At 62.8% G+C, this 54880-nt stretch carries 53 protein-coding genes, 1 other RNA gene and 2 pseudogenes (1 of these 56 cut by a window edge); 35 read left to right on the plus strand and 21 right to left on the minus strand.

Going from position 1 to position 54880, the window contains the following annotated elements; translation table 11 throughout:
* The 5 genes from gatA to rpmG form a co-directional block, all read left to right on the plus strand.
* Positions 1–593: the final stretch of an Asp-tRNA(Asn)/Glu-tRNA(Gln) amidotransferase subunit GatA gene (gatA, locus tag ACW9UO_RS15340; protein WP_457086643.1), read on the plus strand. The gene continues 895 nt to the left of window position 1, outside the view; only the last 593 of its 1488 coding nucleotides appear in the window; the start codon falls outside the window, past its left edge; its stop codon occupies positions 591–593.
* A gap of 34 nt (positions 594–627) precedes the next feature.
* The gene (locus ACW9UO_RS15345; protein ID WP_457086644.1) at positions 628–1290 is read left to right on the plus strand and encodes a hypothetical protein; all 663 of its coding nucleotides are present in this window, start codon (positions 628–630) and stop codon (positions 1288–1290) included.
* Between the two features lie 3 nt (positions 1291–1293).
* Positions 1294–1992, plus strand: coding sequence for an N-acetylmuramoyl-L-alanine amidase (locus ACW9UO_RS15350; RefSeq protein WP_457086645.1), 699 nt, complete (start codon positions 1294–1296; stop codon positions 1990–1992).
* A gap of 11 nt (positions 1993–2003) precedes the next feature.
* Positions 2004–2420: RNase P RNA component class A (rnpB, locus tag ACW9UO_RS15355), an RNA gene on the plus strand.
* Positions 2421–2763: 343 nt separating this feature from the next.
* On the plus strand, positions 2764–2931 hold the full coding sequence (gene rpmG / locus ACW9UO_RS15360) for a 50S ribosomal protein L33 (protein ID WP_417523172.1): 168 nt from the start codon (positions 2764–2766) through the stop codon (positions 2929–2931).
* Between the two features lie 446 nt (positions 2932–3377).
* Here rpmG and ACW9UO_RS15365 read toward each other — a convergent pair whose 3' ends face one another.
* Complete coding sequence (locus ACW9UO_RS15365; RefSeq protein ID WP_457086646.1) at positions 3378–4118, minus strand: Bax inhibitor-1/YccA family protein; 741 nt, start codon at positions 4116–4118, stop codon at positions 3378–3380.
* Positions 4119–4245: 127 nt separating this feature from the next.
* Positions 4246–4452: a DUF1127 domain-containing protein gene (locus ACW9UO_RS15370; protein WP_457086647.1), complete on the minus strand. Its 207-nt coding sequence runs from the start codon at positions 4450–4452 to the stop codon at positions 4246–4248.
* A 117-nt stretch (positions 4453–4569) separates the two neighbouring features.
* On the opposite strand from ACW9UO_RS15370, the gene ACW9UO_RS15375 reads away from it, so the two are divergent.
* Positions 4570–5427 carry a LysR family transcriptional regulator gene (locus tag ACW9UO_RS15375; RefSeq protein ID WP_457086648.1) on the plus strand — a complete coding sequence of 286 codons (858 nt, stop codon included), beginning with the start codon at positions 4570–4572 and terminating at the stop codon, positions 5425–5427.
* Positions 5428–5460: 33 nt separating this feature from the next.
* Here the strand turns inward: ACW9UO_RS15375 and ACW9UO_RS15380 are convergent, their stop codons facing one another.
* Positions 5461–6420, minus strand: coding sequence for an NADPH:quinone oxidoreductase family protein (locus ACW9UO_RS15380; RefSeq protein ID WP_457086649.1), 960 nt, complete (start codon positions 6418–6420; stop codon positions 5461–5463).
* Positions 6421–6745: 325 nt separating this feature from the next.
* On the opposite strand from ACW9UO_RS15380, the gene ACW9UO_RS15385 reads away from it, so the two are divergent.
* The 3 genes from ACW9UO_RS15385 to ACW9UO_RS15395 all read left to right on the plus strand — a co-directional run bounded on the left by ACW9UO_RS15385 (position 6746) and on the right by ACW9UO_RS15395 (position 9403).
* Positions 6746–7123 (plus strand): helix-turn-helix domain-containing protein, encoded by a 378-nt coding sequence (locus ACW9UO_RS15385; protein WP_457086650.1) that lies wholly within the window; start codon positions 6746–6748, stop codon positions 7121–7123.
* A gap of 48 nt (positions 7124–7171) precedes the next feature.
* On the plus strand, positions 7172–7963 hold the full coding sequence (gene hisN, locus ACW9UO_RS15390; RefSeq protein WP_457086651.1) for a histidinol-phosphatase: 792 nt from the start codon (positions 7172–7174) through the stop codon (positions 7961–7963).
* Between the two features lie 105 nt (positions 7964–8068).
* Positions 8069–9403, plus strand: coding sequence for an 8-oxoguanine deaminase (locus tag ACW9UO_RS15395; RefSeq protein WP_457086652.1), 1335 nt, complete (start codon positions 8069–8071; stop codon positions 9401–9403).
* A gap of 231 nt (positions 9404–9634) precedes the next feature.
* Here the strand turns inward: ACW9UO_RS15395 and guaD are convergent, their stop codons facing one another.
* Positions 9635–10918 (minus strand): guanine deaminase, encoded by a 1284-nt coding sequence (guaD, locus tag ACW9UO_RS15400; RefSeq protein ID WP_457086653.1) that lies wholly within the window; start codon positions 10916–10918, stop codon positions 9635–9637.
* Between the two features lie 138 nt (positions 10919–11056).
* Here guaD and mgtE point away from each other — a divergent pair, with 138 nt between their 5' ends.
* The 4 genes from mgtE to ACW9UO_RS15420 all read left to right on the plus strand — a co-directional run bounded on the left by mgtE (position 11057) and on the right by ACW9UO_RS15420 (position 15806).
* Positions 11057–12448 carry a magnesium transporter gene (gene mgtE / locus ACW9UO_RS15405; protein ID WP_457086654.1) on the plus strand — a complete coding sequence of 464 codons (1392 nt, stop codon included), beginning with the start codon at positions 11057–11059 and terminating at the stop codon, positions 12446–12448.
* Positions 12445–13008 (plus strand): 5-formyltetrahydrofolate cyclo-ligase, encoded by a 564-nt coding sequence (locus ACW9UO_RS15410; RefSeq protein ID WP_457086655.1) that lies wholly within the window; start codon positions 12445–12447, stop codon positions 13006–13008. Before mgtE ends, ACW9UO_RS15410 begins: the two co-directional genes overlap by 4 nt.
* A 108-nt stretch (positions 13009–13116) precedes the next feature.
* Positions 13117–13932 (plus strand): TIGR00282 family metallophosphoesterase, encoded by an 816-nt coding sequence (locus tag ACW9UO_RS15415; RefSeq protein ID WP_457086656.1) that lies wholly within the window; start codon positions 13117–13119, stop codon positions 13930–13932.
* Positions 13933–14015: 83 nt separating this feature from the next.
* Complete coding sequence (locus ACW9UO_RS15420) at positions 14016–15806, plus strand: SLC13 family permease (RefSeq protein WP_457086657.1); 1791 nt, start codon at positions 14016–14018, stop codon at positions 15804–15806.
* Here the strand turns inward: ACW9UO_RS15420 and ACW9UO_RS15425 are convergent.
* Positions 15797–16531, minus strand: a complete 735-nt coding sequence (locus tag ACW9UO_RS15425; protein WP_457086658.1) for a glutamine amidotransferase — start codon at positions 16529–16531, stop codon at positions 15797–15799. The two genes, ACW9UO_RS15420 and ACW9UO_RS15425, sit on opposite strands and share 10 nt — an antisense overlap.
* A 132-nt stretch (positions 16532–16663) precedes the next feature.
* Between ACW9UO_RS15425 and ACW9UO_RS15430 the strand changes: the two genes are divergently transcribed.
* On the plus strand, positions 16664–17020 hold the full coding sequence (locus tag ACW9UO_RS15430) for a hypothetical protein (RefSeq protein ID WP_457086659.1): 357 nt from the start codon (positions 16664–16666) through the stop codon (positions 17018–17020).
* 318 nt (positions 17021–17338) lie between these two features.
* Here the strand turns inward: ACW9UO_RS15430 and istB are convergent.
* From istB to ACW9UO_RS15445, 3 genes and pseudogenes are all read right to left on the minus strand, one after another.
* A pseudogene (istB, locus tag ACW9UO_RS15435) lies at positions 17339–18130 on the minus strand (IS21-like element helper ATPase IstB).
* Positions 18127–19663: pseudogene (gene istA / locus ACW9UO_RS15440) on the minus strand (IS21 family transposase). The pseudogenes istB and istA overlap by 4 nt, the downstream one beginning before the upstream one ends.
* A gap of 341 nt (positions 19664–20004) precedes the next feature.
* Positions 20005–21777 (minus strand): SLC13 family permease, encoded by a 1773-nt coding sequence (locus ACW9UO_RS15445; RefSeq protein WP_457086660.1) that lies wholly within the window; start codon positions 21775–21777, stop codon positions 20005–20007.
* A gap of 222 nt (positions 21778–21999) precedes the next feature.
* Here ACW9UO_RS15445 and ACW9UO_RS15450 point away from each other — a divergent pair, with 222 nt between their 5' ends.
* Positions 22000–22740, plus strand: a complete 741-nt coding sequence (locus tag ACW9UO_RS15450; protein WP_457086661.1) for a YebC/PmpR family DNA-binding transcriptional regulator — start codon at positions 22000–22002, stop codon at positions 22738–22740.
* Positions 22741–23104: 364 nt separating this feature from the next.
* Positions 23105–24244, plus strand: a complete 1140-nt coding sequence (locus ACW9UO_RS15455; RefSeq protein WP_457088673.1) for a lytic murein transglycosylase — start codon at positions 23105–23107, stop codon at positions 24242–24244.
* Between the two features lie 544 nt (positions 24245–24788).
* Here ACW9UO_RS15455 and ACW9UO_RS15460 read toward each other — a convergent pair.
* A complete protein-coding gene (locus ACW9UO_RS15460; protein ID WP_457086662.1) occupies positions 24789–26552 on the minus strand; it encodes a PQQ-dependent methanol/ethanol family dehydrogenase in 1764 nt (587 codons plus the stop codon).
* A gap of 520 nt (positions 26553–27072) precedes the next feature.
* Between ACW9UO_RS15460 and ACW9UO_RS15465 the strand changes: the two genes are divergently transcribed.
* The 6 genes from ACW9UO_RS15465 to ACW9UO_RS15490 all read left to right on the plus strand — a co-directional run bounded on the left by ACW9UO_RS15465 (position 27073) and on the right by ACW9UO_RS15490 (position 33927).
* A complete protein-coding gene (locus ACW9UO_RS15465; protein ID WP_457086663.1) occupies positions 27073–28047 on the plus strand; it encodes an ABC transporter substrate-binding protein in 975 nt (324 codons plus the stop codon).
* Entirely contained in the window at positions 28037–28669 is a 633-nt protein-coding gene (locus ACW9UO_RS15470) for an ATP-binding cassette domain-containing protein (RefSeq protein ID WP_457086664.1), read from the plus strand. The genes ACW9UO_RS15465 and ACW9UO_RS15470 overlap by 11 nt, the downstream gene beginning before the upstream one ends.
* A gap of 75 nt (positions 28670–28744) precedes the next feature.
* On the plus strand, positions 28745–30523 hold the full coding sequence (locus tag ACW9UO_RS15475) for a DUF4153 domain-containing protein (RefSeq protein ID WP_457086665.1): 1779 nt from the start codon (positions 28745–28747) through the stop codon (positions 30521–30523).
* Between the two features lie 65 nt (positions 30524–30588).
* The gene (locus ACW9UO_RS15480; protein ID WP_457086666.1) at positions 30589–31185 is read left to right on the plus strand and encodes a heme NO-binding domain-containing protein; all 597 of its coding nucleotides are present in this window, start codon (positions 30589–30591) and stop codon (positions 31183–31185) included.
* Positions 31182–32216 (plus strand): diguanylate cyclase domain-containing protein, encoded by a 1035-nt coding sequence (locus ACW9UO_RS15485; RefSeq protein ID WP_457086667.1) that lies wholly within the window; start codon positions 31182–31184, stop codon positions 32214–32216. Before ACW9UO_RS15480 ends, ACW9UO_RS15485 begins: the two co-directional genes overlap by 4 nt.
* Positions 32217–32265: 49 nt before the next feature.
* Complete coding sequence (locus ACW9UO_RS15490) at positions 32266–33927, plus strand: ABC transporter permease (RefSeq protein WP_457086668.1); 1662 nt, start codon at positions 32266–32268, stop codon at positions 33925–33927.
* A gap of 202 nt (positions 33928–34129) precedes the next feature.
* On the opposite strand, the gene ACW9UO_RS15495 is transcribed toward ACW9UO_RS15490, so the two are convergent.
* Complete coding sequence (locus ACW9UO_RS15495) at positions 34130–35143, minus strand: extracellular solute-binding protein (RefSeq protein WP_457086669.1); 1014 nt, start codon at positions 35141–35143, stop codon at positions 34130–34132.
* Between the two features lie 166 nt (positions 35144–35309).
* On the opposite strand from ACW9UO_RS15495, the gene cobU reads away from it, so the two are divergent.
* From cobU to ACW9UO_RS15510, 3 genes are read left to right on the plus strand one after another with little or no spacing between them, the layout of a single operon-like run.
* Complete coding sequence (gene cobU / locus ACW9UO_RS15500; protein WP_457086670.1) at positions 35310–35831, plus strand: bifunctional adenosylcobinamide kinase/adenosylcobinamide-phosphate guanylyltransferase; 522 nt, start codon at positions 35310–35312, stop codon at positions 35829–35831.
* Positions 35832–35840: 9 nt separating this feature from the next.
* Complete coding sequence (locus tag ACW9UO_RS15505) at positions 35841–36437, plus strand: LysE/ArgO family amino acid transporter (RefSeq protein WP_457086671.1); 597 nt, start codon at positions 35841–35843, stop codon at positions 36435–36437.
* 46 nt (positions 36438–36483) lie between these two features.
* On the plus strand, positions 36484–37386 hold the full coding sequence (locus ACW9UO_RS15510; protein ID WP_457086672.1) for a DMT family transporter: 903 nt from the start codon (positions 36484–36486) through the stop codon (positions 37384–37386).
* 5 nt (positions 37387–37391) lie between these two features.
* On the opposite strand, the gene ACW9UO_RS15515 is transcribed toward ACW9UO_RS15510, so the two are convergent.
* Positions 37392–38249, minus strand: coding sequence for a helix-turn-helix domain-containing protein (locus ACW9UO_RS15515; protein ID WP_457086673.1), 858 nt, complete (start codon positions 38247–38249; stop codon positions 37392–37394).
* Positions 38250–38356: 107 nt separating this feature from the next.
* Between ACW9UO_RS15515 and ACW9UO_RS15520 the strand changes: the two genes are divergently transcribed.
* Entirely contained in the window at positions 38357–38560 is a 204-nt protein-coding gene (locus tag ACW9UO_RS15520; RefSeq protein WP_457086674.1) for a DUF2061 domain-containing protein, read from the plus strand.
* Between the two features lie 48 nt (positions 38561–38608).
* Positions 38609–39508 carry an EamA family transporter gene (locus tag ACW9UO_RS15525; RefSeq protein WP_457086675.1) on the plus strand — a complete coding sequence of 300 codons (900 nt, stop codon included), beginning with the start codon at positions 38609–38611 and terminating at the stop codon, positions 39506–39508.
* A 2-nt stretch (positions 39509–39510) separates the two neighbouring features.
* Here the strand turns inward: ACW9UO_RS15525 and ACW9UO_RS15530 are convergent, their stop codons facing one another.
* Together ACW9UO_RS15530 and ACW9UO_RS15535 are read right to left on the minus strand one after the other, a co-directional pair.
* A complete protein-coding gene (locus ACW9UO_RS15530) occupies positions 39511–40209 on the minus strand; it encodes an NUDIX hydrolase (protein WP_457086676.1) in 699 nt (232 codons plus the stop codon).
* A gap of 10 nt (positions 40210–40219) precedes the next feature.
* Positions 40220–40690 carry a DUF983 domain-containing protein gene (locus tag ACW9UO_RS15535; protein WP_457086677.1) on the minus strand — a complete coding sequence of 157 codons (471 nt, stop codon included), beginning with the start codon at positions 40688–40690 and terminating at the stop codon, positions 40220–40222.
* A gap of 217 nt (positions 40691–40907) precedes the next feature.
* Here ACW9UO_RS15535 and ACW9UO_RS15540 point away from each other — a divergent pair, with 217 nt between their 5' ends.
* From ACW9UO_RS15540 to ACW9UO_RS15555, 4 genes are all read left to right on the plus strand, one after another.
* Positions 40908–41582 (plus strand): EF-hand domain-containing protein, encoded by a 675-nt coding sequence (locus ACW9UO_RS15540; protein WP_457086678.1) that lies wholly within the window; start codon positions 40908–40910, stop codon positions 41580–41582.
* 149 nt (positions 41583–41731) lie between these two features.
* Complete coding sequence (locus ACW9UO_RS15545) at positions 41732–42325, plus strand: RNA polymerase sigma factor (RefSeq protein ID WP_457086679.1); 594 nt, start codon at positions 41732–41734, stop codon at positions 42323–42325.
* The gene (locus ACW9UO_RS15550; RefSeq protein WP_457086680.1) at positions 42312–42701 is read left to right on the plus strand and encodes a hypothetical protein; all 390 of its coding nucleotides are present in this window, start codon (positions 42312–42314) and stop codon (positions 42699–42701) included. Before ACW9UO_RS15545 ends, ACW9UO_RS15550 begins: the two co-directional genes overlap by 14 nt.
* A gap of 2 nt (positions 42702–42703) precedes the next feature.
* Complete coding sequence (locus ACW9UO_RS15555; protein WP_457086681.1) at positions 42704–43210, plus strand: periplasmic heavy metal sensor; 507 nt, start codon at positions 42704–42706, stop codon at positions 43208–43210.
* A gap of 6 nt (positions 43211–43216) precedes the next feature.
* Here the strand turns inward: ACW9UO_RS15555 and ACW9UO_RS15560 are convergent, their stop codons facing one another.
* On the minus strand, positions 43217–44650 hold the full coding sequence (locus tag ACW9UO_RS15560; RefSeq protein ID WP_457086682.1) for a diguanylate cyclase: 1434 nt from the start codon (positions 44648–44650) through the stop codon (positions 43217–43219).
* A gap of 96 nt (positions 44651–44746) precedes the next feature.
* On the opposite strand from ACW9UO_RS15560, the gene ACW9UO_RS15565 reads away from it, so the two are divergent.
* Both ACW9UO_RS15565 and ACW9UO_RS15570 read left to right on the plus strand, forming a co-directional pair.
* Positions 44747–45031 (plus strand): DUF3572 domain-containing protein, encoded by a 285-nt coding sequence (locus tag ACW9UO_RS15565; RefSeq protein WP_457086683.1) that lies wholly within the window; start codon positions 44747–44749, stop codon positions 45029–45031.
* Positions 45028–45732, plus strand: coding sequence for an HAD family hydrolase (locus tag ACW9UO_RS15570; RefSeq protein ID WP_457086684.1), 705 nt, complete (start codon positions 45028–45030; stop codon positions 45730–45732). The genes ACW9UO_RS15565 and ACW9UO_RS15570 overlap by 4 nt, the downstream gene beginning before the upstream one ends.
* Positions 45733–45735: 3 nt before the next feature.
* On the opposite strand, the gene ACW9UO_RS15575 is transcribed toward ACW9UO_RS15570, so the two are convergent.
* The 5 genes from ACW9UO_RS15575 to ACW9UO_RS15595 form a co-directional block, all read right to left on the minus strand.
* Positions 45736–46533 carry an ABC transporter permease gene (locus ACW9UO_RS15575; RefSeq protein ID WP_457086685.1) on the minus strand — a complete coding sequence of 266 codons (798 nt, stop codon included), beginning with the start codon at positions 46531–46533 and terminating at the stop codon, positions 45736–45738.
* Positions 46534–46594: 61 nt separating this feature from the next.
* Entirely contained in the window at positions 46595–47347 is a 753-nt protein-coding gene (locus ACW9UO_RS15580) for an ABC transporter ATP-binding protein (protein ID WP_457086686.1), read from the minus strand.
* Positions 47328–47765 (minus strand): cupredoxin domain-containing protein, encoded by a 438-nt coding sequence (locus tag ACW9UO_RS15585; RefSeq protein ID WP_457086687.1) that lies wholly within the window; start codon positions 47763–47765, stop codon positions 47328–47330. Before ACW9UO_RS15585 ends, ACW9UO_RS15580 begins: the two co-directional genes overlap by 20 nt.
* 95 nt (positions 47766–47860) lie before the next feature.
* Positions 47861–48829 (minus strand): YVTN family beta-propeller repeat protein, encoded by a 969-nt coding sequence (locus ACW9UO_RS15590; protein ID WP_457086688.1) that lies wholly within the window; start codon positions 48827–48829, stop codon positions 47861–47863.
* Between the two features lie 78 nt (positions 48830–48907).
* Positions 48908–50083, minus strand: coding sequence for an ABC transporter substrate-binding protein (locus ACW9UO_RS15595; RefSeq protein WP_457086689.1), 1176 nt, complete (start codon positions 50081–50083; stop codon positions 48908–48910).
* 158 nt (positions 50084–50241) lie between these two features.
* Here ACW9UO_RS15595 and pedF point away from each other — a divergent pair, with 158 nt between their 5' ends.
* Positions 50242–50943, plus strand: a complete 702-nt coding sequence (pedF, locus tag ACW9UO_RS15600; RefSeq protein WP_457086690.1) for a cytochrome c-550 PedF — start codon at positions 50242–50244, stop codon at positions 50941–50943.
* A 5-nt stretch (positions 50944–50948) separates the two neighbouring features.
* Positions 50949–51851, plus strand: coding sequence for a substrate-binding periplasmic protein (locus ACW9UO_RS15605; RefSeq protein WP_457086691.1), 903 nt, complete (start codon positions 50949–50951; stop codon positions 51849–51851).
* A gap of 4 nt (positions 51852–51855) precedes the next feature.
* Here the strand turns inward: ACW9UO_RS15605 and ACW9UO_RS15610 are convergent, their stop codons facing one another.
* Both ACW9UO_RS15610 and ACW9UO_RS15615 read right to left on the minus strand, forming a co-directional pair.
* Positions 51856–52722: an FAD:protein FMN transferase gene (locus ACW9UO_RS15610; RefSeq protein ID WP_457086692.1), complete on the minus strand. Its 867-nt coding sequence runs from the start codon at positions 52720–52722 to the stop codon at positions 51856–51858.
* Positions 52719–54818 carry a 4Fe-4S binding protein gene (locus tag ACW9UO_RS15615; protein ID WP_457086693.1) on the minus strand — a complete coding sequence of 700 codons (2100 nt, stop codon included), beginning with the start codon at positions 54816–54818 and terminating at the stop codon, positions 52719–52721. The genes ACW9UO_RS15610 and ACW9UO_RS15615 overlap by 4 nt, the downstream gene beginning before the upstream one ends.
* Positions 54819–54880 lie beyond the last annotated feature (62 nt).

Below are 54880 nucleotides of genomic sequence, written 5' to 3' on the forward strand. Positions count from 1 at the left end.
TTGATATCAGCCTGCCGCACACGAAATACGCGCTGCCAACCTATTACGTGATTGCGCCTGCCGAGGCGTCTTCGAACCTCGCACGCTATGACGGCGTGCGCTATGGCCACCGCGCGCAATTGGCGCAGGGCGACGGCATCACCGAGATGTACGAAAAGACCCGCGCCGAGGGCTTTGGCCACGAAGTGCAGCGGCGCATTATGGTCGGGACTTACGTTCTGTCGGCGGGCTTTTACGATGCATATTACAACCGCGCGCGCAAGGTGCGGACGCTGATCAAGAAGGACTTCGAGGATGCGTTCGCGCAGGGGATCGACGCGATCCTGACGCCCGCCACCCCCTCGGCGGCCTTTGGTCTGGGCGAGATGAAAGACGCCGATCCGGTGCAGATGTACCTTAACGATGTCTTTACCGTCACCGTCAACCTTGCCGGTCTGCCGGGCATTTCGGTGCCTGCGGGGATCGACAAACAGGGGCTGCCTTTGGGGCTGCAACTGATCGGGCGGCCTTGGGAAGAAGGCGACCTGCTGAATTGCGCTTATGCGCTTGAGCAGGCGGCGGGTTTTGTTTCCAAGCCCGCGAAATGGTGGTAAAGCACCGCCAACGAGCAGGTATGAGGCCGTAACCATGCGTTTTTTGCTGATAAGTGTCGCGTTGAGCGGTTTGGTGGCGTGCACGACGTCGGTCCCCGATAGCGGGGCTGGCGTCGGATTCGACCGGGTTGATCAGGAACGCGACGCGCGTATGCAGCGCGATGCCCGTCTCGAAGGCGCATCGCCGGTCACCACCAGCACTTTGGACGATGACGCGGCGCAGCAGGCGCGCAACGCCAATTCTGGCGAGACCCCGCTTGATGCCAACCCGAACAACCCGCCGCCGCAGGCCGTGACCGACAGTGACGGCATCAGCCGCGAGCAGGACTTTCAGGCGGTCTCGGGCGAGCGTGACATTCAGGACGACGCCGAGCGGCTGCGCCAGGCGCAATCGCAGTATCGGGTGATCGAGCCGACCTCGCTGCCAACACGGCAAGGCGATGGCCGGCCCAATATCGTGGAATTTGCACTGCAAACCAACAATCCGGTGGGGGCGGCGGTCTACAAACGCTCCTCGCTGAACACTCAGGCCAAGCACCTGCGCAATTGTGGCGCCTTCGCCAGCCCCGATCTGGCGCAAGAGGAGTTCCTCGCCAACGGTGGCCCGCAGAAAGACCGTAAGGCGCTTGATCCCGATGGCGACGGCTTTGCCTGCGCGTGGGATCCTATCCCGTTCCGCCGAGTGCGGGGCGGCTGACCCTTGCGCGATCCGCAGGCGCTCTGGCACCCGTCACCCAATTGCGGTGCGCGGCGGCTGGGTGCCTTGCCCGACATTGTGGTGCTGCATTACACCGCGATGCCCCAGACCTCTGCCGCCCGTGACTGGCTCTGCAATCCCGAGGCCGAGGTCTCGGCGCATTACCTGATTTCCACCACTGGTGATCTGATCCAGATGGTGGCCGAAGACCAGCGCGCCTGGCACGCTGGGGCCGGGCGCTGGGGCGCGGTCACCGACGTCAATTCGCGCTCGATCGGGATCGAGATCACCAACACCGGCGCACAGCCGTTCTCCGAGCCGCAGATGGCCTGTGTCGAGGCGCTGCTGGCGCGGATCATGGCGCGCTGGGCGATCCCGCCAGAGCGCGTCATTGGCCACTCTGACATGGCACCGGGGCGCAAGATCGATCCGGGCCGCCGCTTTGACTGGCTCCGGCTGGCGCGTGCCGGTCTGTCGGTCTGGCCCGCGCCTGCCGAGGGCACCGCGCCGGACTCAGCGCAGTTCCGCACGCTGGCTGCAAAGGTCGGCTATACGGCCGAGGCCACCGACGCCGTGCTGCTTGATGCCATCCGCGCCCGTTTTCGCCCTTGGGCCTCTGGCCCGCTCACATCCGCCGATATGGCGGCGCTGAGTGACCTTGCCGCACGCTTTCCCGTTGACCGCGCCGCCGCCAGCGCCTAGATGCGCCCTGCGCGGAAGGCTGGATGGCCGCGGGGGGCAACCCTCGAGGAAAGTCCGGACTCCATGAAGTAACGGTGCCGGGTAACGCCCGGGCGGGGCAACCCGACGGAGAGCGCCACAGAGAACAGACTGCCCTGGTCGCACCGAAGGTGCGCCTTTGACTGCGACTCAGGGTAAAGGTGAAACGGTGGGGTAAGAGCCCACCGGGGGGCTGGCAACAGCGCCCGCATGGCAAGCCCCACCGGGAGCAATGCCAAATAGGGGCCTCGCGCGCGTTTGATCCTTTCGGGGATATCTGCGCAGGGACACTTCAGCCCGAGAGGCCCGGGTTGGCAGCTAGAGGTGCATGGGCAACCATGTGCCAAGAAGAATGGTCATCAACGGTCGCAAGGCCGTCACAGAATCCGGCTTACAGGCCTTCCGCGCACTTTATCGGCCCAAGCACCACGCCAAGTTTTTCACCGTCCCAGTCCTTCTTCTGTTCAAAAATACCTCGGGGGAGGGGCCGAAGGCCACGGGGGCAGAGCCCCCAAACACCCTGGGGCAGAGCCCCCAAACTCTCCTAGGGCGGAACCCCAAACGACACTGTGACATAGCCCGCCAAACCCATAAGGCAGAGCAGTAATGCGACCAATTTCGCCGGTGAGCCTTTGCCAATCGAAATCCACGAGAATAGCGCTTGACTCGGGGCCACATCACGGTAGAAGGCGAACCTCATAGAGATTTACGAGAGCGCGTAGGCACTGGCCCGCGCCACGCAGGAGACGAGAAATGGCGAAGCCGACCACAATCAAGATCCGCCTGAATTCGACCGCGGGCACCGGCCACTTTTATGTGACCAAGAAGAACGCGCGGACGATGACCGAGAAAATGACACAGCGCAAGTACGACCCCGTCGTGCGCAAGCATGTGGAATACAAGGAAGGCAAGATCAAGTAAGCGATCTTCCGACCGAACGAACAGAACGCCGTGCAGCCCTTGGCCGCGCGGCGTTTTTCGTTGCGCGCCACCTATTGCGCGCCACCTATTGCGCGCCACCTATTGCGCCCGGCCTATTGTGCCTGACCAATTGTGCCTGACCTGTAGTTCCAAACCTGTTGTGTGAGGTCGGTTGCGGCGCGCGCAGAGGGAGGCAACCCAGCGGTTCGTCCAAGCTATGACAGGCGGTATGCCAGAAGCCATGGCAGGCGCTTTGACAGGGAGTGTGACGGGGGGCTCCCCAGCGCCTGTCGGGCGGGGCTGGTATCGGTCCCAATGACCTCTGCTCGTCTCCTACACTACGGCCCCTTGTTGGCTGTGCAGCGCGGCCACCGCACGCCACCTGTGACAAACAAAAAGGGCCGGTTGTTTCCAACCGGCCCCTTCGAATTCAAAGCGATACCCGCTTACTCGCGGTTGCCGAACAGTTGCAGCAAGAACATGAACATGTTGATGAAGTCGAGGTAGAGGTTCAGCGCCCCCATGATCGCCGACTTCGCCAGCCACTCGCTGTCGCCGTGATGGGCATGCGCGAGGTAGGTGTTCTTGATCTTCTGCGTATCATAAGCTGTCAGGCCAGCGAAAATCAGCACACCCAGGATCGAGATCGCGAACATGATCTCGGGCGAACCAAGGAAGATGTTGACGATCGACGCCACGATCAGGCCAATCACGCCCATGATCAGGAACGATCCCCAGCCGGAGATGTCCTTCTTGGTGGTGTAGCCAAACAGGCTCAGACCCGCGAAGGCGATCGAGGTGATCAGAAAGACCTGCGCAATCGAATAGTCGGTGAAGGCCACGAAGATCCAGCTGAGCGACAGGCCCATGACGGCTGCGAAGACATAGAAGAACAGTTGCGCACCGGCGGCCGACAGCTTGTTGATCGCGGCACCGAAAGCAAAAACCATGCCAAGCGGCGCGAACATGATGATCCAGCCCAGAATGTTGGGTTGCAGCGTCGCCGGATCGCGGAACACAGCGAGCAGCGACGGGTTCGACCCGACCGCCCAAGCCACCGCGAAGGTGATCAGCATGCCTACGGACATCGTGCCGTAGACCTTATTCATGTGGGCGCGCAGTCCCTCGTCAATCTGGGCGGCGCGGGCGCCTGCCGCAGACGTCCGGATTGTGTTGTAGTCAGCCATCGATTCCCTCCGAAAAAGACATGTGGCCCGCGAATGCGCGCCGTCCTGCCAAATATTGGCGGAACGGCGCGGATTTTCAAGATGTTCAGCGGGTGCGAAGGGTTAATTTCGCGAGAATTGAGCCAAGTCAGCGCAACCAGTGGCACGGAACATCCCAAAACGGGCGCGCGGCCTCTTGCTGCGCCTCGGACGCGGACACACCGATATCCGCAAGCCGCGCGGGATCAAGCTGTGCCAGCGCGCGGCGTTGGCGGTACAGCGCGGCCAATTCGGCAAGGCGGGGCAGGGCGGCGCGTTTGCGTGGGCTGCGGGCAATTGCGAGGGGGCTGGTCATGGGGTCTCTCCTCATTTCTTGATGGATCATCGGTGTAGCATTTCACTTATTGATATCTAGGCCCGCGCCATCCATAGTGGAAACGAATGTTTATGATCCAACGTATCACAAGGGGTGATGTTAGTGCGCAATCTTGATGTAACCGTGCTGCGCAGTTTCGTGGCGGTGGCGCAAACCGGCGGCGTGACCCGCGCGGCGGGCTTTCTCAACCTCACGCAATCGGCGGTCTCGATGCAGCTCAAACGGCTCGAAGAATTGCTCGGGCTCGAGCTGCTTGACCGCTCGGCCCGCCGCATCGCCCTGACCGGGTCGGGCGAGCAGCTGCTGGGCTATGCCAAACGCATGGTCGAGCTGAACGACGAGGCCTTTGCCCGGCTGACCCATGAGGAATACTCCGGCCAACTGACCCTGGGCGTGCCTTATGACATCGTCTATCCGGTGGTGCCGCGCGTGATGCAACGTTTTGCCGCCGAGATGCCGCGGGTGCGGGTGCAGCTTGTCACCGGCCACACGGCCGCGCTCAAGGCCGACTTCGCCCGTGGCGCGCTTGATCTGATCCTGACCACCGAAAGCGAGGTTGATACCGGCGGCGAGACCCTGACCGAGATTGCTCTGCGGTGGATCGGCGCACCGGACGGGCAGGCGTGGCGGCAGCGGCCGCTTTGTCTCGCGCAGGCCCGGGTCTGTGCCTTTCGCAGCGGCATCGTGGAAAAACTGGATGCGGCGGGCCTCGACTGGATTTCGGTGGTCGACACCGACAGTGATCGCACGGTCGAGGCCACGGTCAGCGCCGATCTGGCGGTCTGCGCGCTGCTCGAAGGCACCGCGCCCAAAGAGCTGATTGAGCTGCCGGCGTCCTGCGATCTGCCTGATCTGGGCAGCTATCGCATCAACGTGTATCGCAACCGGCAATCCGGCCAGAAGCCTGTGGATGTTTTGGCCGACATGATCGAACAGGGTTACGATACGCTCTAGGTTGACGGGGCAAAGGTCTGATATTGCCGCGTTTTACAGCGTCACCACAACCTTGCCGGTGGATTTGCGGTCGCGCAGCAGTGCCATCGCGGTGGCGGCCTCCTCTAACGGCAAAGTGTGGCTGATATGCGGGGTAATGCGGCCTTGGCTGTGCCACTCCATCAGAGTTTTCATCGACTCTGCAATGACTTGCGGTTTGAATTTCAAATATCCGCCCCAGTAGAGCCCGAGCACCGAGAGATTTTTGACCAGCAGATGGTTGGACTTGATCTGGGGAACGTCGCCGCTGGCAAAGCCAATCGGCAGCAGCCGGGCCTCGGGGTTGCAGGCGCGAAAGGCGGCCTCGAATTGCGTGCCGCCGACCGGATCATAGACCACATCCGCCCCGCCGAGCGCCTTGACCTCGGCGCGCAGATCGCAGGTTTCAGAGTCCAGCAGGTGGTGTGCCCCGGCAGCGCGCGCCGCTTGAAGCTTTTCAGGGCCGCGCGCACAGGCGATCACAGTGGCCCCCATGATCCGCCCGATCTCGACCGCCGTCAGCCCGACTCCGCCCGATGCGCCCAAAACCAGCAGGTTTTCCCCCGGCTGAAGGCGCGCGCGGTGCGCAAGCGCGACGTGTGACGTACCGTAAGCGATCTGAAACGCGGCGGCGTCTGCGAAACTCATCGTTTCCGGAAGCGAAACAGCGCGCGCAGCCTCGAAACAGCCGAACTCGGCCAGACCGCCCTGACCGCCGAACACCGCGACGCGGGTGCCCACGGCGGGGCCGTCAACCTCTGGCCCAAGCGCGTCAACCGTGCCCGCAACCTCCATCCCAAGGGTGAAAGGGGCGTCGGGTGTGTCTTGGTAAGTGCCTTTCTCCATTAGCAAATCTGCAAAATTCAATCCGCATGTTGCAATTTTAACACGGATTTCCCCGGGGCCAGGAGCCGGGATTTCGATGTCGGACAATTGCGCCGGGGCGCCGGCGGAGGCGATATGAAAGGCTCGCATTTTGGTCGATGTTTCCTGTAAATCGGGTTGTTTCGCTTTACAGTTTCCGGTCGCCGTCCCAATGTAAAGCGCATGACATGTCACGCCAATGGCCTCAGAAGCGGTGTTCTCTTACCGTTTTGCGTGTGCGTTTTGTTAACCGTAAACCTTTTACGCGTTCTTTTTTCTTGCTTTCTGAAGTTCCTCCCGTATCTTTTCCGGTGCTGCAGGGGTGCACTGTCAAGAAAAATGTGGGTTCCACTCGATCCCACTATAACAATCGTATGTGATGTCCGGGTCTGAAAGGGCCGGGAAACGGAGTCGCATCAAGTGAAGGATGAATAACATGCCACACCCCGTGGACGTTCATGTTGGCAAACGCATCAGGCACCGCCGTTGGCTGGTTGGGATGACCCAGCAACAGTTGGCCGAACATGTCGGTATCAAGTTCCAGCAGATTCAGAAATATGAGACCGGTGCGAACCGTGTCAGCGCCTCGCGGCTCTGGGACATTGCCGATGCTCTTGAGGTGCCTGTAAGCTTTTTCTTTGAAGGCATCGAAGAGGGCGAGGCCCCTGCGGCGCAATCGCCGGACAAGGGTGTGCCTGCCGATCTTCTTGGCGACAAAGAAGCATTGGATCTGGTTCGTTCCTACTACGCGATTCCGGAAAATCAGCGTCGGCGGTTGTTCGAGCTTGCCCGTGTGTTGAGCGACGTCGCATAAGTCACCCCAAGTGGCGGCCCTCGGGCCGCACCAACGGGGGCGATGGACATGCAAGATGATGACGTGAGCCACCTCTGGCAGGTGGCCGATAGAATGGCCGACGCAGCGCGTGCGGCCATTTTGCCGTATTTCAGGGGCACGGCGTTGGACACAACGTCCAAGCTTGCCGCCGGATTCGATCCGGTCACGGTCGCGGATCGCGCGGCAGAGACAGCGATGCGCGCGGTGTTGGCCGAGATGCGGCCCGATGACGGCATTTTAGGCGAAGAATTTGGCGCGACCGAGGGCCGCAGTGGGCTGACGTGGGTGCTTGACCCGATCGACGGCACGCGCGGGTTTATCAGCGGCACCCCGACCTGGGGCGTGCTGATCGCGCTGTCAAACGCGGATGGCCCGATGCTGGGCATCATCGACCAGCCGTATATCGGCGAGCGGTTTCGCGGTGGCTTTGGAACGGCGCGGATGGACGGGCCGCAGGGCGGGCGTGATTTGCGCACGCGGCAGACCAAAACTCTCGATAAGGCGTTGTTGTTTACCACCTTTCCCGAGGTGGGCAGCGCTGAGGAACGCGCCGGATTTGAACGGGTGGCGGCCGAGGTGCAGCTGACGCGGTTTGGGATGGACTGCTATGCCTATGCGCTTTTGGCGGCGGGGCAGGTTGATCTGGTGATCGAGGCGGGGCTGAACGCCTATGACATTCAGGCTCCGATTGCGGTGATCCAAGCCGCTGGCGGCGTGGTGACGGATTGGCAAGGCGGCCCGGCGCATGACGGTGGCCGGGTCATTGCGGCGGCCAATCGGGACATCCATGCCAAGGCTTTGGCGCGTCTCAACGCTTGATCGTGCGGCGAGGCTTGGGTAACCTGCGGCACGTTGCGCGAACTTTGCCCATTACCGGCGCGGCGGATTCACCTCAGAAATGGGCGCACCTCTGAGGTTTTTCCCATGACGGAAATTTTGCTGAAAACAGTCGGGCTTGGCCTGACGATGGATGACGCGGGCAGTGAGCTTGCGGGCTGTGACATTCGCCTGAAAGACGGCGTGATTGCCGAGATTGGCACCGGGCTTGAGACGCGCGGCGAGGTGGTGAATGCCGCCGGTTGCCTTGTCACGCCGGGGCTGGTGAACACCCACCACCATTTGTACCAGACGCTGACCCGCGCGGTGCCGGGCGGGCAGGATGCGCTGTTGTTTGGCTGGCTCAAGACGCTCTATCCGATCTGGGCGCGCTTTGGTCCGGAAGAGATGTTTACCTCGGCCCAAGTCGGGCTGGCCGAACTGGCCCTGTCGGGGTGCACGATGTCGTCGGATCACCTGTATCTGTATCCCGGCGGCGCGCGGTTGGACGACACGATTGCGGCGGCGCAAGAGGTTGGTCTGCGGTTTCATCCGACACGCGGCGCGATGTCGATTGGCGAAAGCGATGGCGGTCTGCCACCGGATTCGCTGGTCGAGCGTGAGGCGGCGATTCTGGAGGATATGATCCGGGTGGTGGACGCGCATCACGATGCACGCGAGGGCGCGATGGTGCGGGTCGGACTGGCGCCCTGTTCGCCGTTTTCGGTGAGCCGTGACCTGATGCGCGATGCGGCGGTTCTGGCGCGTGACAAGGGGGTGATGTTGCACACCCATCTGGCGGAAAATGACGAGGACATCGCCTATTCGCTGGAGAAATTTGGCTGTCGTCCAGGGCAATATGCCGAGGACTTGGGGTGGACCGGCGAAGATGTCTGGCACGCGCATTGCGTCAAACTGGACACGCAAGAGATTGATCTGTTTGCGAAAAGCCTGACTGGGGTGGCGCATTGCCCCTGTTCGAACTGCCGGCTTGGCTCGGGGATTGCGCCGGTGCGGGCGATGCGGGATGCGGGCGTTCGGGTGGGTCTTGGCGTGGATGGATCAGCGTCGAATGACAGCGGAAATCTGGTGGCCGAGGCGCGGCAAGCGATGTTGTTGCAGCGGGTCGCGCGCGGGGCCGATGCGATGTCGGCGCGTGAGGCGCTGCGGATTGCGACGCGGGGCGGGGCCGAGGTTTTGGGCCGGCACGACTGCGGCCAGATCGCGGTGGGCAAACGGGCCGATCTGGCGATCTGGGACATGTCGGGCGTAGAGGCGGCGGGCAGTTGGGACATGGCGGCGCTGTTGCTGGCCGGGCCGACGCGGGTGCGCGATCTGTTTGTCGAGGGGCGCGCGGTGGTGCGGGGCGGCGAGGTGGTGTCGTTTGATCTGGGCGCGGCGGTGCGGCGGCAGAACGTGCTGGCGCAGCGGCTGATGGCTTAGGGCGGCGTTTCTAAGAAATGAGTGCTTCCGCACGCTTTATTTTGCTCGGGGCGAGGTGACGTTTCCTTATTTAGCGTGGCGTGGGTGGCACTGGATTTGCATCTGCTGAGAGGCGCTTGAGGGGGCTGTCTGCCCCTCAAGGTGCCTGTTCGAGGGTGGGGTGAGTCGTCTGCGCCTCAAGGTCCTTCGGCCCGCTGCGCGGGTGCTGCGCAACCTTGACCCACAGCCGACTCACGTAGTGGCTTTGCCGTTGATCCAGGTGGCGCGGATGGCGCGGTCGTCGCCCATCATCAGGGTGGGGAACAGCGCCTCCCACGGGTCTTGCGCTTCGGCATGGCGTTGGGCGATGGCGGGGGTTGAGGCGAGGTTCAGGACCACCAGATCGGCGGCGTAGCCGGGGGCGAGGCTGCCGATCTGATCGCCGAGGTGCAGCGTCTGGGCCGAGCCTGCGGTGGCGAGCCACATCAGCTGGGCCGGGTGCAGGGGGGTGCCGACAAGCTGGCCGATTTCATAGGCCGCCGCCATGGTGCGCAGCATGGAAAAGCTTGATCCGCCGCCGGTGTCGGTGGCCAATCCGACGGTGAGGCCGCGGGCCTTATGGGCGGCGGTGCGGAACAGGCCGGAGCCGATGAAGGTGTTGGAGGTGGGGCAGTGGATCAACGCCGCGCCGACCTCTGACAGTCGGTCGATTTCGCGCGGCTCAAGGTGGATGGCGTGGCCATAGAGGCCGCGCGCGCCGAGCAATCCATGTGCCTCATAGGTGTCGAGGTAGTCGCGGGCGTCGGGGTAGAGGTCTTTCACCCAAGCGATTTCGTCGGTCTGTTCGCTGAGGTGGGTCTGCATCAGGCAGTCCGGGTGTTCGGACCAGAGCGCGCCAAGTGCGGCCAGTTGATCGGGGGTCGAGGTGGGCGAGAACCGCGGGGTGATGGCGTAGTGCAGCCGGTCGGTGCCGTGCCAGCGTTCGATCAGGGCGCGGCTGTCGTCATAGGCGCTTTGGGCGGTGTCGCGCAGGTCATCGGGGGCGTTGCGGTCCATGCAGGTCTTGCCCGCCACCACGCATTGGCCGCGCGTCTGAGCCTCGGTGAACAGGGCCGAGACGCTCTCGGGGTGGATGGTGCAAAAGCTGGCCATGGTGGTGGTGCCATGTGCCGCTGTCAGATCAAGGTAGCGTTTGGCGATCAGGTCGGCATAGGCCGGATCGGCAAAGCGGGCCTCTTCGGGGAAGGTATAGGTGTTGAGCCAGTCGATCAGGCGCAACCCCCAGCTGGCGATGATTGCGGTCTGGGGATAGTGCACATGCGCATCGACGAACCCGGCGCAGATCAGGTCATCGCCGTAGGGGACCACCTCGGCCTTCGGGTGGGCGGCGCGCAGGGAATCAGCCTCGTCCACCGCCACGATCCGGCCGCCGTCGATCAAGACTGCGCCGCGCCTGCGCAGGGTGGTGGCGGCCGCATGGGGCACGACAAAGGGATCGGCGTGAAAGCTGAGTGTTTGTCCGGTGAGCAGCTGCATGGCCGTCCTTTCCTGAGCAAGATCTTTGGGCAATTTCGCGGGTTTCCGACGTGGATTTGCCCCGGTGCCTCTGTTGCTTTGCCATACTCTATCGTAAGGTCCGCGCAAATCGAGCGAAGTGTCAAACAGGGGCATGCGATGACGGATCAGATCGAAGAAATGCCCGACGACGCGGCGGACCACGAGGACGCCTATACGCTGAACCGCAAGGCGGTGATGACGATCCTTTATGCGGTCGAAACGGACGACCGTGAGGGGCTTGTTGCGGCGATGGAACCGCTGCACGCGGCTGACATCGCCGACCTTCTGGAACAGGTCAATTCTTATGACCGGGCGCGGCTGATCCGGCTGTATGGCAAGGAATTCGACGGCGAGATTCTGTCTGAACTCGATGAGAGTATCCGCGAGGAAGTGATCGCGGTGCTGACGCCCGAGGTGCTGGCCGACGCGGTGCGTGAACTCGACAGCGATGATGTTGTCGACCTGATCGAAGACCTCGAAGAGCCGCAGCAAGAAGCCATTCTGGACGCGCTGGAAGACAGCGAGCGGGTCGCTGTTGAGCAGTCGCTGGCCTATCCGGAGTATTCCGCCGGGCGTCTGATGCAGCGCGAAGTGGTGATGGCCCCCGAGCATTGGACCGTGGGCGATGCCATCGATTTCCTACGCTCTAGCAAGGAGTTGCCGGAGCAGTTTTACCACGTCACGCTGGTGGATCCGCGGTTGCATCCCTTGGGCAACGTGACGCTGGGCCGCCTGATGGGCGCGCGGCGCGATGTGCCGCTGACCGAGCTGGTCGAGGATGTGTTTCAGATCATTCCGGCCACGCAATACGAAGGCGACGTGGCTTATGCCTTCAACCAGTACCACCTGATTTCCGCGCCGGTCGTCGATGACGAGGGCCGGATTGTCGGGGTGATCACCATCGATGATGCGATGGCAGTCCTCGACGAAGAGCACGAAGAAGACATCATGCGGCTGGCCGGTGTGGGCGAAGGGTCGCTGTCGGACCGGGTGATTGAAACCACCAAGCAGCGGCTGCCGTGGCTGGCGGTCAATCTGGTGACGGCGGTGATGGCCTCGATGGTGATTGCGCAGTTCGAGGATGCCATTGCGCAGCTGGTGGCCCTTGCCGTGCTGATGCCGATCGTCGCGTCGATGGGCGGCAATGCCGGGACGCAATCGCTGACCGTGGCGGTGCGTGCGATTGCCACCAAAGACCTTACCGGCGCCAATGTTTGGCGGGTTATTCGGCGTGAATGCCTTGTTGGGCTGATCAATGGCGTGGTGTTTGCTGTGATCATGGCGATTGTCGGCATCGTTTGGTTTGGCTCGCCGGCCTTGGGCTATGTGATTGCCACGGCGATGGTGATCAACATGGTGGTGGCGGGCTTGGCCGGGACGGTGATCCCGGTGGTGCTTGAGAAAGTCGGCGTTGACCCGGCCTTGGCCTCGGGGGCCTTTGTGACGACGGTTACGGATATTGTCGGCTTCTTCGCCTTTCTCGGGTTGGCGGTGGTGGTGCTGTTGTGACCGCGTTGGACGACCAAAAGCGGGCGGCGCGCACGGCGGCGTTTGCACGGCGGCAGGTGGCGCATGATACGGCAGGGCCGGGGCGCGCGGGGAGTTTGTCTTCGGTGCTGGCGGGCCATCGTGGCGTGCCGCTGTCGGGCTATATGGCGATGCGCACCGAGATTGATCCGCTTGCCGCGATGGAAGAGGCGGCGGCGCATGGCCCTGTCTGTGTGCCGGTGATTGCGGCCAAGGGCCAGCCGCTGAAGTTTGCCTTGTGGGAGCCGGGTTGCGCCATGGTTGACGGGCCGTTTGGCGCGCGGGTGCCGGCGACGCTTGAGTATATCGAGCCCGAAATCCTGATCGTGCCGCTGGTGGCGTTTTCGCGTGCGGGCGGGCGGCTGGGCTATGGCGGCGGCTTCTATGATCGAACGCTGGAAATGCTGCGCGCCAAACGCCCGACGCTGGCGGTGGGCTTTGCCTACGCTGCGCAGGAAGACGCCGATTTGCCGCTGGAGCCGACCGACCAGCCGCTTGACCTTATCGTGACCGAGCAAGGGATTATCGCGCCGGGGCAGTAAGTTAGCGGCGCGACCAACGTGCGTCCACGTCACGGGCAATGGTTAATTATTTAACCGCGTGCTCAAATCAGCCTTGAAGAGACCGCGGCGGCAGATTAGGCCAATTTCATGCGTATACTTTTTCTAGGCGATGTGGTGGGCCGGTCCGGACGGACAGGCGTTCAAGAGCGGCTCAAGACACTCCGAACCGAATGGAAGCTGGATTTCGTCGTGATCAATGGCGAAAATGCCAGCAATGGGGCCGGGCTGACCGGCGACCATGCCAAGCTGTTGCTTGAGGCCGGGGCCGACTGTGTCACCCTGGGCGATCACGCGTTTGACCAGCGCGACATGCTGCAATTCATCGAGACTGAGCCGCGCGTTCTGCGCCCGATGAACTTTGCCAAAGATGCACCGGGGCGCGGCGCGGCGATCTTTGATGCCGGGCGTGGTCGCAAGATCCTTGTGGCGCAGGTGCTCGGGCAGGTGTTTATGAAACGCCCGTTTGACGATCCGTTTTCGGCGGTGGATGGCCTGTTGCGCAAACATCCGCGCGGGGGCCAAGTGGCAGCAAGCCTGATTGATGTGCATTGCGAAGCCACCAGTGAAAAAATGGGCATGGGGCATTTTTGCGATGGCCGTGCCAGTGTTGTGGTTGGCACGCACACCCATGTGCCCACCGGCGATGCCCAGATTTTGCCGGGCGGCACCGGGTATCTCAGCGATGCCGGGATGTGTGGCGACTATAATTCCGTCATTGGCATGGAAAAAGCCGAGCCAATGCGGCGGTTTGTGACCGGTATGCCCAAGGGGCGGTTCAAACCGGCCCCCGAAGAGGCAACGCTTTGCGGCTTGATGGCCGAAATCGATGACCGCACCGGACAGACCCAAGCGGTGCATATGGTGCGCCAAGGCGGGCGGCTGCAGCAAAGCGGCCCCGTCTGACGTGACCCCCGCGTGCAAACCGGGTCTTGCCGCCGCCGCGCACTGCGGTAACACTGGCCTTTGGGCGCAGTGAAGAGGCCAAAATGATCGAGATGTTAGATCTGTCGCAAAACGGACAGGCCTTCCTTGCGCTTGGCGTGGTGGCGGTGATGTTCGTGCTGTTTGTCCGCGAGGCCTATCCGACCGAGGTTGTGGCGATTGGCGGCGTTGCGGTGCTGTTGACGACCGGGGTGCTGCCGTATGACATGGCGATTTCGATCCTGTCGAACCCGGCCCCCTGGACGATTGCGGCGATGTTCCTGATCATGGGGGCCCTGGTGCGCACCGGCGCTTTGGATGTGCTGACCCGCGCCGCCGAACGCAGCGCCGAAGTTGCGCCCAAACGCGCCGTTGCAGGCGTTGTGGTGATGGTGATGGCGGCCTCGGCGATCATGAACAACACGCCGGTTGTGGTGGTGATGATCCCGGTGGTGGTACGGCTGAGCCATGTGCTCAAGATCAAGGCGTCCAAGCTGTTGATCCCGCTGAGTTATGCCGCGATCATGGGCGGGTCTCTGACGCTGATCGGCACCTCGACGAACCTGTTGGTCGATGGCGTGGCGCGGGCGCAGGGGCTAGAACCCTTTGGCATCTTTGAGATCCTGCCCATCGGACTGGTGGTTTGCGGCACTGGGCTGGCGTTTCTGGCGTTCCTTGGCCCGCGCCTGTTGCCCGACCGCGATTTAATGGCCAACATGCTGTCGTCGGACCGCTCGAAGATGAAGTTCTTTACCGAAGCCGTGGTGCCGCCAGAATCGAACCTGATCGGGCGCGAGGTGCTGGGCGTGCAACTGTTCAAACGCGATGGCGTGCGGTTGATTGACGTGATCCGGGGCGATACCTCGCTGCGGCGCAACCTGTCGGAGGTCACGCTTGAACTCGGGGATCGCGTGGTTTTGCGCACCCAGATGACCGAATTGCTGTCGTTGCAGGCCAACAAAGAGCTGAAACGCGTCGATCAGGTCTCGGCGGTCGAGACCGCGACGGTTGAGGTGCTGATCACGCCGGGCTGCAAGATGGTCGGCCGCAGCCTTGGCGATCTGCGCCTGCGCCGCCGTTACGGGGTCTATCCGCTGGCGGTGCACCGGCGGTCGCAGAACATTGGCCGACAGCTTGATCAGATCGTGGTGAAGGTTGGCGATACCCTGCTTTTGGAAGGGTCGCCCGCCGATATTCAGCGTCTCGCGGTCGATATGGACCTTGTCGACGTGTCCCAGCCCTCGGCTCGTGCCTTTCGCCGGGGCCATGCGCCCATCGCCATTGGCGCGCTGTTGGGGATCGTGGTGCTCGCCGCCTTGGGCGTCGCGCCGATTCTGGCCTTGGCGGTGATCGCCCTGGCAGTGGTGCTGTTGACCCGCTGCATTGATGCGGAAGAAGCGTTTTCCTTTGTCGATGGCCGCCTGCTGGCGCTGATCTTTGCCATGTTGGCGGTCGGTGCCGCGCTCCAGCACTCGGGCGCGGTGACCCTGATCGTCAATGGTATCGCGCCCTGGCTTGAGGTTCTGCCAGCGCCAATGGTGGTGTTCTGCGTCTTCCTGCTCACCACCATCTTTACCGAGATCGTGTCGAACAACGCGGTCGCGGTGATCATGGCCCCGATTGCCATCGCGCTGGGGCAGGCATTGGGCCTCGATCCAAGGCCGCTGGTGGTGGCGGTGATGATCGCGGCGTCCTGCGCTTTTGCCACACCGATCGGCTATCAGACCAACACGCTGGTCTATGGGCCGGGCGGCTACAAATTCACCGATTTCATGCGCGTCGGCATCCCGATGAACATCGCGATTTCAATACTGGCGAGCCTCGCGATCCCGTTCTTCTGGCCGCTTCACCCGTAACGTTCGACAAACCGCCGCAGGATGATCTCGGGCTGGCGGACATCGGCGGCGTGGCACATGGCAATCAGGTCATCGGCGGTTTCGGGGGGGAAATAGCCGTGGCTGCGATAGGTGCGAATGCGGGCCTCAAACACTGCGCCATCGGCCTCGGGGTGAAACTGCGTGGCATAAACATTGGCCCCGTGGCGCACCATCTGAAACGGGCAGGGCGCAGAGGCGAGCAAATGGGTGCAGCCCGCAGGCAGACCCTGAAGCGCCTCTTTATGGCCGACAAACGCCTCAAACTGCTGCGGCAGACCCTCAAGCAGCGGATCACGCGCGCCCTCCTCGGTCATCTCGCAAAGCGTCGGCCCCACGGCCTCGCCATATCGCGCCTTCGACACGTCTGCGCCCAGATGCGCGCCTAGAATACCAATGCCGTAACAACAGCCCATAAAGGGATGATCGCTCTGCGTAATCGCGGGCATCAGTGACAGCACTGCGCGTTCAATCCGCGCCTCCACCGGGTCTTTGCCCTCAGCCGGATCAGACACACAGCCCGGCCCGCCCCCAACAATCACCCCGGCAAAGTCCCGCGGATCAAGCCCCTGCGGCAGCTCTTCGCAATCCAGCCGTATCCGGTGGCACTGCCTCTCTGCCAACCCGGCTTTCGCGCGGATCGCATCATATTCGCCGTCAGAGGCATCGGTTTCGGGGCGCAATTGCAGGATCAAAAACTGTGACATCCCAATCTCCTAGCGCGCGGACCGCAATAGCAAAAGTCCTGATCTTCTTCTGTTTAAAAATACCCGGGCTTATGTATCAAACGCACCAACAATCTACCTGACTTTCAGGCCCATGTGAATCACCCTTGGGCCATGCAGGACAGGACGATCAACAACGCGCTTTTGGCGCTGCGCAGGGACGGCGGAGAGGTTCAGGAATTGGCCGAAGCGCTCTTGGCATTGCGTGGCGTCGATTACCTGCCCCGGATGATCCAACACCCAGCCAAACGGGGGCAGATGCGACGCATGGTGATGGGCGCACTATCAGAGCGGCCCATGACCCGTAGGGAGCTTGTAGCGCACCTCGCGCCCCTGCGGCCAGAAGTGCCTTCGGAACAACTCTATTGGCGCACAGACACTACGCTCAGCAAGTTGCGCATGGCGGGACTGGTGAAGCGTGAGGGGCGGGTGTGGTACATTTTAGGAACGTCCAAAATAGGCCCTGTGTGAGCCATACACGCGCGCAACTCCCACTCTGCACCTCACCCCCTTGGCAGATGAACGTCGCACAGGCGGACCTCTCTCGCGCTGAAAACGGTATTGACAGGATTCGGGGTTGCCGAATCAACATTTAGCGTTTAGAAAATAAAAAGCCACAAAACCCGGCAAGGTGTCAATCCCGGCGCAAAAAGGGTCAGTTTCCCGGTGTAAAATTGGACAGTTTGGTTGGGAGTTAGCGGCGCCTTGGCGCGCGTGCTTGCCAAATAGCTGACGCGTGTCAAGGCGCGCTGGCCGCAGGCCAGCCCTTCCGATCTTGGTATGTGGATTTCAGGATTGGGCTTTTCGGCTTTGGCGCAAACGGAAGCTCTCGCCGTTCATTTCCAGGATATGCACATGATGGGTCAGGCGGTCCAGAATGGCACCGGTCAGACGTTCTGAGCCGAAGACCTCGGTCCATTCATCGAAGGGCAGGTTGAGGTAATGATTATCGAGCCGCGCTCGTAGCGCTGGGAGATGATCTCGAACAGCAATTCGGCGCCTGTCTTGGACAGCGGAACAAAGCCAAGTTCGTCTATGATCAGAAGGTCTTGGCTGACCAGGAGCTTTTGCAGGCGCTGCAGGCGCCGTTCATCGGCAGCCTCGATCAGTTCATGAACCAGGGCAGCGGCAGTCGTGAAGCGGACCTTCAGACCCTTCTGGCAGGCCGCCAATCCCAGTCCCAGGGCGACATGGGTCTTGCCGGTGCCGCTTGGGCCCAGGGCGATGACGTTCTCGCGGCGGTCAACGAAGGCGCAGCGGGCAAGCTCCATGGTCAGGACCTTGTTCAGGGATGCAATGACCTTGAAGTCGAAGCTGTCCGTTGCCCGGCAGTGATTTGCTTAGCAAATCATGAGAGGGGAGGCTCTTGGTAGCCGGGAACTTCGCGGCCTTGATCCGGCGCTCGATCATCCGGCGCTCACGCTCGATCAGCTCCAACTCACAAAGCCGCAGCAGATAGTGAACATGGTCCTTGTTCTCTGCGGCGCACTGCCGGGCCAGCTTGTCGTACTCGCTGTTGAAGGTCGGTAGGCGCAGCTTCTTGAGATGATGCTGCAGCAGGACCTGGGGAGCGTCGCTCATGACGCGGCCCCGGACATCAGGCTCATATAGCTGGCCGGATTTGTGGTCCCGACCTGTGCCTTGGGCAGGTAGGGATAGATGTCCAGATCGAGCCGTGGTGGGCGCTTCTCGATCCGGCACAGGACCAGATGCTTGACGGCATCGTAGCCGATCGCCCCGAGCTCCAGCGCATGCCTGATCGCGCCATGGGCATGGACCATTTCGAACGTCTCCAGCAGACGCAGAACCTGGACGTATTCGCGCTTGCCTTTCTTTCCCATCCGAGCTTCCAACAATCGATGCAAGGTGGCGAACTCATCCGGCAGGTCCCAGCCTTTGAGCGGGGCAGCCTGATCCAGAGCCCCGACCTTTTGCTCCAGCAGAGGCAGATAGTGCATCGGATCGAACACCATATCGGCCTTCTCGTATGACCGATGATGGCGGGCGATCACCTCTGCGCCACACCCTATGACGACCTCATGAACATAGCCACGAACCTGGACCTCGTGGTGCGCATAGGCCACCGGAACGGAATAATCGTTATTGCGATAGCGGACCATCGAGATCGACGTGGCCCGGGTGCTGACCTTCTCGCAGGCATCATACGGCGTGGGCGGCAGCGTCATCAGCGCGTCCAGGTCCCGCATCAGGCGCTCGCCGATCGGCTCGGTGTGACCACGTACGGTATCGTTCTGGCGCTTCAGGCATCGCGCTTCCAGCCAGATGTTCAACTCATCGAAGCTGTTGAACCGTGGCGCGGGAACCATAAAGTTACGCCGTCCATAGCCGATCACGCCTTCGACGTTGCCTTTGTCGTTGCCCCTGCCGGGCCGACCGAACTTGTCGTCAAACAGGTAATATGACTGCAGCTCGGCAAAGGTCCTGGTCCGTTCTCGGCTGCCGTCACCGCAAATCTTTGCCACCGCTATCATGGTATTGTCGTAGAGGATCGACACAGGCACGCCGCCGAAGAACGCAACAGCAGAGACATGCCCGTCGCAGAAGGCTTCGGTGGTCTCGGCCGGATAGGCTTTGATGAAGAACGCATCCGAGTGTGGCGTCGACATTGTCGCTCGGACCAATGGCGCTCCCAATGTCGACCATCGCAAAATAGTGCAGCTTGCATTCAACGCCGCCAATCACGCCAAGCGTCTCCCCAAAATCCACCTGAGCGTGCCCAGGCGCATGTGATAGGGGCACAAAAACCTCGCGGGTCCGGCGTCTCTTCTCCCGCACATAATCCGTGACAATGGTGATCCCACCGGTGAAGCCATGTTCATCGCGCAGACGCTCATGGATGCGCTTGGCAGTATGGCGCTGCTTCTTGATAACCCGCTTATCGTCTTCGAGGATCTGGTCGATCATCGGGATGAACGGATCCAGCTTCGGGCGGACAGGCAAAGCAGATCGCCGATACCCTGGAGGAACGGAATGCAGCAGGATCTTTGCCACCGTCTTACGGTCGATCCCGAAAAGACGCGCAGCGGCACTCTTGCTCATACCTTCAACATGGCATGCCAGACGGACCCGGCTGTATAAATCCACAGAATACATCTCCCCACCCTCAGCTCATTTGCCTCGGGTGTCAGACTGCGGAATTTTGCTCCGCGACGGTCAGATCATCAGACCGATTCCGTGGGTATTTTGTCTCCGGGATTCACATTAATCTCCATTTATCCAATAAAGATGATTGTTTCAGCCTTTCCCGGATTCTACAATTAGGAGGTGATCGCTGTTCACGGCTCACACCCCGCTTTCGCTCAGCCCTCGCGGGCTTGGTGCGTTTGATACATAAGGCCGAAAATACCTCGGGGGTTTGGGGGTGGAACCCCCAAGGTCTGCGTGGCCCGAACGCAAACACCCAAAGCGCGCACAGCGCTCCATTTTCAAATCGGTCACAACGGCCAAAACACCAGAATCGACGGAATAGACACCGCGATCACCAGTATCTCCAACGGCAATCCCATCCGCCAATAATCGCCAAACTGATAGCCGCCGGGGCCAAGGATCAGCGTGTTGTTCTTGTGCCCAATCGGCGTCAGGAACGCCGCCGAGGCCGCCACTGCCACGCACATCAGGAACGGATCGGGAGACACCCCCAAGGTCTGCGCCATCTGGATGCCCACCGGGGCGGCAACAATCGCCGTCGCGGTGTTGTTAAGGACATCCGACAGCGTCATCGTCACCACCATCAGCACCGTCAGCACCGCCCAGACCGGCCAGCCTTCGGTCAGCCCAACCAACCCTCCGGCCAGCAACTCGGTGCCGCCCGATGTCTCAAGCGCCGATCCCAGCGGGATCATCGAGCCCAAAAGCACCACCACCGGCCATTCGATGTGGTCGTAAAGCTCGGCCAGAGGCAGGATTTTGAGCAGCACGTAGGCCACCACCACCAGCCCCAAGGCCACCGGCAGATAAATCAAGCCAAAGCTCGCGGCGGCCACCGCCCCGGCAAACAGGCCAATCGCGGCCCATGTCTTGGAATTCTCGGTCACAGCCAACCCGCGATCCGCCAGCGGCAGAACGCCAAGCCAATCGGTCACCACGGTGGCGCTTTCGCGCGGGGCGAGCAAAAGCAGGATGTCGCCAGGCTCGATGATTGTTTGGCCCATCTGTTTGGTGATGCGCTGGCCTTTGCGCGAAATGCCCATCAAAATCGTGCGGTGGCGCCAGACCAGCCCGACCGATTGCACCGTCTTGCCGTTGAGGCGCGAGGTGTCGGGCACCACCACCTCGACCAGCGACAGACCGTCGGTTTCCGCCTGAAGCAGCTCTTCGCGGCGTTCGTCTGCAAAGGCGAGGTCAAGGTTGGTGCGGAACTCGTCAAGCGCCTCGGGGGTGGCCTCAAGCACCAGCGCGTCACCGGCATCGATCTTGGTGTTCAGCACCGCGCCATAGCGCCGCTTGCCGCCGCGGATCAGGCCAAGGATCGAGACATCGGCCTTGTCAGCCGCTTCGGTCAGGTCGCGCACCCGCTGGCCAACCACCTTGTTGTCCGCAGGTACGGTCAGCTCTGCGATATAAGGCTCGAGCTCGCGCGCCTTGCTCAGCGCGTCTTCGCGCAGCGGGATCAGGCGCCAGCCGATGAGGGCGACGAACAACAACCCCGCCAACGCCGCCACGCCGCCCACCGGGGCGAAATCGAACATCTTGAAGGGTTCGCCCAACTGCTCGCCGCGGATCGAGGCGATGATGATATTGGGCGGCGTGCCGATCAGCGTGACCATGCCGCCAAGGATCGTTGCAAAGCTCAGCGGCATTAGCGATTGCGCCGGCGACCGGCCCGCCTTGCGCGCGGTTTGGATGTCGACCGGCATCAGCAGCGCCAGCGCGGCGACGTTGTTCATAAAGCCCGACAGCACCGCGCCGACTCCGCCCATCAGCGCGATATGGCCACCAAGTGCGCGACTCTGGTCGATCAGCGTGCGGGTGATGAGCAGCACCGCGCCCGAACGCACCAGCCCCGCCGAGACCACCAGCACCAGCGCCACAATCAGCGTGGCGGGATGGCCGAAGCCGTCAAAGGCGTGTTTGGTGTCGACGACCCCCAATACCACGCCGAGCAAGAGCGCGGTGAAGGCCACGATGTCATAGCGAAACCGGCCCCAGAGAAGGAAGCCGAAGACGCCGCCAAACAGCAAAAAGAGGATGATCTGATCTGTCGTCATAGGGTTAGACCTAGCACTGGCTGCCAAGCCGTACAGAAAGTTTTTCACCGTCCTTCGAAATAATCTTACGGGGTGGGTCGGGCTGTAACTCGGGTCAATGGGGCAGGTGGGGCGGCACCGCGCGGCACAAACATGGGCCGCTGCGGCGTGCACCACCTTGCGAATGTAGGCCCTGCTGGATTATAGAAGCGCCTGATCCGCAGACATGATGAAGAGGCAGCCATGGCCGGCCATTCCAAATGGGCAAATATCCAGCACCGCAAGGGGCGCCAGGACGCTCTCCGTTCGAAGCTTTTTTCCAAGCTTTCGAAAGAGATCACTGTCGCCGCAAAGATGGGCGACCCTGACCCCGACAAGAACCCGCGTCTGCGGCTGGCCGTAAAAGAGGCCAAATCGCAATCGGTGCCCAAGGACGTGATCGACCGCGCGATCAAGAAATCGCAGATCGGTGACGGGGATGATTTCGAAGAGATCCGCTATGAGGGCTATGGCCCCGGCGGCGTTGCTGTCATCGTTGAGGCGATGACCGACAACCGCAACCGCACTGCGTCGACCGTGCGCTCGACCTTTACCAAATCGGGCGGCAATCTGGGCGAGACTGGGTCCGTTGGGTTCATGTTCGAGCGCAAGGGCGAGGTGGTTTATCCTGCCGAGATCGGCGACGCCGACACGGTGATGATGGCGGCGATCGAGGCCGGTGCCGAGGATGTCGAAAGCTCGGAAGATGGTCATGTGGTTTATTGCGCCGATACCGACCTAAACGATGTGTCCAACGCGCTTGAGGCGGAACTGGGCGAATCGGAGAGCACCAAGCTGATCTGGAAGCCGACCACGACCACGGAGTTGGACCTGGACGGTATGCAAAAGCTGATGCGGTTGATTGATGCGTTGGAAGACGATGACGATGTGCAGCGCGTGACGGCGAACTTTGAAGCCTCGGATGAGGTGATGGACCAGCTTTAACGGCTGGTTTTCCGTCTGCACTCGCGTTTGACCCAGCGTATTGCAGGAAAAGTGGGCCCCGGTTTTCCGTCCGCAATCGCGTTTGACCCAGCGTATTGCAGGAAAAGTGGGCCCCGGTTTTCCGTCCGCAATCGCGCCTTTCTAACATGCGCGCCTTTGGCGCACCGGAGGCCTCGGCCCCCATCCTGACCTTCCCCCGGACACGGGGGAAGGGAGTCTTTGGCTGGCCTACCCAGAGATATTTGCTGCTTTTGCCTGTGGAAAGCGGGGAAGATTGCCGATTGGGCGGCGCGATGCAGGGCTGTGATTGCGCGGACTGCGCGATACGGTAAGTTGCCGCTCAATGGATCATGAGGGCAGTGTGATGAGAGTTTCTCGGCGGCAATTTGGAATGGGTTTGGCGGCGTTCGGGCTGGCCGGATGTGGTGGCCCGGTGGTGACAAGCAGCGGGTCTGCGGCGGGGGTGTCGGCCGATCTGCGCCCGGTGGCCAATGCGCGCTATGACGCCTGGGTGGTGTTGTTTCGGGAACGGGCGGCGGCCAAGGGGATTTCGCAGGGCACCTTGTCGGCGGCGTTTCGCGGGGCGGGGTATCTGCCCGGCGTGGTGACGCGGGACCGCAATCAGACCGAATTCAAGCGCACTTTGGAGGATTACCTCTCGATTGCCGCGTCTGACGAGCGCATTGCCAAGGGGCGGGCGGCGTTTGGCCGGCATGAGCGGACCCTGCGTGCGGTTCAAGCCAAGTACGGTGTCGATGCTTATATCGTTGCGGCGATTTGGGGGTTGGAGAGCTTTTACGGCGAGCGGCAGGGGGAGATCCCGGTGATCTCGTCGACCTCGACATTGGCGTTTGATGGCCGGCGGGGGGCGTTCTTTGAGGCGCAGTTGTTGGCGGCGCTGCGGATTTTGCAGAACGGCGATATTGCTGCGTCGCGGATGACGGGCAGTTGGGCCGGGGCGATGGGGCATACGCAATTTATTCCGACGACGTTTCAGGAGTATGCGGTCGATTACACCGGCGACGGGCGGCGCGATATCTGGTCTGACGATCCGTCGGATGCACTGGCGTCAACGGCGGCCTATCTGTCGCGGCATGGCTGGGTGCGGGGGCAGCGCTGGGGCGCTGAGGCCGGGGCCGGTGCGCCGTCGGGGCGGGTTTTTCAGCCGCAATCGGGCGGGCCGGCGTTTTCGGTTACCAGCAATTTCAACGTGATCAAGCGGTACAACAACTCGGATGCCTATGCTTTGGGCGTTGGGCATCTGGCGGATCGCATTGCTGGCGGTGGGCCGTTGCGGGCGTCGTTTCCGCCGGATCAGTATGGGCTGACCAAGGCTGATAGGGTACGGATGCAGCAGCGGCTTGAGGCGCTGGGGTTTGATGCCGGGGGCGCGGACGGGGTGATTGGCGACAAGACCCGCGCGGCGATTTCGGCGTTTCAGGCGCGGCGAGGGCTGGCGGTGACTGGCGTGCCGTCGCAGGCTTTGTTGGCAGCACTGGGGTAAGTGGACGTTTGGGGTTTGGGCTGTGGCGGACATCGCGACCTTGCCCCACGCGTGCCGGGCAAGCGCTGGTCCGTGGGGGGGCGGCCTGACGAACATGCCTGACGCTTTATGTCTGCAAAATTCGGACAAGCTTACTGTATGCCCATGAGGCCAGCCAAAGCGCCACCCCGGGAGGGCGGACCGGCGCTGGCCCGGCGGCCTGCGGGCTTGATTCCGGGCTGGGACAATCGCCACCCGACGTGCGCTTGGGGTCGGGATTAGCGCAAGCTGCGTGTCGTTGGGCCGTGGTGCGGCGATCCGACGGCGCTTGGGGGCACTTTATATTGGCCAAACCCGTGAAACCTCTGATCAACGCGCTTCGGGCTGCCAAATCGCCGTGCCGGGGGGCGGCCCGGCGATGCGCGGCGCCCTGCGGGCTTGATTCCGCGCGGGTGCTTGTCTGAAAGGTGCGCGCTACGCCGATAAGAGCATGTCAGCGGAGCGCCTCTGAAAAGAAAGGCGCGCCCCGAAGGACGCGCCTCTACAAGCTGCTTATGCGAGGGGTTTAGTTGGCCGAAGCCAGCTGTTTCGGCAGCTTGAAGGTCCAGACCGAACCGCCTTGGTTGAGGTAGTTCACCTTCTTGGCAACCTCACCACCCCAGAGCGGAACCGCACCGCCCCAGCCCGAGGCCACGGCGACATATTGCTCGCCGTCCATTTCCCAGGTGATCGGCTGGCCGACGATGCCGGAGCCGGTCTGGAACGACCACAGCTTTTCGCCGGTCTCGTCATCCAGAGCGATCAGCTCGCCTTCGGGGGTGCCAAAGAACACGAGGCCGCCCGCGGTTGTCATCACGCCCGACCACAGCGGAGCGTCGTTCTTGTATTCCCAGACCCATTCGCCGGTCGCCGGATCAATCGCCTTGAGCGAGCCGATGTGGTCTTCGTAGTTGGGCTTGATGGTAAAGCCGGAGCCGAGGTAGGCCGCGCCTTTTTTGTAGCTGATCGGCTCGTTCCAGATGTCCATGCCCCATTCGTTGGAGGGCACATAGAAGTTGCCGGTCTTTTGGCTGAACGCCATCGGCATCCAGTTTTTGCCACCCAGGAAGCCGGGCGAGGAAAAGACCACGTCGCCCTTCTTGCCATCCACCGCTGCGGACGGGTCGCCGGGGCGGTTGTCTTCTGCAAAGATCGGGCGACCGGTGTCGTCGATGCCCTCGGCCCAAGTGATGTCCTTGACGAAAGGCGCCGCCGAGATGAATGCGCCGTCTTCGCGGTTCAGAACATAGAAGAACCCGTTGCGGTCGGCGGTGCCGAGACGCTTGTTGCCTTCGCGGTCGACGTAAGAGACGACCTCGTTGACGCCGTCATAATCCCAGCCTTCGCGCGGGGTGGTCTGGTAGTGCCACTTGATCTCGCCGGTGTCGGGATTGATGCCGATGCGCGAGGCGGCATAGAGGTTGTCGCCGCTGCCATCGTTCTTGTCACCCGCATTGCGCAGCCATGAGTTCCACGGAGCCGGGTTGCCCGCGCCAAAGATCAGCGTGTCGGTGTCGGCATCATACGAGCCGCCAAGCCAGGTCGCGCCGCCGCCGGTTTTCCACATGTCGCCGGGCCAGGTGGCGTTGAGCGTGCCGGTCATGGTGCTTTCTTCGCCGTTCAGCGTGCCCATGTGACCCTCGATCACCGGGCGGGTCCAGACTTCGTCGCCATTTTCGGCATCAAAGGCATAGACCATGCCGACAACGCCAAATTCGCCACCGGAGTTGCCGACGATGACCTTGCCGTCAACGATCAGCGGGGCGGCGGTATAGGAGTAGCCCTCTTTGTAGTCGGCCAGTTTCTTGCGCCAGACCACATCGCCGGTGTCTTTGTTCAGCGCCACGATGCGGGCGTCGAGCGTGCCGAAATAGATGTTGTTGCCATAGATCGCGGCACCGCGGTTGACCACGTCACAGCAAGGCAGGATGCCTTCGGGCAGGCGGGCGTCATACTGCCAGCGTTCCTTGCCGGTCTTGAGGTCGATGGCATAGATGCGGCTGTAAGAGCCGGTCACATACATCACGCCGTCATGCACAATCGGCTGCGCTTCTTGACCGCGTTGCTTTTCGCCGCCCATCGAGAAGGCCCAAGCCGGAACAAGGTTTTTGACGTTGTCCTTGTTGAGGGTTTCCAGCGGTGAATAGCGTTGCAGATGGCGGCCCATGCCGTTGGTCAGCACGTCGCCGGGGGTGGCCTGATCGTTGGCCAGATCGGCCTCGGTCACTTCGGCCTGTGCCATGCCGGCGGCCAGAATGGCAGCGGTGACGGCGGTGATAAACCGGTTCATATGAGTTCCTCCCAGATGTATCTCAAAGATCGAGAGAGACGGCATGGCCGCCCCCAAGTCCCGCCGGAAGTATCCTCGCGACGCCGTGATTGCGGTATTGCACAATGGTCTTACGACCCTTGCGGTGTTGACAGGGCGTGTTTTGGCAGGGGCCGGTGGCCTTGGGGGCGGGTTTGCGATTTCTAAGCGAGCGGTTTTCAAAATGAGCGCTACCGCGCGCTTTTATTATGGGTTTTGCGGCGTGACGGACCTTTTTAAGGAAGCGTAAATGGATCTGTCGCCATAATTCGCTGAGAGGCGCTTGAGGGGGCTTTGTGCCCCTCAAGGCGCGTCGTCGAGGGTGAGGCGAGTCGCGCGCGCCTCAAGGACCGTTGGCCGCCTTCGGCGGTCGCCTGCGGCGATCCTTGACCCGCGCCCGACTCACGGTTTTGGTGCGGGGCGGGGCGGTCTGCGCCTTTGGTCTAGGTGCGCGTTTGGCCGAGGATTGTTAGAGTTGGCGGCAATCTTGGGAGGATATGTGATGAGCTTTTTCGGCAAACTGACGGCATCGGCTTTGGCGCTGGGTCTGAGTGTGAGCGCCGCGCTGGCCGAGACCCCGGTGTTGCGCGCGTCGGTGTTGAAATTCGGCACTGTAAACTGGGAGCTGGATGTGATCGGGCACAACGGCCTCGACACTGCCAATGGGTTCAAGCTTGAGGTGCAGGGCGTGGCAGGGGGATCGGCGGCGCAGGTGGCGTTTCAGGGCGGTGCGGCGGATGTGATCGTGTCGGATTGGCTTTGGGTTGCGCGGCAACGGGCAGCGGGCAAGGATTTCGTGTTTATCCCGTATTCCAAGGCGGTTGGCGGGGTTTTGGTGCCTGAAGGCAGCAAGGCACAGACGTTGGCCGACCTTAAGGGCGGCAAGATTGGCATTGCCGGCGGGCCGCTGGATAAATCCTGGCTGATTTTGCAGGCTTACGCCGAGAAGGCCTACGGCTTTGATCTGAAAGCAGAGACCGAGCAGGTGTTCGGTGCGCCGCCGCTGATCTTTAAGACTGCGTTGGGCGGTGATCTGGCCGGGGCGATCAATTTCTGGCATTTCATGGCCAAAATGGAAGCGGGCGGCATGCGCAAGCTGGTCGATGTGTCAGAGGCGGCCGAGGCGCTGGGACTTGATCCTGAAACGCCGCTTTTGGGCTATGTGGTCAAGGGTGAGCTGCTGCGCGAAAATCCGGAGTTGGTGCAGGGGCTGGCGACAGCGTCGCGGGCGGCCAAGGAGATCCTGGCCGAGGATGATGCGGAATGGGCGCGGTTGCGGCCTCGGATGAACGCCAAGACTGACGCGGAGTTTGACGGTCTGGTGGCCGGGTTCCGCGCCGGTATTCCGGCACCGGGGCCGGTGGACGAAGCGGCGGCGGCGCAGATGCTGCGGCTGATGGCGGAGCTTGGCGGGGCTGACCTGATTGGCGACGCGACCGATCTGCCCGAGGGTGTGTTTCTGCAAGATGGCAGCTGACGGAGCGGGCATGGTGGACATGGGGCAGGCGCTGTCCCTTGATCTGCGCCGGTGGCGCGTGGCGGGCGAGGAAATCCTTGGCCCGCTCTCGCTGTCGCTGATGCCCGGCGAAACAGTCGCTTTGGCGGGTCCGTCCGGCGCGGGCAAGACCTCGCTTTTGCGGATCATTTCGGGGTTGGAGTCCGGCTTTGAGGGCAGACTGACCGGCAGCAGCCGGGTGTCGATGGTGTTTCAGGAGCCGACGCTGTTGCCGTGGAAAGATCTGGCGCAGAACATCACCCTGACGGTGGGCTGCACGCGCCCGGAAGCGATGCAGTGGCTAGAGCACGTCGGGCTTGGCGGGCGCGGTGCGGATGTGCCGGGGCAATTGTCGCTGGGCCAGCAGAGGCGGCTGGCGCTGGCGCGGGCCTTTGCCGCCGAACCGCAGGTTCTGTTGCTCGACGAGCCCTTTGTGTCACTGGATCCGGCGCTGGCGGATGAGATGATGACCCTGTTTGAGGACCTGCGCGCCGCGCGTCCGGTGGCGACGCTGCTTGTGACGCATGTTGCGTCCGAGGCGCGGCGGCTGGCCGACCGTGTTCTGCGGCTTGATGGACGCCCGGCGCAACTGGTCGCGGGGTGACATCCGCGTGAGCGGGTCTGGCCTTCGCCGCCGCAGATCGCCAAACTCGGCAGGCAACCCAGCCGGAGCCCCGCCATGCCGCAGCCAGACACCGATACCGCGCTCGACCGGCTTATCCTTGCGATGGTGGGCGCGCTGGCGGGGTTGGCCGCGTGGTATTTCAGTGAGTTGGCCGAAAATGTGCTGCTCCGGCCCCGGTTGTTTCTGTTTGCGGTCACGACGGTCATGGGCGGCTTTGCCTTGCTGCTGGCGCTGGTCGGGCCGCTCAGCTGGCCGCGCGCGCTGGCCGGTGCGGGCGCTCTGGCGCTGTTCGTGGCGGGGCTCTTGCTGTGGTCTTCGTTTCGCTTTGAAACGCCGGGCCCGATTTTCGACAGTGGATTGCCGATTGCCGCGATGACCTTTTTGTTCGGGATTGGCACGCCGTTTGTCTCGGCCGGGTTACAGCGGCGGGGCGGGGCGCTGCACTATCCGCTGTTGTTCGATACCGCCTGGGCTGTGCTGGTGCGCTATCTCGCGGCGTGGCTGTTCACCGGCGTGGCCTGGGGGCTGGTGTACCTGTCGGATGCGCTGCTTGGGCTGGTGGGGGTGACGTTTATCCGGCGCCTGCTTGAGGTTGACCCGGTGCCCTTTGCGCTAACCGGGGTGTTTTTGGGGCTGGCGATGGCGATTGTGCATGAGTTGCGCGCCTATGTATCGCCGTTTCTGGTGCTGCGGCTGTTTCGGGTGATCCTGCCTGTTCTTACAGTGGTGGTGGCGGTGTTTCTGCTGGCGCTGCCGGTGCGGGGGCTGGATGGATTGTTCGGCGATCTCTCGGTTGCGGCCACCTTGATGGCGGTGGCGATTGCCGCGATCACGCTGGTGACTTCGGCGTTGGACCGCAGCACAGCGGACGAGGCCGAGGCCCGCGTGATGCGGGGCGCGGCGCGGGCGATATGCGTGATGCTGCCCCTGTTGACGGCGGCGGCGGTCTGGACGGTGTGGCTTCGGGTGGCGGCGCATGGCTGGACGCCGGAGCGTTTGGCCGCCGGGCTCAGCGCGGCGGTGCTTTTGGGCTATGCGGCGCTGTATGCGGGCGTGGCGGTGCGGCGCGACTGGGCGCAGCGCATTCGGCAGGTCAATCTGGGGATGGCGCTGGTGGTGATGGCCTTGGCGGCGCTTTGGCTGACGCCGGTTCTGAACGCCGAATCGATATCGACCCGGTCCCAGATTGCGCGGTTTGAAGCGCAGGAGGTGGATGTCGACGGGCTCGCGCTGTGGGAAATGAAGGCGGATTGGGGCCGCGCGGGGGCCTCGGGTTTGGACCGGCTTTCGGGCATTGCTGCGGCGGGCGCGCACCCCGAGGCCGAGGCGCTGAAGGAGGCGCTCGCGGTGCTTGGCAAGGTGTCGAATCGGTATGACTATGATCGGGATCGGCAAGAGACGGCAGTGTCGGACCGCGCGCTGGCGGATATTCTGGCGCGTCTCGCCGTTTTTCCCGAAGGTCAGAAGACCAGCGTCGAGGAGCTGGCAACTTTGCCGCCTTACCTGTTGGAAAGTCTCACGAAAAGCTGTGCGCGTGGCGGCGAAGACGGCCCCGGCTGTGTGTTGGTCCTCGCGGATCTCAACCCGCATAAACCGGGTGACGAGGGCATATTGCTGCAACGAACGGATCGATTTACCGGCTTCAGTATCTTTGTGGTCAGCCGTTTGAATGGCCGTTTGAATTCTGGCCGAAATCGGCTGTCCGACGTGACGGGCGTGCCGTTGTCGGGCCAGTGGGAGACGCTTGTCGAGGCTATTCGCACCGGCAACATCGCAATTGTGCCAAGCGGACAGCAGATGATTACCTTCGGAGAGATCGGGATCATTCCATAAAACTTTATCTGTTGGGCAATTGTTAAGAGATTGTCCCCCATGCTGCGTCAAACGGAGAGGTGACTATGCATGGTCTGATCAATCGAGCGATTCAGTGTTTTTATCGCGATACCTATGGTGCCCCGGCCTGGGGCGAGCTTGTGCGCAGGCTCGATCTGGAGTTCAGCGATTTCGAACCGATGATGCACTACGGCAGTGATCTGACCTGGCGCATGCTGGATGAAATGGCGGCTGCACTGGGCAAGGATCGCGATACTGTGCTCGAAGACATCGGCACCTATCTGATTTCCAATCCCGAGGTCAAAGCGCCCCGCAGATTGCTGCGGTTCAGCGGTGTGACGTTTCTGGATTTCCTGCACTCTCTTGATGATCTGCCCGACCGTGCGCGGCTGGCCGTTGATGACCTTATCCTGCCGACGCTGGAATTGCGGGATCTTGGCGGCAATCGGTTCACGTTGGCCTGTACCGGCGAACCTGCGGGCATGGGGCATCTGCTTGTCGGCGTGCTGAGGGCGATGGCCGATGATTACGGTGCGCTGGTCTATCTGGAGCATAAGGGGCTGTTCCAAGGCACCGAACTGATCGAGATTACGCTGGTCGAGGCCGCCTTTGCCGAAGGGCGCAGTTTCGAGCTGGCAACATCGGGGGCGGACCGGGGATGATGGAACGCTGTAACGCCGTTATGGATGTGCTGTGCCCGATGCATCTCGCGCTGGATCAAACCGGGCATATCGCGCACGTTGGACCCACGCTGGCCAAGCTCAAACCCGATGAGTGCCTGCCCGGCAAAAGGTTTCTCGAGGTGTTCGAATTGCGCCGCCCGCGCGCCGTAACCGATATGGCCCATCTAAGCGCCCATGCAGGAACCAAGCTGCATCTGCGGTTCCGAACCGGGCCGCAGACCGCGCTGAAAGGGGTGCTGGTGCCGGTTTTGGACGATGGCGGCGGTATGATCGTCAACCTGTCCTTCGGCATTTCCGTGATGGATGCCGTGCGCGATTTTTCCCTGACCGGAGCTGATTTCGCTGCCACCGATCTGGCCATCGAAATGCTCTACTTGATCGAGGCGAAAACCGCCGCGATGACGGCCACGCGCAACCTTAACCAAAAGCTGAATTGCGCGCGTATCGCGGCCGAGGAACAGGCCTTTACCGACACGCTGACCGGGTTGAAAAATCGCCGCGCCATGGACCATGTGCTGGCCCGGTCTGTGGCCGGAACCGACCGGTTTGCGCTGATGCACCTCGATCTCGACTTCTTTAAGGAGGTCAATGATGGAATGGGGCATGCTGCGGGTGATCATGTGCTGCAAGAGGTGGCCAAGGTTCTTGTCGAGGAAACCCGCGCAGGAGACACCGTGGCGCGCGTTGGCGGCGATGAATTCACGCTGCTCCTTGTTGGCCGATTGAACCGTAAGCGGTTGTCGGACATCTCCGAACGGATCGTGACCCGACTGGCAACGCCGATCCCCTTTGGTGACGCGATGTGCCGGGTTTCGGCCAGCATCGGCATCACCCTGAGCGAAGACTATGAGGATCCCGATGCGGCGCGCATGCAAGAAGATGCCGACATCGCACTCTATGCCTCCAAAAACCGGGGGCGCGCTTGCCATACATTCCATGATCTCGGCCTGCGCCGCGCAGCCTTTTCCGAGATCTCGCCTGATGCGCAGCAGCACGTCCGAAGTCGGTAGGCCAGCGGGGGTCTTGCGCGCCCCGCGCTAACCTGACAGAAAACCTCGGATGGCAGCCCCCTCAACCTCTCGTGCGTCCGCACGCCGTCCTCAGGCCGAACCTCTCCGACTGTTCCGGAGCGGGGCCTTTGGTGTCGCACTGCTGTGCCTCTTGCCGATTGTTGCGGTGCTGGTTGCGGCGCTCACCGGCGGCGTCGAAACATTGGCCCATCTGATGTCGACGGTGCTGCCGCAGTACATCGGCAATACGCTGGTGCTGGTGGCGACGGTTGCCGCAGGCACGCTGGCCATCGGCACTGGCGCGGCCTGTTTCGTGACGATGACCGAATTTCGCGGTCGCCGCTTTTTTGAGATCATGCTCGTGGTGCCGCTGGCTTTTCCCGCCTATGTGCTGGCCTATGCCTACACCCATTTGCTCGACCATCCCGGTGTAGTGCAAAGCGCTCTGCGCGCGACGATGGGTTGGGGCCCGCGCGACTATTGGTTTCCCGAAATCCGCAGCCTTGGCGGCGCGGCGGCAATGCTGGTGCTGGTGCTTTACCCCTATGTTTACTTGCTGGCGCGGGCGGCCTTTCTCGGCCAAAGCGCCAGCACCTTTCACGCCGCCCGCGCCTTGGGCAAGACGCCGTTGCAGGCGTTTTTGCAGGTGACCTTGCCGATGGCGCGCCCGGCGATTGCCGCAGGCGTCTTGCTTGCCACGATGGAGACCATCGCGGATTTCGGCACCGTGTCGTATTTCGGCGTGCCAACCTTTGCGACCGGCATCTACACCAGCTGGTTCAACATGGCCGACAGGGGGGCGGCGGCGCAGCTTTCGTTGGGCTTGCTGGCCTTTGCGCTGACCCTCGCGGTGCTCGAGCGGCGCTCGCGCGGCGAGGCCAAATATCACACCGGCCAGAAGGTTGAGCGGCTGACGCGGCTGCGGTTGAGCGGCTGGTCAGAAGCTGCGGCCTGGGCGCTTTGTGCCATTCCCGTGCTGCTTGGCGTGCTGGTGCCGATCGTGGCGCTGGTGATCATGGGGCAGGGGTCGGGGCAGGACCTGCTGAGCCGTCGGTATGTCGGTTTCATCCAGAATTCGCTGATCCTCGCCGGGGTGGCCGCCGTGGTGACGGTGGGCGCGGCGGTGGTTTTGGGCTATTTCCACCGGGCGTCGAAAACACCGGGCGCGCGCTGGGCGCTGCAGGCGGGTCGGCTGGGCTATGCGGTGCCCGGCGGCGTGATCGCGGTGGGGCTGATGGTGCCGTTTGCGGCGTTTGACAATGCGCTTGATGCGGTGATGCGCGACTGGTTTGGGGTGTCGACGGGGCTGTTGTTCACTGGGTCGATCTGGGTGTTGATCTTTGCCTATCTGATCCGGTTTCTTGCCGCCGCCATCGGAGCTTATGAAGGCGGGCAAAGCGCGATCAACCCCAATCTTGACGCTGCCGCGCGGGTCTTGGGGCAGACCTCTTACGGCACATTGCGCCGGGTTCATATGCCGATCCTGACGCCCTCTTTGTTGACAGCGCTGTTGATTGTTTTTGTCGATGTGATGAAAGAATTGCCCGCAACGCTGATCCTGCGGCCGTTCAATTTCGATACTTTGGCGGTGCAGGCGCACCGTTTGGCGGCGGATGAACGGCTGGATGGGGCGGCGGTGCCGAGCCTCGTGATCGTGGCGGTTGGGCTGCTGCCGGTGATCTTGCTGTGCCGTCGGGTGGGGCGCGGTTAAGCCGCGCGGAGATCGCCTAGCTAGTCCTGTGGATTGGTTTTATCGGGGGGTCCGGGGGGCGAAGCCCCCCGGCCTGTCGACGCGCGAAGGCGCGGCGAAACCCACGCCGCTAACCCATAAAAAAGGTCGGAACGGCACTGGCCTAAACGCAAAACGCCCCGCCGATCTCTCGGCAGGGCGCTCTTGATCGATCAGGTTGGGGTTACTCCCAGCCTGCCTCGTTGAACAGTTTTTGAGCCGTCGGGTTCTGCTCGCCCAGCACCGCAAGGTTCAGGCCATCGGACCGGAACAGGCCCAGACGCGCCGGGATTTCCGCCAGGGCGATGCCCGGAACCGCAGCGTACTCATTGTTTTGGTTGGCAAAAAACGACTGCGCCTCGTCGGTCGCCAGATACTCGAGGAAGGCCACCGCGTTGTCGACATTCGGCGCATGGGCGGCCACACCAGCGGCGGCGACGTTCACATGTGCGCCCCGGTCAGACTGGTTCGGGAACACCCAGCCGATGCTGTCGATGCTTTCCGACAGCCCGTCAACGCCGCCCTCGAGGGCGCGCAGGAAATAATAGGTGTTGGCCACCACAATCTCGCATTCGCCCGACACGATGCCGCGCAGCTGGTCGGTGTCGCCACCTTGGGGATCGCGCGCCATATTGCTGACGACGCCGGCGGCCCACTCTTTGGCCGCCTCTTCGCCATGCGCGTCAATCATCGAGGCCATCAGCGACTGGTTGTAGACGTTGCTCGACGAGCGGATGCAGATCTGGCCTTCATACGCCGGGTCGGCGAGGTCTTCGTAGGTTTGCGGCGGATCGGTCACATCGTTTTTGTCGTAAAAGATGATCCGCGCGCGCTGGGAAAAGCCGAACCAATTGCCCTCGGGGTGGCGCAGGTGGGCCGGAATGCGCTGGTTCAGCGTGTCGGACTCGACCGCCTGCAACAGGCCCGCCTCATCCGCGCGCCAGATCCGGCCTGCGTCAACCGTCAGGAACACATCCGCAGGCGAGTTCACGCCCTCGGCGGTCAGGCGCGCCAAAAGCTCATCTGCGCTGGCTTCGATCCGGTTGACCGCGATGCCGGTCTTGTCGGTAAAGGCCTCATACAGCGCGTCGTCTTTGTCATAATGACGTGAGGAATAGATGTTCACTTCGCCCTCCGCCATAGCGCTGCCAGCGCCAAGTGTCAGGGCAAGGATCGAGGTAAGTGCGGTGGTGCGCATGGCAATCTCCGGTGTCTTTTAATTCTTACTGAAATGATCGGTAATAGATTGCCGCGGAGTCTGCAACCGATATCCGAGTGATTTGCTAGGTTTTATTTCCCCTCGACAATCCAGGCGTCGCGCAGGAAGGTCTGCGCCGAACCAAACAGGGGGCGAGAGCACAGCAATGGCACGGCGGATCATCGTCACCGGCGGCGCGCGGTCGGGCAAAAGCAGCTTTGCCGAAGGGCTTGTGCTGTCGATGCCGGGCCAGCCGGTTTATATCGCCACGGCCGAGGCTGGCGACGGCGAGATGGCCGCGCGCATTGCCCGCCATCAGGCGGGGCGCGGGGCCAAGTGGCATACGGTCGAGGCACCGCATGATCTTGTGGCGGCGCTGGAGCAGAGCGACGGCGGCGGGCCACGGCTGGTGGATTGTCTCACGCTTTGGCTCAGCAATCTGATGCTGGCAGGCAGCGATTGGCAGGCCGAGGCGGACCGACTGGTGGCGGCGCTGCAACGTCAGACTGCGCCGGTGGTTCTGGTGACAAACGAAGTTGGCCTGTCGATTGTGCCGGAAAACGCCTTGGCGCGCGCCTTTCGCGATGCGGCCGGACTGCTTGGCCAACAGGTGGCAGCGGCCTGTGACGAGGCTTGGCTGGTGGCGCTGGGCTGTCCCATGCAGTTGAAACCGCAGCGCAGGGCATAAAGGGTGGACATGCAGGCACTTTTGGCGGGTTTCGCTCTAAGCTTTTCGCTGATCCTCGCAATCGGGGCGCAGAACGCCTTTGTCTTGCGGCAGGGGCTGCGCGGGGCACATGTGTTGCCGGTGGTCTTGGCCTGTGCGGTCAGCGATGCGGTGCTGATCGCGGCGGGGGTGGCCGGGTTCGGCGCGCTGGCCGAGGCGGTGCCGCTGTTTGAAACCGTGATGCGCTGGGGCGGGGCGGTGTTTCTGATCTGGTACGGCGCGCGAAATTTCAAGGCGGCGCTTGCGGGCGGACAGGCGCTGACGGGCGCGGGCGACAGCACGCAAAGCCTGCGGGCGGCGGTGCTGACCTGTCTGGCGCTGACCTGGCTTAACCCGCATGTCTATCTGGACACCGTGGTGCTGATCGGCTCGATCTCGGCGCAATATGACAATCGGCTGGCCTTTGGCATCGGCGCGGTCAGCGCCTCATTCGTGTTCTTCTTTGCGCTGGGATACGGCGCGCGCGCCCTTCGCCCGCTGTTTGCCTCGGCGCGCGCATGGCAGGTGCTCGACGTGATCGTGGGGCTGACGATGTGGGCGATTGCCGCCAAACTGCTGTTGGGATGAGTGATGGCACCTTGCACATTGCCGCAAGCCGAGGCTTGATGCGCGGATGACACAGACGCAACCCTCTCCTGTCATTGGTGTATTCTGGATGTTGGTCACGGGGCTTTGCTTTGTGGCGGTCACGGCGCTGGTGAAATATCTCGACAATGCGGTCCCGGCGGCCGAGGCGGCGTTCCTGCGCTATGTGCTGGGGCTGGTCTTCCTTGTGCCCTTCGCGCGGACGCTTTTGGCCACGCGGATGAGCGCGCGACAGTGGAAACTGTTTGGCATTCGCGGCGCGGTGCACACGCTGGGTGTGATCCTGTGGTTCTTTGCCATGACGCGCATCCCCATCGCCGAGGTGACGGCGATGAACTACCTCTCGCCGGTCTATGTCACCATCGCAGCCGCGCTGTTTCTGGGGGAAAAGCTTGCCATGCGCCGGATCTTTGCCATTGGCGTGGCGCTGGTGGGGGCGGTCATCATCCTGCGGCCCGGATTTCGCGAGCTGAACCCCGGGCACCTTGCCATGCTGGGCACCGCGCTGCTGTTTGCCGTCTCTTACCTATTGGCCAAGATCCTCTCGGACGAGCTTTCGCCCGCGTTGATCGTGGCGATGCTGTCGATCACGGTCACCATCGGGCTGGCGCCTTTTGCGCTCGCGGTCTGGGTGACGCCCGATCTCTGGACCATCGCAATCAGCTTTGCCATCGCCAGCTTTGCCACCGGGGGCCATTTGGCGATGACCTTCGCATTCCGCGCTGCGCCGTTGACCGTGACCCAGCCGGTGACGTTCCTGCAATTGGTCTGGGCGGTCTTGCTGGGGGCAGTTGTCTTTGGCGAACCGGCGGATGTGTTTGTGGTGATGGGCGGCGTGCTGATCCTGGGGTCTGTCGTGTTTATCACCCTGCGCGAGGCGCAGCTTAAACGGGCAGGCGTGACCCCGGCGGTGAACGCGCCCAAGACCTGACGTCGTTAGATTTCGCCCAGCAATCCGGTCACAAAGGTGGGCAGATCGCGGGCGGGCACGGCAGCCTCGCGCACCAGATGATCGAAATGGGTGGTAAAGGCGCGCACCCGCTCGGTATCGCGGAAGGCCAGATAATTGCTGCCGACATAGATCACCGCCTGCAACGGGCCAAAGATGGTAATCGGCGCGGAATACAGCCGGCGGGCATCAAACAGACACAGCCGCAGGCGCGGATACAGCGCGGCGGCCAGCCGGTGCAGCCGCTCAAGCTGCGCAACCCGCATCGGGCGCGGCACATCGGCGTAATAGCCGACACCACGGGCGAAACTGTCGAGCTCGTACAACGGGATGGCGATTTCGTAATCCGAGGCCGAATTGCGCATCCAGTCCAGTTTCTCCTGCGAGGCGTTGATGGCCTGCGTGGCGGTCCGGCCCAGATGGGCGGCGTATTCCCAATCGATCACCTCGCGGGTTTTAAACATGTCGGGCAGGGCGGCGGGCACATGGCGGATTTTATAGCCCTCGGCCTCGAGGTGCCAATCAAAGATCTGCTGATCCACCAAGGCGCGCGGCGCTTGGGTAAGCTGGAAGGCTTCGGCCACCATCCGCGCGGCGCTTTCGGGGCGGTCCGACAGGCCCAACAGCCAATCGGCCGACACCCCAAGCGCGCGGGCGCATTCGGCCACCACCTGTGCATTGGGAAGCCGCGCCCCGGCACCGGACAAAAGCTGTGACACGGTCGAGCGGTCGACGCCAATATCGCGGGCCAGCGCGCTCTGGTTGGACCCGGCGGATTTAAGCGCGCTGGCCAGACGTGTGCGAAACAGGCCCGCCCGTTCGCGTTTGTCGATAATTTTGGTCATGTGTTTGATTAAATCACAGTTGTGGAATTTTGTTAATCATATTCGGAATACGCCACAGGCCAAACGCAGGCTACCCAAGGGTGTGGATCGAGCAGAAGGAGAGCACAATGGACACGCAACGGCGCACCTTGGTCAAAGGCGGGATCTGGATGTTCATCGGCTTGGTGGTGATGAGCGGTGTCGGCCTCGTGTTCACCGGATCGATGACGGTGGGCGGGACGATGGCACTGATCAACTCGGCCATCGGGTTTGTCACCTACGTGCTCTACGAACGGTTCTGGGCCGGGATCACCTGGGGCCGCCGGGCCTAGGCCCGCCACAGGCTGGTCATCCGCCATATTTCGGCGCAGACATGCGGCATGGAATTGTGGATCCTCGTCACCCTTTTTGCGGCGTTCATTCAAACGCTGCGCTTCATGCTGCAAAAGCATCTTAGCACCGTCACCTTATCGGCGGGCGGGGCCACGTTTGCGCGGTTTGTCTATTCCGCGCCGCTGGTGGCGATTGGGGTGGCGCTTTACCTCTGGATCAGCGGGCAGGGCGTGCCCGAGGTGCCGGCGCGGTTCTGGCCCTATGCCATCGCGGGGGGCGTGTCGCAGATATTGGCCACGGTCTGCGTTGTGATGATATTCAAGTCGCGCAACTTCGCCGTCGGGATCACCTTTAAGAAAACCGAAGTCATTCAGGCGGTTATGGTGGGGATGCTGGTGCTGGGCGAAGGGGTTTCGCCCTTGGGCTTTGCCGCGATCCTGTTGGGGCTGGCCGGGGTGCTGGTGTTGTCGGGCGCGCCCGACACCGGGTTCAGCCTGCGCGGGATGTGGAACCGGGCGACCGGCCTTGGCCTTACGTCGGGGCTGTTGTTCGCGATTTCCGGCGTGACCTATCGCGGCGCGACCCTGGCGATTGCCAGCGACAATCCGCTGTTGCGCGCGGGCTTGGCGCTGGCGCTGGTGACGGCGATGCAGACGGTGGCGATGCTGGTCTGGCTGTCGCTGCGCGAACCCGGCGAGGTGTCGCGCGTCTTGGGCGCATGGCGGGTGGCGGCGCTGGTTGGGGCAACGTCGATGCTGGGGTCGTTCTGCTGGTTCACCGCCTTCACCTTGCAAAACGCGGCCTATGTGAAAGCGCTCGGGCAGGTCGAGCTGATCTTTTCGATCTTTGTCACGGTATTCGTGTTCCGCGAGGCGATTTCGCGGCGCGAGATGTTCGGCATCACGCTGTTGACCGGGTCAATCCTTGGGCTGGTGCTGCTGGCCTAAGGTCAGTCGGGCATTGGCGTGCCGCGCAGCCGCAGAAACAGGCTTTCCTCGTCATCATTGCGAAAGAACGGCACCGAGGCGGGCGGGGCCGGATCCTGCACCCGTGCCGAGATTTCGGCCAGCACCACCTCGGTGATGAACGGCAGATCCAGCGCGCGGGCCTCTTCGAGCGCGACCCAATGCAGGTGGCTCAATTCATCGCAGGCGGCCGAGAAATCATCCGGGTCAGAGCCGAGGTCATCGGCGTCGATCAGGAAGAACCGCGCATCAAAACGGCGGGGGCGGCCCGGCGGGGTGATGGCGCGAAACACAAATTGCAGCGGGGCGGCATCGGGCAAAAGGCCCCGCGCGGCGAACTCTTGCCAATCGCCCGGGGCGGTGCCGGGCCAGTCACCGGGGCGACCAAGGATCTGGCCGGTCTCCTCCCACAGCTCGCGGATCGCGGCGGCGGCCAGCGCATGGCTCAGATCGCTGGCGCTGTCCTCGCGCAGGCGTTCGGCGCAGGGCGCAGAGATTGGCCGCGCCAGCGGAATATCGGCATCGGCGGCATCAACGGCGCCGCCGGGAAAGACAAACTTGTTGGGCATGAACGCCGCCGCCGCGCCGCGCTGGCCGACCAGAATGCGCGGGGCGGTGGCACGGTCCCGCAGAACAATGACAGTCGCCGCGTCGCGCAGTCTGGATTTGTCGATCTCGCTCATATCGCCCCCGTCAGGGGCGTTTCGCCCCCGGTTTGACATGGCCAAAGCCATGCATCAATCGCGCCCACTGAAAGGCGACAACCGCCCCCTTCAGCCTTGGCAGAAGATAGAGCGACAGCGCAATGGTGCCAACGGCAAAGATGGTAAACAGCACCATCGGTTCGGGCCGAAACGTGGTGAACGTGATCAAAAGCAGCGGCGCGATCAGGTGTCCAACGATCAGAATGGTCAGATAGGCCGGGCCATCATCGGCCCGGTGATGGTGCAGCGCCTCGCGGCACACCGGGCACGCGCTGCGCACCTTAAGATAACCCGACAACATCGGCCCACTGCCACAGTTGGGACATTTGCGCCGCCAGCCCTTCCACAGGGCGGGCCAAAGCTCACGCTCCGCCGAAACGGATGGGGATTGTTCGATCCCATCGGGGGAAACCCCGATAGGGCCTACCGGCTCATGCTCGGCAAACTGCATATTTTTCATGACGACCTCACTCGCTGACAACAGAGTATGGGTGTTGTTGGTCAAAAAACATCTAACAAATGCGGGTTGCGTCGGGATGTCGCGAAATCGCTCACGGCCTCGTGACCAAAATATTTGCGACAGCGGCGACGGAACTGCCGCCGCGGGCCGTTTGAAGTTCAGATCGCAGGGCAAAAGACCTTGGGATGCACAAGCAGGAAACCGAAAGGACTCTACTATGAGCAAGACACGCAACACACTGATCACATCGGCTCTGATGGCCGTGATTGCACTGAGCGTTCCGGCGACCAGCGCGTTGGCCAAGGGCAGCATGGGCGGAAAAATGGGCGGCGTGGCCGGCCTTGAGTTCGCGCATTTTGATCAGGATGGCGATGGCAGCCTCACCAAAGAAGAGCTGATGGATGTGGCGAAAGCCCGGTTCAGCAAGGCCGACACCAACGGCGATGGCGAGCTTACAGCGGATGAGCTGAAGGCGTCGGCGGATGCCAAGCGCGAGGCGCGTTTCGATCGTATGGTCGAGCGGCTCGACACCGACGGCAATGGCGCGATCAGTGCCGAGGAAATGGACGCCGCCAAGGGCAAGATGCGCGGCAAGATGGGCCGTGACCATGCGCGTGGCGACAGCGACAAGCAGGGCCGCGATCACGACAAACGCGGCGACGGTGAACGTGGCGATGACAAGCGCAGCGAAGGCAAACGTGGCGACGGCGAGCGCGGCATGAAGCGCGGCGGTGAACAGCGCGAGGCCCGTCGCGGCCAGATGTTCGATCAGATCTTTGCGCTGGCCGACACCGATGGCAATGGCACCCTCTCGCAAGAGGAATTCGACAGTGCCAAGTCCCGTCTTGAGGCCCGTCGCGGCGGCGCTGCACCGGCCCCCGCCGAGCAGTAAACGAACTTGGGGGAAGCTTTTCATCCCCTGCTTTCCCCTCGTCGGTGCCCCTCTTTGATTTCTTAAAGAGGGGCACCAGAGGCAACGACGGGACCGTGCGCAGGGCGCAGGCGGTTTCCAAGAGGGCAAAAACCAACTAGGCCCCGGGAATGGATATGGCTCTGGACGCAACAAACGGGATCAGCGACGAGGCGCTTTTGGTACTCTATGCCAATGGTGACGGCGCGGCCGCGCGCGCATTGACGGTGCGGCTGACGCCACGCGTTTTTGCCCAGGCGTTCCGTATGCTGGGCGACCGGGCCGAGGCCGAGGACGTGGCGCAAGATGCGTTGATGCGGCTGTGGAAAATCGCGCCGGACTGGCGGCAGGGCGAGGCACAGGTCAGCACGTGGCTGTGGCGCGTCGTGGCCAATCTGGCAACGGACCGGCTGCGCAAACGGCGCAGGCTTGCGCCGCTTGATGACGCGGGCGAACCGGCGGATGACACCGCCGATGTGCCCGCGCAAATGCAGGAAAGAGCGCGCCAAACCGCGCTGTCCGAGGCATTGGCCGAGCTGCCCGATCGGCAGCGGCAGGCCGTGGAACTGAGGCATCTCGAGGGGTTGGGCAATCCCGAGATCGCCGCCATACTAGAGATCAGCGTCGAGGCCGTGGAAAGCCTTACGGCGCGCGGCAAACGGGCATTGGCCCGGGCGCTTGAGGGCCGAAAGGCAGAACTGGGGTATACCGATGACCGGGACTGAGACATCTCGTGAGGACATGTTCCTCGATACGCTGTTCGACGAAGCGCGCCAGACGCGCGCGGCGGAGGTGCCCGAGGTATCGCCCGACCTGATGGCGCGGATTTTGGCGGATGCCGAAAACGTTCAGGCCGGGTTTGATACGGCGGCTTTGCCAGTGCGGCGTGCGCCGCCGCGCCCCGGCCTTTGGGCACAGATCGGTGCAGCCTTGGGTGGCTGGCCCGCCTTTGCAGGACTGGCCGCGACGTCGATCTGCGGGGTGTGGCTGGGCATCAGCCCGCCAGACGGGCTAAGCGATACGGCGTCTTTGTATTATTCCAGCGACACAGCGCTGTACGACCCGGTGTCGGGTTTTGAATTCGATCTGGAGGAAAGCTGATCATGACGGACAAGACCGAACAGGCCGGGACACCTGCGCGCCGCATGTCGCTTGGCCTGCGGGTGGTGTTCTTTCTGTCGCTGGCTGTGAACCTCGGGATTGCCGGGGTTGTAGCCGGTTTCGTCTGGAACGGCGGGCCGCGTGAGGGGATGCCGCGCAATGCGCGCGATGCGGTGGCCCCGTATACCCAAGCGCTTCGGCGCGAAGACAGGCAGGACATCGGCCGCAAGCTGTTCCGCGACATGCGCGCCGAAGGGTCGCGCGATGAGATGCGGGCGCGGGTGCGGGCAGAGTATCAGGAGGCGCTTGGCCTGCTCAGGGCCGAACCGTTTGACGTGGATGCGTTTTCTGCGGTGCTGCAACGCCAGAATGAGCGGGCTGCGGCGCGTCAGGCCCGCGGGCAGGCGGCCTTGGTGGCGCATGTCGCGGCGATGAGCGTGGACGATAGAGCCGCCTTTGCCGACCGGGTGGCCGAGGCTTTGGAACATGGCGGGCGCAAGCGCAAATAGCGCGCGCTACGCGGCAGGGCGGCTCAGCTCGACCTGATTGCGGCCATGGGCTTTGGCCTCGTACAGGGCCGCGTCGGCGCGGCGCAACAGGATCTCTGGCCGCAAATCGGGGTGCAGCGTGTCAGGGGTGCTGAACGTGGCTGATTTTTGCGCGACATGCGCGGTTGTTACGCCGATCGAGACGGTGACATTGATCGGATCGTCCTGGCCGGGGATGGCGAACGGCCTGTCCGAAATCGCCGCGCACAGGCGATGCGCCATGCGATCCGCTTTGAGATCAGAGGCGTCGGGCAGCACCACAAGGAACTCTTCGCCGCCGATGCGCGCGACCAGATCGACAGCGCGGAGATTGTAGCGCAGCCGCTGTGCGACCTCGGCCAAAACCGCGTCGCCGGCGGCGTGGCCGTAGCGATCATTGACCCGTTTGAAGTGATCGAGATCCGCCACCATGACGGCAAAGGGGCGGCCAAGCCGCGCCGCCCGCTCGGCGATCCGCGACATATACGGCATGGCATAACGCCGGTTGAACAGCCCGGTGAGCGAGTCGGTGACAGCGGCGCGCAGCCCTTCCTGCACCGTGCTGCGCAGCCGGTCCGACATGCGTTTGCGCGCCATCAACCGGTCTGCCCGCAGCGCGATCTCTGCGGTTGAAATGTCGGCGGGCGCAACATCGTCGGCCCCAAGGTTAAGCGCCGTTGCGGCGGCACTGCCGTCACCCTCGGGGGCGAGCACCAACACCCCGGCGTCGCGCGTTGCCATCCGGGCGCGCAAATCGGGGATGATCTGCAATTCGGCCTCCGGGTTGGCCCCGGTCAGGGCAAGGATCAACACATCTGAGGGCGGAACCGGGCGCTTTGCCTCTGGCCCGGCATCGGGGTAAAACACATCGCGTGGCGACATCAGCTCGATCCGGTGCGACGTGGCGGCGCGCAGATCGCTCATCCGGCCCGTCAGGCTGCGGCGGTTGCCGGCAATCACGCCGATCCGACCGGGCATCTCAAACTGCGCCGAAGGCTCGGACAGTCCAAGCGCGCGGTGCGTGCCTTCGCGGGTTTGCACTTCGGCCTCAGTCTCATGCGCCCGCAACAGGGCCCGCAACCGCGCCAAAAGCAGCGCATCGCAGCAGGGTTGCTCGAGAATGCTGTTGGCCCCGGCATTGAGCACCGCGAGCCGTGCCTCGGCGCAGTTCTCGGTCGCCAGCATCACGATGGGGCAGCTTTCCGTCGCCGCAATGGTCCGCAGCTTGGTGCAGAAGGCGACCGGGCTCATATCGCCGATGCCACCGATCATAATCAGCGAGGGCGCTTGGATTTGAACGTGTTCAAGGGCCTCGGCCGCGCTTGTGGCCTGCGTCACCTCGTAGAAGGCCGCAGTCAGTTTCACTTTGAGAACGATACGATTTGTGGCAACCGCATCGACAATCAGGATTTGCCGTGCCACTGGAGACTCCTCACGACTTGCTTAAACGTTATCACAAGTCTTTGTCGTGAACGGTTAAGAAAACCTTTCCATGGGGTAATTTTTACGGGAGACGGCATGGCATATACGCGGGAATCTGCCGAAACGCTGGGGCTACAGGCCTTGGCGTGGCTGGTGGGAGAAGAGGATTTGATCGGGGTCTTCCTTGGGGCGAGCGGCGTTTCCGAGGTGGACTTGCGCGCGCGGGCGAACGAGCCCGAATTTCTGGGATCGGTGTTGGATTTTCTGTTGATGGATGATGCCTGGGTGATCCGGTTCTGTGATTCCAATGGCTTGGCCTATGATCGTGTGATGATGGCGCGTGCGGCGCTTCCGGGTGGTGAGCAGGTGCATTGGACATGACCGCGACGCCCGCACTTTCGGCTGTGCTGTTCGACAAAGACGGCACGCTGTTTGATTTTTCCGCCACCTGGGATCTCTGGGCAGGGGATGTCATCACGCAATTGTCGGGCGGCGATGACACCTTGCGCCGGGCGATTGCCGGGTCGGCGCGCTATGATCTCGAGGCCCAGACGTTTTTCCCCGACAGCCCAGTGATTGCCGGCACCAACCGCGAGGCGGCGGAGTGCCTTGCGCGGGTGATGCCGGGGCAGCCGGTCGATGAGGTCGAGCTGTTCCTGATCCGGAGCGCCAGCCACGCGCCGCTGCATCCGGCGGTGCCTTTGGACCCGCTGTTGACGGGGCTGGCGGCCCGTGGATTGCGGCTGGGGGTGGTGACAAATGACACCGAAGTCTCGGCCCGTGCGCATCTGGAGACCGCCGCTGTTACGGGGCATTTCGACTTCATCGCCGGGTTCGACAGCGGCTTTGGCATGAAGCCGGGGCCAGAGCCGCTTTTGGCCTTTGCCGAGGCGATTGATGTGGCGCCAGAGACCGTGGCGATGGTGGGCGACAGTGTGCATGATCTGCTTGCCGGTCGGCGGGCGGGGATGGTGACCGTTGGTGTGCTGACCGGACCGGCAACAGCCGAGGTGCTGGCCCCTTACGCCGACGTGGTGCTGCCCGATATCGGGCATTTGCCGGGGTGGCTGGACGGGCGGTAGGCTTTAGCCCTTGCGGCGGATCAACCCGCGGCCGGGGTCATAGCCCCAAAAGGCCAGCGCCAGAAAGACGGCGGTGGCCAGCAGGGTCCAGCCGAGCGCGGGCAGGTTGACCTCGGCATAAAGCGCGAAGCGGATCAGTTCGACCGCGTGGGTGAAGGGATTGGCGGCGCAGATGTCGTGCAAAAGCTCGCTGCTTTCGGCCATTTTCCACAGTGGGTAGAGCGCGGACGACAGGAAGAACATCGGGAAGATCACGAAGTTCATCACCCCCGCGAAGTTCTCTAACTGTTTGATCAGCGAAGACAACGCCAGCCCCAGCGCCCCCAGCATCAGCCCCGCAATCAGCAAGGCCGGCAGGACGGTGAGATAGCCCCAAGGCGGCAGCGTGATGTCAAACGCCCAGGCCACTGCAAGGAAGGCGTAACATTGCAGGATCGAGATCAGCGTTGCGCCGATCAGCTTGGACAACAACAGCCACCAGCGCGGCAGCGGCGCGGTCAAGAGCAGCCGCATCGAGCCCATTTCGCGGTCATAGACCAGCGACAGCGCGCTTTGCATGCCATTGAACAGCAGGATCATGCCGCAGAGACCGGGCAGGATATAAGTCTCGTAGGTGATGTAGGTTTGATAGGGCGGCGAGATCGACAGGCCAAGAGCGGCGCGAAATCCGGCGGCAAAGACCAAGAGCCAGACCAGCGGGCGCACCAGCGCGGCAATGAAACGTTCGCGTTGGTGCACAAAGCGCAGGGCTTCGCGCAGGGCGATGGCGCGCAGAGCGGTGAGATAGGCGTGCGGGGTCATGCGGGTCTAAGAACTTTCATGCCTCCGGCGGGGATATTTTCGAGCCAGAGAAGGGCGGGGGTCAGGTGGGGGTCAGGGTGGGGGCTGGTGCCCCGGTGGCAGTGAGGAAATAGGCGCCAAGGCTGTGGGGCCCGCGCAGATCGGCGGCGGTGCCCGAGGCGATGATGCGGCCTTGGTGCAGGATGGCGAGTTGATCGGTGTCGGCGACTTCGTCGGTTAGGTGGGTGGCCCAGAGCACGGTTAGACCTTGGTCGGCGGCGAGGCCATGCACATGGGCGGTGATATCGGCGCGGGTGGCGGCGTCAAGGCCGACGGTCGGCTCATCGAGCAGGAGGAAGCGGGGGGAATGCAGCAGCGCGCGGGCAATCTCGGTGCGGCGTTTGTGGCCGCCGTTGAGGGCGCGGCACTTTTCATGCGCGCGCGCAGTGAGGTCGAGCCGGTCGAGGGCACCGTCAATACGCGTTTTGGCGTCGCGGCCCGACAACCCGTGCAGGGCGGCGAAGTAGCTCAGGTTTTGGCGGATGGTGAGGTCGAGATCGAGGGTGGTTTGCTGGAACACCACCCCCATTTGCGCCAGCGCGGCGCGGGGGGCGGTGCGCAGGTCATACCCGCCGATCTCGATACCGCCGCTGGGCGCGGTGAACAGCCGCGTCAGCAGGGCAAACAGCGTCGATTTGCCCGCGCCATTGGGGCCGAGCAGGGCGCAGAAGGTGCCCGGCACGACGTGCAGCGACACGTTGTCGAGCGCCTGTTTGGTGCCGTACGAGAAGCTCAGGCCGTCAATGGCGAGGCCGTTATCTGATGGTGATGTCAAGACGTTGGGTCTCTCCTGTGGAGCCGGGGATCTTGAGGTAATATGACCCCGGTTTGATCGCAACGAAACCGATTTCCATCTCGCCTGCTTCATCAAACTCAATGCTGTCGAGGCCAAGGGGGCGGATCTCTAGCCCTTCGACAACAATCTCATCAATCCAGATCGCGCGGAAGAATTCGGGGCCGATCAGCGCCAGTTCCTGACTGCCGTCGCCTTGGATTTCGAACTCGTAGTAGGTGCCGGATTTCAGCTCCCATGGGGCCGAGGTCAGCGGCATGCCGGCGCTGAGCTGGATCGGTTCAAGATCGGCTTTGTTGGAGGCGGACAGAATGCCGGCGAGGCCGAAGCCTTTGTGTTCGTCGGCCAAGGCGGTGACGGGCAGGGCGACGAGAAGAGCAGAGAGGAGGAGGCGGCGCATGAACACGGTCCTTTGAACGGGTGGGCTGCAAATTTGGTGGCCGGGGCGGCGCACCTCACGGGTTAATTGGTGGGGCGGACGGCGCACCTTACGGGTCAATTGGTGGGGCGGAAGGCGGCCCCCCAGGGGAAGCGACCGACCTTGATGGATTTGAGCGCTTTGCGCGCCGCGACGTCGATCACGGTGACATCACCCGACACGCCGTTGGTGGTGAACAGGCGCGAGCGGTCGGCGTTGAATTCCATGTGCCAGACACGGCGGCCCACGAGGATATACTCCTCGACCTCATAGGTGTCGGCGTTGACCACAGCGACATGGTTTGACGGCCCGAGCGCCACAAAGGCGTGGCTGTCACCATTGGTGAATTCAAACCCCACCGGCTGGACCCGGTCGGGGTGTATGTTCTTGACGTCAAAGCTGATCTTGGCCTTCTCGGCCTGTGTGGCCACGTCAAACACCGTGATGGTGCCGCCGATTTCGGAGCTGACCCAAAGCTCGGTGCCGTCCTTGGCAAATTCGGCGTGGCGCGGGCGGCTGTCGACGAGGCTGTTGGCGAAAAGCTCTTGGGTTTCGGTGTTGATCCAATGCGCCATGTTCGTCGTTTCCGAGGTGGTGATCGCGATCTTGCCATCGGGGCTGACGGCCATGCCTTCGGGTTCGATCCCGACGTCGATTTGGGCCACGACCTGACGGGTCTGGGTGTCGACCACGGTGGTGATCGCGTCGTCTTCATTGGCGATATAGAGGTGGCGGTTGTCGGGGTGGAGCACGAATTGTTCGGGGTCTTCGCCCGAGGGCAGGTCGTGCAGGATCTTGCCGGTTGCGGGGTCCATCACCTGCACCGTGTCGCTGTCGGAGGCACAGATATAAACCACGGAATGATCCTTGGAAAAGGTGATGCCACGGGGGCGTTCGCCAACGTCATAGGTTTGGATCACCTCAAGCGTGTCGATGTCGATCACGCTGACGGTGTCGTCTTTTTCGTTGGTCACCCAGATTTCATCGGCCAGCGCGGTGCTGGAAAGGAGGGAGGCGAGCGTGGTCAGGATTGGCAGAAATCGCATAGGGTTTTGTCCTTGGTGGCCGTCGGAGTGAGGGGCCGGCCCCTCACACTCCCCGAGGTATTTTTGAACAGGAGAAGCTTATGGGGCGAACTGCGTGCAGGCGCTTTCGGGTTTATCAAGGCCGAGGGTGTCAAGCTCGTTGCGTTGGTGCAGGAAGCCTTCGAGCGGGGCGCTGGCGACCAAGGCGCGGGGATGGGTGAGCGGGATTGGCTGGCGCATCTGGCCGTTCCAATCGCGAAAGGTGAGGGGGCGGCCCTTGAAGCCTGCGAGTTCGAAATCGGGGCCGAGCATGTAGCTGCGCACCGTCGCGGGATCGGCGGAGTTGGTGCGGGTCACCGCCTCGCCAATGGCGCGGATGGCGGCCCATGTGCTGTAATCCTCGGGGGCCATGTCGCGGCCTGCCGTGGCGTGAAAACGCGATTGCAGCTGGGCGGCACCCCATTGCTCGACCACCGGAGCCCAGGCGGTGGCGGTGAGGCCTTCGGAACCGGTGACAGGGCGCGCGGCCCAGGTGTTGTACAGCAGGTAGCGGCCGAAATCGTGGATTTCGTCGGCGACGACAAGCGCGTCGTAGTCGCCGAAGTCTTGGGTGAACAGCGGCACTTCCTGCGCGGCGTTGCGGCGCATGTCGGCGTCAAAGGCCCATTCCTTGGTCGCCTTGAGATCGATGCGAAACTTGGCCAGCGAGCGTTCCATTGCGGCAGCGTAGGCGCGGTCGGCGGCGTGGGTGCCGGTGATCATCACCACATCGCTCCAGCGTTTTTGCACAAACACCTGCGCCAGCGCATCGGTGCGCATCGCATACGATGGCGCGGTATGGAGCAGGTTGGCGCGGCAGTTTTCGCTGCGTAGGGCGACGTCCTGAGCACTGGTGTTGAACAGCAGTTTGCCCTGCGCTTCGGGCAGATCGGCGAGGGTGGTCAGCACATCAGCCGGGCCATCGAGCAACAGGTAGCCGCTGGTGGCAAGCGCCTGTTTCGCGGCGGGCAGCGGGCTTTCGCCCTCGGGGATGCGCAGCGTGGTAAGGTCATAGATCTGGCCGAGAAACCGCCCCGAGGTGGCATTGTCCGCCAGCCCAAGCACGGCACCGGCAGTGCCAAGATCCTTCGGCACAGGATCGAGGTTGGACAGGACCGGAGGGCGTGGCTGTTCGATCACCAGATGCGCGATGCGCACGGTGATGTCGGCCAGCGCGGGGCTTTGAACACAGGCCACAGCGGCAGCCGCAGCCCAGAATTTCCATTCGCCAAACATCTCCGTCTCCTCCCTTGGGGCTCAGCCTAGATCAGCATCGGCGGGGCGGTAATGCGACTTTGGTCGAGACAGGGCCGGATCGAAACCAAGGTCTTATACCGCGGTGTCCGGGGCGCTGGTAAAAGCACCCCAAGACGCAAAACATCGGGAGTTGAGACATGTTTGGATTTGCAACAAAGGGCGCGCTTACGGCGCTTGTCATCGCTGGATCGGCCGGGGTTGTCCTTGCTGCGGGCCTGCCTTTGGGCATTTCCTCCGTCGACACCGGGTCTTTGCCCCAGACCGGCGATGAGTGGCTGACCGAGAACCCCTACCGGGTCGAGGCGTCGAGCCAAGAGGTCTGGAACGAGGCGATCGAGATCGGCGCATCGGGCTACAACCAAAACTGCGCGCGCTGTCATGGACTTGAGGCGGTGTCGGGCGGGCTTGCCCCCGATTTGCGCTTTCTTGAGGCCGAAGAATACGGCGACGAGTGGTTTATCGAGCGGTTCCGCGAGGGCTATACCCAGAACGGCACCACCAAGATGCCCGAGTTTGGCGAATTGCTCGGCCAAGATGCGGCCTGGGCGATCCGGACCTATGTCGAAACCCGCCCCGATCAGGATGCGGTGGAAGAGCTGACGCCCGAGCTGAAGGGGCTGCGCGATCAACTGGCGGGCTGGGCTGCGGATGGCAGTGGCGCTGACAGTGCCGGGGCGCAGGCGCGTCTGGCGGAAATCGCCGGTGAGATCGAAACGCTGTCTGGCGCGCCGGTGGCGGATTCGGTGGCCTACCGCGCGGCAAATCTGTTGTCGGCCAAGCCGGAGGCCTATGAGCAGGCCGCTGAGATCTTGACCATCGGGCTTTCTGCGGCAAACTGAGCGGCATGAAAACATCCCTGAAGACATCGTTGAAAACACTGGCCGTGGCTCTGCTTATCGCAGGGCCACAGGCCGTTTGGGCCGCCGATCCCTGTGCCGATTATGTGCCCCAACCCAAGCCGCAAAACGCCTCGCGCGATATTGTCGGCAAGGAGCTGGATCAGATCATCGAGCAGGGGCACATGCTGTTTGCGGTCTATGAGGACTATCCGCCGTATTCGTGGGAGGAGGCTGGCAAGCCGCGTGGCGTGGACATCGAAATTGCGCAGCTGATTGCCGAAGAGATCGGTGTAACGCCCCGGTTTCATTTCGTCGCGGCGGCGGAGAATTTGGACGCCGATCTGCGGTTCAACCTGTGGCAAGGCGCGCTGATTGGCGGCAAGATTGCCAATGTGATGATGCGCGTGCCCTATGACAGCGCGTTTAAGTGCCGGGTGGAACAGGTTGTTTTCACTGGGCAATACGCGGGCGAAGGGATTGCGATTGCTTATGACGAGGCCGCCTATCCCGAGGAAAAGCCGGTGCCGGCCTATTTCCGCTTTGATACCGTTGCGGTCGAAAATGATTCAATTTCGGATTTCTACCTGACCCAGCTTGTCGGCCCCACCCACATCCGCCGCTATCCGACGATGACCGGGGTGATGGCGGCTTTGGCCTCGGGTGAGGTTAAGGCGGCGATGGGGCCGCTGGCGCAGTTGGAATATGGCGCGAGCGCGGGCATCGGCGTGCATCAGCCGCCTTTGGTCGGCTTTTCCGTCGGCGATTGGACCTTGGGCGTCGGGGTGAACTTCCGCTACCGGCCTTTGGGCTATGCCGTCGATGATGCGGTTTATGCCGGGCTTGCGGATGGGCGGATCGCGGCGATTTATGAAAGCTATGGCCTGACGCATCAACCGCCAGAGCGCTAGCGCGCTACAGCGTGATGAGGTCGCCCGTGTCCGACACCAACAAAACGCGCCGCATATCGGCGCGTTTTGCAATTTGGCGGACCTGTGGCAAGGGGGCGAGGGCGAGCGCGGTTGAAAGGCCATCGGCAAGCGTTGCCGTGTCGGCCATGACCGACACTGTTGACCACTGCGGCCGCGCCTCTGCGTGCAGGATGTGACCGTCTGTGCCCAGCGGTGTGGCGGCGGGGCTGGAGGTGGCGATGGCGCTGTCTTGCAGGGTCATTTGGCCGATGTGGCCGTGGGCCGGATCGGACAGACCCAGCCGGAAGGGGCCGCCAATCGCGCCGTGTTCTCCGATATTTATCAGACATTTGGTCAGCCCGGCATCGGAGAGAATCTGACGCACGCGGTCGGTGGCATAGCCTTGGGCAATGCCGTTGAGGGTGAGCTTCTGGCCGGGGTCGAGGTGCAGATGCGAGGCGTCATGGCGCACCCGGTGCCAGCCAATCAGCTCGCGTGCGGCGGCGGTGTCTTTGCGCTGGGCGATGGCCTGCCAGAGCGGCTGAACCGTGGGGTCAAACAGGCCGCTTGTCGCGCTGTGCAAAGCGTCGATCTGCGGCAGCAAGGCGCGCCAATGCGGGGTCAGATCGAGCGTGCCAGAGGCGTTGAGCCGTGAGAGGTCAGAGCCGGGATCATAGAGCGAAAACGCGGCTTCAGTGCTGCGTAGCTCGGCCTCAATTCGGGTGGTCAGGCCACGCGGATCACCGGGCAGATCAAGCGTGACCGAGACCTCGGCCCCAAGCGCAAAACCGCGCCATTCGTGCGGGCGGGCAAGCGCCGGGCTTGCGGCCATTGCGGCAGAAATTGTGAGGAAACGACGGCGGGTGATCATTCTGCGGCGATCCTTCGGTTGCGGCCCTTCGCGGCAAGGATCAGCGGCACGCATTGGGTCTTGTCATCATGGATTGTCACGCAATCAAGGCAGCCAAAGCACTCAGAATACGCGATTTTACCGGTTTTCTCGATCGCCCCGTATTGGCACTTTACCCGGCAGAGCTGGCAGGGCGATCCGCATTCGGTGCGTCGCGGAATCCAGTCGCGTTCACGCAGCATGCCGCCGATGGCCATGACCGCGCCCAAGGGGCAAACATAGCGGCAAAAGCCCTTGTACAGCACCATCGACAGCACCAGCCAGAACACCGCATAGGCAACGTAATACCATTCGCGGATGAAAAAGGTGGTGACGGCGGTTTTGAACGGCTCGATCTCGGCGGCTTTGTCGGTGGCGTCGGGGGCCAGAAACACGATGGCGACGAGGCCGAGAAGGGCGACGTATTTCAGCGATTTCAGGCGCTTGTCCCAGCGGGCCGACGGCTCGATCTGGGGCAGTCGGAGGAGGCGGCCAAGGTGGCCGGTGAACTCTTGCATTGCGCCGAACGGGCAGAGCCAGCCGCAAAACAGCGCGCGGCCCCAGAAGACAAAACCAAGGATCGCAACGGCCCAGATCAACAGCGAAAACGGGTCGTAAAGCAGGAAGGCAAAGCTGCCGCCGTCCATCGCGGTGCGCAGGGTGGCGAGCGGCGTGACAATCGACAGTTGCCCCTGGCCCCACCAGCCGATGAACCCGGTGACAGCGGCAAGGATCGAGAGCCGAATCGCGGTGAAATGGCGATGCCCCGCCAGCCGCTTTTGCCCCGGCCCGATAAGCACCAGCAGCACCGTCAGAAACACCGCCAGACCGATCATATCCCCACTACGATTGCGCAGCGCATCCAGCCACGGCGGGGAGGGTTTGACCACCTCGGGGCGGGAGAAAAACCGCGCATCTGTGGTGTGATCCAGCGTCAGGGTCTCGGTGCCAATCTCGGGTTGGAACATGCCATGTTCGCGCACGGCGGCGATCTGCAGGGTGTAGTCCGAGGCCGGATCAAACCCCAGCCGCCGGTCGGTGCGCAGGATCAGCGCCGCGCCAAAATCGGCGGCGTCATGCAGCGCATCCGGCAGGTCATCGTGCAGCCCGACAATCAGATCGCCATCGCGCAACGCCACCGGAAAGCCGTTCTGCTCGATCCCGATCCAATCCGGCGCGGTGTTGCGCACAAAGTCCTCAGAGACTAGCCCATGCCGCGCGGCCTCGATCACCAGAAGCGGCTCTTCGTTCGGCGAAATCTCAAGAAACCGTTGCAGATCATCATAGCTGTCGTCCGACAGAGCAGCGCGGGCAATGCTTTTCGGCCCGATGTCCACCACCCAGAAATCAAGGTAAAGCCCGTCGGGATCGCCTTGCGCTTCGGGATCGTCATCGGCCCAGAGGGTGCCGGCGAACTTGGCGTCGATCTCGGCATTGGTCAGGCGTAGATTGCGCGCCAACCCTTGTTCCACCAGATCCGCCCAGGTCAGGTCTTCGGTAAAACCGGGGTTGGGATAGGCGGGCGGGCCCGCGTTGACATGGCCGAGCTTGTCGCGCGCCACGGCCAAGGCGGCGGCCAGAATGCTTTCATGGGCGATGCGCACCGAGGCGGTCGCCTTGGTCACCCCGTCGAGATAGATCAGTGATGAGCCGCCCGCACCCGCGCCATAGGGCGAGCCAACCACAAGGGAATCGTTGATCGACAGGCCGGGGTATTGCTCGAAAAACGCATGAAACGGCGCTTGGCCCAGCCCGGAGACAAAGATCGGTTCGTTGTGTTCGAGCAGGCGCATGTCAAGAAAGCGGCCCTCAAGGTCCATCGTGACCAGTACGTTGATCGCCGCGCCGGAAAAGCCGGGCAGGGGGGCGAGGGGCTCGGTCTGAAACACATAGCCGGCCTCGGCCCCGCCGGAATTCAGCAGGGAATACAGGCCGTTGTCATCGAGTGCGGGGCCAAGCTCCATCGGCGGGGCTACGAGATCGGCAATCGTTTCGCGCGGCAACGGCTCGGCCAAAGCGGCCAAAGCCGCGCAGCACAATGTGGCCGCAAGCGCGGCAATTCGGCGAAACTCTCCCATGGGCAAACGATATGGCGCGTGGCGTGCGGCGGGAATGCGACGATAGTCCTAGCGCGTGGGCC

This window comes from Marinovum sedimenti (assembly GCF_054052205.1).

Excerpts from the sequence above, each read along its gene's own strand:
- ACW9UO_RS15475 (WP_457086665.1), top strand. The coding sequence starts at position 28,745 with ATGCCGCAGCCAGACACCGATACCGCGCTCGACCGGCTTATCCTTGCG.
- ACW9UO_RS15550 (WP_457086680.1), top strand. The coding sequence starts at position 42,312 with ATGACCGGGACTGAGACATCTCGTGAGGACATGTTCCTCGATACGCTG.
- ACW9UO_RS15505 (WP_457086671.1), top strand. The coding sequence starts at position 35,841 with ATGCAGGCACTTTTGGCGGGTTTCGCTCTAAGCTTTTCGCTGATCCTC.
- guaD (WP_457086653.1), bottom strand. The coding sequence starts at position 10,918 with ATGCAGCTGCTCACCGGACAAACACTCAGCTTTCACGCCGATCCCTTT.
- ACW9UO_RS15585 (WP_457086687.1), bottom strand. The coding sequence starts at position 47,765 with ATGCGCCGCCTCCTCCTCTCTGCTCTTCTCGTCGCCCTGCCCGTCACC.
- ACW9UO_RS15450 (WP_457086661.1), top strand. The coding sequence starts at position 22,000 with ATGGCCGGCCATTCCAAATGGGCAAATATCCAGCACCGCAAGGGGCGC.
- ACW9UO_RS15480 (WP_457086666.1), top strand. The coding sequence starts at position 30,589 with ATGCATGGTCTGATCAATCGAGCGATTCAGTGTTTTTATCGCGATACC.
- ACW9UO_RS15545 (WP_457086679.1), top strand. The coding sequence starts at position 41,732 with ATGGATATGGCTCTGGACGCAACAAACGGGATCAGCGACGAGGCGCTT.
- ACW9UO_RS15345 (WP_457086644.1), top strand. The coding sequence starts at position 628 with ATGCGTTTTTTGCTGATAAGTGTCGCGTTGAGCGGTTTGGTGGCGTGC.
- ACW9UO_RS15590 (WP_457086688.1), bottom strand. The coding sequence starts at position 48,829 with ATGCGATTTCTGCCAATCCTGACCACGCTCGCCTCCCTCCTTTCCAGC.
- ACW9UO_RS15375 (WP_457086648.1), top strand. The coding sequence starts at position 4,570 with ATGTTAGTGCGCAATCTTGATGTAACCGTGCTGCGCAGTTTCGTGGCG.
- ACW9UO_RS15395 (WP_457086652.1), top strand. The coding sequence starts at position 8,069 with ATGACGGAAATTTTGCTGAAAACAGTCGGGCTTGGCCTGACGATGGAT.
- ACW9UO_RS15565 (WP_457086683.1), top strand. The coding sequence starts at position 44,747 with ATGGCATATACGCGGGAATCTGCCGAAACGCTGGGGCTACAGGCCTTG.
- ACW9UO_RS15385 (WP_457086650.1), top strand. The coding sequence starts at position 6,746 with ATGCCACACCCCGTGGACGTTCATGTTGGCAAACGCATCAGGCACCGC.
- ACW9UO_RS15470 (WP_457086664.1), top strand. The coding sequence starts at position 28,037 with ATGGCAGCTGACGGAGCGGGCATGGTGGACATGGGGCAGGCGCTGTCC.
- ACW9UO_RS15430 (WP_457086659.1), top strand. The coding sequence starts at position 16,664 with ATGCAGGACAGGACGATCAACAACGCGCTTTTGGCGCTGCGCAGGGAC.
- ACW9UO_RS15495 (WP_457086669.1), bottom strand. The coding sequence starts at position 35,143 with ATGCGCACCACCGCACTTACCTCGATCCTTGCCCTGACACTTGGCGCT.
- rpmG (WP_417523172.1), top strand. The coding sequence starts at position 2,764 with ATGGCGAAGCCGACCACAATCAAGATCCGCCTGAATTCGACCGCGGGC.
- hisN (WP_457086651.1), top strand. The coding sequence starts at position 7,172 with ATGCAAGATGATGACGTGAGCCACCTCTGGCAGGTGGCCGATAGAATG.
- ACW9UO_RS15540 (WP_457086678.1), top strand. The coding sequence starts at position 40,908 with ATGAGCAAGACACGCAACACACTGATCACATCGGCTCTGATGGCCGTG.
- ACW9UO_RS15530 (WP_457086676.1), bottom strand. The coding sequence starts at position 40,209 with ATGAGCGAGATCGACAAATCCAGACTGCGCGACGCGGCGACTGTCATT.
- ACW9UO_RS15460 (WP_457086662.1), bottom strand. The coding sequence starts at position 26,552 with ATGAACCGGTTTATCACCGCCGTCACCGCTGCCATTCTGGCCGCCGGC.
- pedF (WP_457086690.1), top strand. The coding sequence starts at position 50,242 with ATGTTTGGATTTGCAACAAAGGGCGCGCTTACGGCGCTTGTCATCGCT.
- ACW9UO_RS15570 (WP_457086684.1), top strand. The coding sequence starts at position 45,028 with ATGACCGCGACGCCCGCACTTTCGGCTGTGCTGTTCGACAAAGACGGC.
- ACW9UO_RS15420 (WP_457086657.1), top strand. The coding sequence starts at position 14,016 with ATGATCGAGATGTTAGATCTGTCGCAAAACGGACAGGCCTTCCTTGCG.
- ACW9UO_RS15535 (WP_457086677.1), bottom strand. The coding sequence starts at position 40,690 with ATGAAAAATATGCAGTTTGCCGAGCATGAGCCGGTAGGCCCTATCGGG.
- ACW9UO_RS15525 (WP_457086675.1), top strand. The coding sequence starts at position 38,609 with ATGGAATTGTGGATCCTCGTCACCCTTTTTGCGGCGTTCATTCAAACG.
- ACW9UO_RS15465 (WP_457086663.1), top strand. The coding sequence starts at position 27,073 with ATGAGCTTTTTCGGCAAACTGACGGCATCGGCTTTGGCGCTGGGTCTG.
- mgtE (WP_457086654.1), top strand. The coding sequence starts at position 11,057 with ATGACGGATCAGATCGAAGAAATGCCCGACGACGCGGCGGACCACGAG.
- ACW9UO_RS15485 (WP_457086667.1), top strand. The coding sequence starts at position 31,182 with ATGATGGAACGCTGTAACGCCGTTATGGATGTGCTGTGCCCGATGCAT.
- ACW9UO_RS15425 (WP_457086658.1), bottom strand. The coding sequence starts at position 16,531 with ATGTCACAGTTTTTGATCCTGCAATTGCGCCCCGAAACCGATGCCTCT.
- ACW9UO_RS15365 (WP_457086646.1), bottom strand. The coding sequence starts at position 4,118 with ATGGCTGACTACAACACAATCCGGACGTCTGCGGCAGGCGCCCGCGCC.
- ACW9UO_RS15380 (WP_457086649.1), bottom strand. The coding sequence starts at position 6,420 with ATGCGAGCCTTTCATATCGCCTCCGCCGGCGCCCCGGCGCAATTGTCC.
- ACW9UO_RS15595 (WP_457086689.1), bottom strand. The coding sequence starts at position 50,083 with ATGTTTGGCGAATGGAAATTCTGGGCTGCGGCTGCCGCTGTGGCCTGT.
- ACW9UO_RS15575 (WP_457086685.1), bottom strand. The coding sequence starts at position 46,533 with ATGACCCCGCACGCCTATCTCACCGCTCTGCGCGCCATCGCCCTGCGC.
- ACW9UO_RS15415 (WP_457086656.1), top strand. The coding sequence starts at position 13,117 with ATGCGTATACTTTTTCTAGGCGATGTGGTGGGCCGGTCCGGACGGACA.
- ACW9UO_RS15510 (WP_457086672.1), top strand. The coding sequence starts at position 36,484 with ATGACACAGACGCAACCCTCTCCTGTCATTGGTGTATTCTGGATGTTG.
- ACW9UO_RS15520 (WP_457086674.1), top strand. The coding sequence starts at position 38,357 with ATGGACACGCAACGGCGCACCTTGGTCAAAGGCGGGATCTGGATGTTC.
- ACW9UO_RS15515 (WP_457086673.1), bottom strand. The coding sequence starts at position 38,249 with ATGACCAAAATTATCGACAAACGCGAACGGGCGGGCCTGTTTCGCACA.
- ACW9UO_RS15445 (WP_457086660.1), bottom strand. The coding sequence starts at position 21,777 with ATGACGACAGATCAGATCATCCTCTTTTTGCTGTTTGGCGGCGTCTTC.
- ACW9UO_RS15490 (WP_457086668.1), top strand. The coding sequence starts at position 32,266 with ATGGCAGCCCCCTCAACCTCTCGTGCGTCCGCACGCCGTCCTCAGGCC.
- ACW9UO_RS15610 (WP_457086692.1), bottom strand. The coding sequence starts at position 52,722 with ATGATCACCCGCCGTCGTTTCCTCACAATTTCTGCCGCAATGGCCGCA.
- cobU (WP_457086670.1), top strand. The coding sequence starts at position 35,310 with ATGGCACGGCGGATCATCGTCACCGGCGGCGCGCGGTCGGGCAAAAGC.
- ACW9UO_RS15455 (WP_457088673.1), top strand. The coding sequence starts at position 23,105 with ATGAGAGTTTCTCGGCGGCAATTTGGAATGGGTTTGGCGGCGTTCGGG.
- ACW9UO_RS15370 (WP_457086647.1), bottom strand. The coding sequence starts at position 4,452 with ATGACCAGCCCCCTCGCAATTGCCCGCAGCCCACGCAAACGCGCCGCC.
- ACW9UO_RS15555 (WP_457086681.1), top strand. The coding sequence starts at position 42,704 with ATGACGGACAAGACCGAACAGGCCGGGACACCTGCGCGCCGCATGTCG.
- ACW9UO_RS15615 (WP_457086693.1), bottom strand. The coding sequence starts at position 54,818 with ATGGGAGAGTTTCGCCGAATTGCCGCGCTTGCGGCCACATTGTGCTGC.
- ACW9UO_RS15605 (WP_457086691.1), top strand. The coding sequence starts at position 50,949 with ATGAAAACATCCCTGAAGACATCGTTGAAAACACTGGCCGTGGCTCTG.